The sequence below is a fragment of the Shimia ponticola genome, assembly GCF_007995215.1.
Classification (GTDB): Bacteria; Pseudomonadota; Alphaproteobacteria; order Rhodobacterales; family Rhodobacteraceae; genus Shimia_B; species Shimia_B ponticola.
Window position 1 is genome coordinate 1 of the sequence record NZ_VCDK01000006.1, and the last position, 54,712, is coordinate 54,712.

Genomic DNA, 54,712 nt, shown 5'->3' on the forward strand with positions numbered 1-54,712 from the left:
AGCGTTGACGGATGCCATACCCAGCACGTCACCGCTCAGGCTTTCGATCTGGACAAAGCCTTCACCGGTGGTGCGGACCTGGTCGATGTTCACGAACGAGGCGCGGTCATCGATGTCTTCCAGGATGCCCAGCGAGTTGTTGGCGGATGCTGCGCCTGCGGTCAGAGCGATGGCGGTAGCGGCGATTGCGAAATGCTTGAACATGGGTTCTTTCCTTTAGTCATGTACCCCGGATTTGGTCGGTGGGGCGGGTTGAGTTTCTTTCGGAACACTGTGGCGGTGGTCGGTGCCGCCGTCCGATGATGAAGAGTTGGGAGCCGCATCCCGAGTTGTGAAGGCACAGCCCATTCACATAAAAATGTGCGCCAATTGACGGAACCATTCCCTTGAATTCGTTTCAGCACACCATTGTGTGCCGAAATGTGCGATCAGTGTCCGTTGCCTGTGCATTAGGGGCAGAAACCGGGATTTTTGGCGTGATTTGCAAGTTTTCAGCCGCGGGTGCAATTGTTTCAAACCGCTCACACCGCCCCTGAAAAATCTGCAAAATCGTTGTTTAAACGAAAAAGTTTTTTGCGCGATTGGCGGTGTTTTCCTGTTTGATGGCTTGAAACAGAGGTCTTGTCCCGGTCGATTGGCCCCTAAATTCGGGTGTTCTGGCTCGCTATTCTGCAAACGTGCAGCGGTATCTGCGGCAACAGAGGACTGATAAGACGTCTCTCCGGGCTCCCATTGCCAACTTTTCCGGCTATCCGTTTGCCAGCGCCGCCGCCTCTGTGGATTTGATATTGACGATGATGCAGCTCGCGTGCATACGCAGCGCCTGTCGTGCGGAGGATTTCGTGCGGCATTCGTCCGAGACGGTGGGTTGGAGCAATCCAATAATTCCTGCCTGAGACGGGAAAGACCAATTCTCCTGAGGCTCCTCCAAGGAGCGGATTGAGCGTTGCCCGTTCGGACTCTGTGGTCACCTCGCAAGAGGGGGCTGAAATTGAGCCGGAGGGGGCAACCCTTCCAAACTTGGAGTAACACTGTGGATAGAGCCCAGAAAGAGAAAGTGGTCGAGGAACTCGGCCAAATCTTCGAAAGCTCTGGTGTTGTCGTCGTATCGAAATACGAAGGCATGACCGTCGCAGAAATGCAGGACCTGCGCGCGCGTTTGCGCGAAGCGGGCGGGTCCGTGCGCGTTGCCAAAAACAGGCTCGCCAAAATCGCCCTTCAGGGGAAACCATGCGAAAGCATGGCCGACCACCTGACGGGCATGACCGTTCTCGCCTATTCCGAAGACCCCGTGGCAGCAGCCAAGGCGGTCAAGGCGTTCACCAAAGACAACAAGAAATTGGAAGTCTTGGGTGGCGCAATGGGCGACACGGCACTGGATCCCGCCGGGGTCGATGCTGTCGCTGAAATGCCATCGCGCGAGGAGCTCATTGCTACCATCGCGGGCATGATCGGCGCACCTGCATCGGGTATCGCGGGCGCCATTGGCGCACCTGCTTCGAACATCGCAAGCATCCTGTCGACGATCGAGGAAAAGGCCGAAGCGGCCTGATCCTGACGCTGGAACACACATCTTAATTGAAAGAGAGAACAATGGCTGATCTCAAAGCACTCGCGGAAAGCATCGTCGGTCTGACCCTGCTGGAAGCACAAGAACTGAAAACCATCCTCAAAGACGAATACGGCATCGAGCCTGCAGCCGGTGGCGCAGTCATGATGGCGGGCCCAGCTGGCGACGCCGGCGGTGCAGCTGAGGAAGAAAAGACTGAATTCGACGTCGTTCTGGTTTCCGCCGGCGCATCGAAAATCAACGTCATCAAAGAAGTCCGCGGCATCACCGGCCTGGGCCTCAAAGAAGCAAAAGAGCTGGTCGAAGCCGGCGGCAAAGCCGTCAAAGAAGGCGCAGACAAAGCAGAAGCAGAAGACATCAAAGCCAAGCTGGAAGCAGCTGGCGCCGAAGTCGAGCTCAAGTAATCACGTCCCCATTCGGGGATTTGATGGCCCGCTCCTGGAAACAGGGGCGGGTTTTTTTATTGGGCGGCGGCCCGTGCGTGATTTCACGCACCGCTCACAATGCGGCGGCAGACTGCAGAAACCCCGCACAATCCTTGGCTCTTATGTCGTCCAAGGCGGTCAGCTTGATATGCCTGCGCGCCTTGCCGCCACCTTGAAGAACCCCGTTTGCGTCCGGCAACTGCGCACCATAGGTGAATTCAAGCGAGACATGCGCCTCATAGGCAAACACGCCGCCGATACGGCTTTTGGGGTTTCCCTGCTCCAGTTCGATCACCATCCCGCCATACATCTCGCGTAGGCTAGCGTCGGGCAGGGTCTCGGCGACCAACTCAAGCAAAGCTGAACGGATCGCATCAATGCTTGGGTCACGCATCTTCGTTAGGTGGCCTGATTGGTGACGCAATCTCAACCAGACAGCCGTTCAGGTCGCGGACATAGGACACGGTTTGCCCCCACGGTTTGTCATCTGGCGGGCTGACAGGCATGCAACCTGCGGCGATTGCTCGGTCGTAGGCCGTGGCCACATCGTCTGTGACAAAACACACCTCCCACCCGGCGGCAGGCCCCTTTGGGTCGTTAGGAACGATGGAGAGGCCGTTCATTTCCGCGGCTTCAAGGCCTGCAAAGGCCAGCACGGTGTCACCGGTGTCCAGCTCTCCGTAGAGATTGCTTTCGTGGATGAAGCGGCGGCTCAGGCCAAATGCAGTTTCATAAAACGCGACCGCGTCCGGCACGTCGGTGACGTAGATGATGGTGTATCCGAGTTTCATGCGGCCAAACTAAACGCGCTTGACCGGCGTGGCTTGAATAATTCGGACATCAGGCCGGAAAGAGCGTCGGTATGGAGAGTTCCTGCGGAATTGCTGAAGGCGCAAAGCCTCCAAAACGCCGAAAGGCGCGCGCAAGGTGGGCCTGATCAGAATAGCCCCCTTCGTAGGCTGCTGCAGTGAGGGGCAGTCTGCCCACGCGGATCAGCTTGAGTGTGCGGTGAAACTGAACCAACTGAGCGTAGGTTTTGACAGAAAGGCCGAGGTGGTCGCGAAACACCCGGTTCAGGTGGCGTGTTGACCAACCGGCAAAAGTGGCGAGCCTTTCGATCCTGATCCGTCCGCCCGAGGCATGGATGGCGTCGATGAGGCCGGGCAGACGTGAGTCGGCTGTGTTTTTTGTCAGCGTAGCAAGCAAATCAGTCAGTGTGCCGATCCCCGTCGTGGCGCCCAACCCGGGGATCAGATCAACGGCGGCCTTTCCTCTCAAAACGGTGTCTTGTGCTGTGTTCAAACGGTCCCGCCACACGGTGACGCCATATTCGGGTCTGAGCCGGACACCCACCCACGTGTCGCCGGGTTGAAATGTCACCCAATAGGGTCGCGTTGCCGGACCGGTAACCACAGGTACTGGGTTTCCCTGCGACCCTCGCAAGATCAAGTCGCAGCGCCCGTCGGGCAGAACAAGGCTGCGTCCTGTCGTTGTGGCCGTATAGCTCCAATGCGCCTCGACGCAGCGCGAGGTTTTCGGCGTGACGAGTGTTTCGTGATATCCGGCGGGGATGGGGATCGCTAAAGGTCCTGTTTGCTCGTTTATCCGTCCAGCAAGACGTGCGTCAGTGTTGAATAATGCTCTGCGTCGTGCACGCGTGTGAGTGTCGCGCGCTCGCCAAAGGCGGTGGCAAGCGCATCTGACATGGCTGGTGGCGACCAGGTATCCTTTGTCCCGTGCCACAGGTTCACCGGACAGTTTATGCGCGCGATCAGGTTGGACCAGTCCTGCACATAGGCGGTCACAAATGCCTGATAGGTGCGCCGGTGTCGGACAAGGCTGTTGTGCAAGCCCGTTTTGAGCACCGTCTGAAAGTCTGGGTCAGCCAGCAAAGCCTGCTCGGCGTCCCCGCATCGGGCAAAGAGCAGGTCCATCAGTGTTTTCGGCGCAATGCGCGTCATCAGGCCTTGCGCTCGCGCGACCAGCCCCAGCAACCACGGTCGGCGCAAGGCCATCTCGAACACCGGCTTGCCGGCCATATGCGGTAGAAACTCCCCCAATTGCAGCGGTGCAGCCGGTGATATCAGCGTGAGACGTGACACGAGGTCCGGGCAAACCGCCGCGATCCTGAGCGCCGCCATCGCACCGATGGAAAAACCGACAACGTGGATTGGTCCGTCAGAATTGCCTTCGACTGCGAGAGCTTTGCGAATGTCCGATGCGTTGAAATAGGGACCCAGCTTGAACAGGTCCAGCGGCACAATCCGGGCATTCGGGTTAGCCATCGTCAACAGGTCAGCATCGGCCGGGCTGCCCGGAACGCCGTGGCAAAACAGGAAAACTGACATGAACCGAACCCTCGTGACCTCGGGCAGATCTTTAGTCTAGCGCTGCGCGGTTTGCCACTCTGGGTGCCACCATGGCTGGGCGTTCGAGGGCGGCAAAGGTGCGCGTCCCAGAATATGATCGGCGGCCTTTTCGCCGGTCATGATCGACGGTCCGTTCAGGTTGCCATTGGTGATGCGCGGAAAGATCGAACTGTCCGCGACGCGCAGGCGGTCCACGCCGATGACCCTTGTTTCAGGATCCACAACGGCCATTGGGTCGTCCTTGCTGCCCATCTTGCATGTGCCGCAGGGATGGTAAGCGGATTCGGCGTGGTCTCGGATAAAGGCGTCTATGGCGTCATCAGACTGTGCATCATCACCGGGTTGAATCTCGTGGCTGCGATAAGGGGCGAATGCCTCTTGGGCGAAAATCTCGCGCGTCAGGCGGATGCATTTACGGAAATCGATCCAATCCTGTTCTGTCGACATGTAGTTGAACAGGATGCTGGGTGCGGTGTTTGGATCGGCGCTGTTCAATGTAACCGATCCACGGGATGGCGACCGCATTGGTCCGACATGTGCCTGATAGCCGTGCCCTTCGGCGGCGACCTGCCCGTCATAGCGAACCGCAATGGGCAGGAAGTGGAACTGGATATCCGGGTAATCGACGCCCGCACGGCTGCGGATGAACCCGCAGCTTTCGAACTGGTTCGACGCGCCGGGACCGGTACGGGTGAATAACCAGCGCGCGCCGACATAGGCCTTGCCCAGAAGGTTCCAGTATTTGAACAGACTCACAGGTTGGCTGGCGGCCTGCTGAACGTAGACTTCAAGATGGTCTTGTAGGTTCTGACCCACACCGGGACGGTCTGCGACAACGTCGATGCCGTGCTTAGAAAGGTGCGCGGCGGGGCCGATACCGGACAACATCAAAAGTTGGGGTGAGTTGATGGCGGAGGCAGACAGGATGACCTCTGCGGCTGCTGTCAGCACCTCAACTTTGCCGCCTCGGCTGATCTCAACTCCGGTTGCGCGCCCGTCTTCAATGACAACCCGCCGTGCCTTGGCGCGGACCACCGTCACACGTCCCGTGGACATGGCGGGTTTCAGATAGGCTTTGGCGGCGGACCAGCGTTCGCCATCCTTGACGGTCATGTCGAAGGGGCTGAACCCTTCTTGTTGTTGACCGTTGTAATCCGGCGTGACGGGGTATCCCGCCTGACGGCCCGCCTCGACAAAGGCGTGGGTCAGCGGGTTTTCACGTGGACCGCGCGTCACGTGCAGTGGCCCATCGGTGCCGCGCCATGACGGGTCACCGCCATGGCCGCCATCGTCCCAATGCTCCATCCGTTTGAAGTATGGCAAGACGTCGGAATAGGCCCATCCAGATGCACCGCTATCGGCCCAGTGGTCGTAGTCGCCCGCATGGCCGCGCACATAGATCATGCCGTTGATCGAGGATGATCCCCCGATGACCTTGCCACGCGGCACGACGAGCCTGCGCCCCCCCAGATGCGGTTCCGGTTCGGACTGATAACCCCAGTCGTAGCGCTTCATGTTCATGGGGTAACTCAGCGCACCCGGCATGTTGATGAATGGCCCCCAATCGGACCCGCCGTATTCGACGACGATCACCGACCGCCCGGCCTCGGCCAGACGATAGGCAATCGCGCACCCGGCGCTGCCAGCGCCGACAATGACGTAATCAGCCTGCATCAGAACGGCGCTTCCGCCGGGGCCATGCCCACGTAGACAGACTTCAACTGAGAATAATGCTCAATCGCGGCTTTGGAGTTTTCGCGGCCAACCCCGGATTGTTTGCTGCCGCCAAAGGGGACTTCGACTGGCGCGAGGTTGTAGGCGTTGATGTAGCAAGTCCCGGCCTCGAACCCCGAAACCATGCGGTGTGCGCGGCTCAGGTCGCGGGTGATCACGCCAGCGGCCAGCCCGAATTCGGTGTCATTGGCACGCGCCAGCGCCTCTTCCTCGGTCTTGAAGCTGAGGACGGACAGAACCGGGCCAAAGATTTCTTCGCGCGCGATGGTCATGTCATCGGTCACATTGCGGAACAGGGCAGGGGTGATCCAATAGCCGTCTTTGTCCAAAGCAGTCCCGCCGGTGACCAGCTCGGCCCCCTCGGACACGCCTGTTTCGATATAGCGTTTCACGATGTTCAATTGCGCCTCGGACACCATCGGCCCGATGGTTGTTGTCTCGTCCAGCGGGTCTCCAATCACCGCATCCTGCATCCGTTCAACCATACGGGCGCAAAAGGCGTCGACCAGCCCTTCTTGCACAAAGACACGCGTGCCGTTCGAACACACCTGACCCGTTGAGTAATAGTTGCCAAGGATGGCTGCGGCACACGCAATCTCAAGGTCGGCATCATCAAAAATCACCAGCGGGGATTTTCCGCCCAGTTCCATCGTCGCGTGCTTCATGCCTGCCGCAGCGGCGGCATAAACCTTGCGTCCGGTAGGAACGGACCCGGTCAGAGACACCTTGGCGACACGAGGGTCCTCGATCAGGGCCGTGCCGACGGGGCCGTATCCCTGAATGACGTTATAGACACCCGCAGGTGCGCCTGCCTCAGTCAGGATCTCGGCGACCTTGAGGGCCGAGAGCGGCGTTGTCTCGGACGGTTTGAACACCATCGTGTTGCCACAACACAGCGCTGGCGCACCTTTCCACGCGGCGATCTGCGTTGGATAGTTCCACGCCCCGATGCCCACGCAGACACCCAGAGGTTCCCTGATCGTATAGGCAAAGTCGCCACCCGGGAGTTGGACATGTTCTCCGGTCAGGCTTCCGGCCAGTCCCCCGAAATACTCCAGAGCATCGGCAGCAGAAGTTGCATCAGCCACTAGTGTCTCTGATAGGGGCTTGCCGGTGTCATAGGTTTCCAGAACCGAGAGGTCATGGTTGCGCTCACGCATGATGTCCGCCGCACGGCGCAGGATGCGCCCCCGCTCTGTACCGCTCATCGCGGCCCATTCCGCGCGGGCTGCGTCAGCGGCCGCGAGCGCCTGTTCGATGATTGCAGGCGTCGCGGCATGCAATTTGGCAATCACCTCGCCAGTGGCAGGATAGACAACGTCGATCGGATCCCCGGCGGTGTCTTCAACATACTGACCGCCTATGAAATGCGACGCTTCAGGCTGGGTAGGGTAGGGCATGATCGGATCTCAGTGTTGGTTCGGGGCGGCAATCGCCTGATCAAGATATCGTTCGACAAGGGCCGTGGCGGCCACAGCGTCCTGCGCTGAAAGAGCCTGTCGGATGTACAGGCCGTCGATCATGGCGCCGATGCTTTCGGCCACGACAAATGGATCGCTCACATTCAGTTGGCGCAGATCGTGCATCAGGGTGGATCGCAGGCGACGGCGGTAGACGCGCAAGAGGTTGGCCGCGTCAGCGCTTTGCTGCGCGGTCACGTAGAAAACCAACCATGCGCTCACCACGCGGTTTTCAAAGTTGCTGGGGGCAAAGCTTGCTCTGATCACGGCATGCAGGCGTTCCGCTGGCGTGGCTGCGCTGGACAGCAAACGCCGCACCTCTTTCTGGTATTCGCGCAGGATGTGGCGCATCGCCCCCAGAAAAAGCTGCTCCTTATCGCCAAAATAATGAAAGGCCAGCGCCGATGAGACGCCTGCACGCTTTGCAATCTGGCTGACCGTGACAGAGGCGCTACCGGCATTGCCGATCTCTTCTATCGCGGCGCGGACCAATTGATCGCGGCGGGTGGCTTCAACTCGCATTGGCGGCCTCGGGCATGTTAACGGTTGCATACAGACGGTAGACGGGCATTAATTGACTCGTCAATCAACAAACGAAACAGCTAGGAGATTTCGACATGACGCTCAAGGGGAGCCTTTCCGCATTGGCCATCATGGCCGCAGGCGCGGCCCATGCAGGGGGCCATGGCGCATGTCAGACTGTGACCTTCTCGGATGTTGGCTGGACCGACATCACCGCGACGACGGCTGCGACCTCGGTCGTGCTGAACGCGCTGGGTTATGACACCGAGGTTCGGGTGCTTTCGGTGCCGGTAACCTACACGGCGATGGCCGAAGGGGATGTCGATGTCTTCCTCGGCAACTGGATGCCTACGATGGAAGGCGACATCGCCGCCTATCGCGAGGCCGGTACTGTCGACACGGTTCGTGCGAACCTAGAAGGCGCGAAATATACGCTGGCGACCAATGCGGCCGGTGCCGCGCTGGGCATCGCCGACTTTGCTGATATCGCTGCGAATGCAGATGCGCTGGACCAGACGATCTATGGAATCGAGCCTGGCAATGACGGCAACCGCCTGATCATGGACATGATCGAAGGGGACGCATTTGGTCTGGGTGCAGCGGATTTTGATATCCGCGAAAGCTCTGAACAGGGGATGCTGGCGCAGGTTGATCGTCTGACGGGCGATGACGAACCCATTGTGTTTCTTGCGTGGGAACCGCACCCGATGAACGCGAATTTTGATCTGACCTACCTGACGGGCGGCGATGATTTCTTTGGTCCGAACCTTGGTGGTGCCACGGTGTTTACGAACACGCGCGCAGGCTACACGACCGAATGCGCCAATATGGCTGCGTTCCTCAACAACCTCGAGTTCTCGCTTGCCATGGAGAACGAAATCATGGGCGCAATCCTGAACGATGGTGAGGACCCAGAGGATGCCGCGACCGCATGGCTGCAGGCCAACATGGGCGTGCTGGACGGTTGGCTGAATGGTGTCACCACCTTTGACGGTGGCGACGCGATGGAAGCCGTGAAGGCTGCCTTGGAAGGCTAAGCAAGACCTGAAAGGCGGGCGTCACAGCCCGCCTTTTTCCATGCGCAGCGCAACGACCCGCACCGACAAAGGAGCCCCACATCGTGGAGTGGCTGACAGAGTACAAGATACCGGTTGGTGATTGGGCCGAAGCCGGGTTTGACTGGGTGCGCGACAACGCGGACCCGTTGCTGGACGCAATCTCTGATGGGATGGAGGCGATGATCGACGCCATCCTGTGGGTGCTGCAAACGCCAAACCCGCTGATCGTCGTTGCCGCCTTCGTCGCCCTGACATGGGTGCTTCAGCGGAACTGGAAGATCTGCGTTTTCGTGGCGCTGGGATTTCTGTTCATCCTGAACCAAGACTACTGGGAGGAGACGACAGAAAGCCTGACCCTGATCCTGTCAGCCTGTGTGGTTTGCATGGGGATTGGCGTGCCTATCGGTATCCTTGCCGCGCATCGACCACGGCTCTACGCGGCGATGCGGCCTGTGCTCGACCTCATGCAGACGCTGCCGACATTTGTTTATCTGATCCCGGCGATTGTGTTCTTTGGCATTGGAATGGTGCCCGGCCTGATTGCGACCGTGATCTTCGTGCTGCCCGCGCCGATCCGGTTGACCTATCTAGGCGTGTCATCCACACCGCAGTCGTTGATCGAAGCCGCGCGCGCCTTTGGCGCCACCAACTGGCAGACGCTCTATAAGGTCGAGTTGCGCTATGCGTTTCCTCAGATCATGGCGGGGCTGAACCAGACTATCATGCTGTCGCTGTCGATGGTGGTGATTGCAGCGCTGGTCGGGGCAGATGGGCTTGGCGTCCCGGTGGTGCGGGCACTCAATCAGGTGAACACCTCGTTGGGCTTTGAATCCGGCATTGTCATCGTCGTTGTCGCAATCATCCTTGACCGGATGCTGAACCTTGGGGCGCGCGACAAATGACGGCGGTCAGTATCGATAACGTGTCGATCGTATTTGGTGCAAACCCCGCCAAAGCGCTGCCGCTGATGGATGAGGGGCAGGACCGCGCCGAGATTCAGGCGGCCACCGACCAAGTGCTCGGCGTCCATAACTGTTCGATTGATGTGGATGAAGGCGAGATCCTTGTGCTCATGGGCCTTTCCGGATCGGGGAAATCGACACTGTTGCGGGCCGTGAATGGTCTGAACTCGACTGTCCGGGGCAATGTGACGGTGCGCAGCGGCGATTGGTCCTGCGATGTGACGAAGGCCTCGAAACAGGATCTGCGCCGCGTGCGCCGTGAATGCGTGGCGATGGTGTTTCAGCAATTCGGCCTGCTGCCTTGGCGCAGTGTGCGCGAAAATGTTGGGCTGGGGTTGGAGCTTGCCGGGCAAAGCCGCAAGGACCGCAACGCCAAGATAGAAGAGCAACTGTCGCTGGTCGGTTTGTCCGACTGGGCCGACCGCAAGGTGGGTGAGTTGTCGGGTGGCATGCAGCAGCGTGTTGGGCTGGCCCGCGCCTTTGCAACTGATGCGCCGATCCTTCTGATGGATGAACCGTTTTCTGCGCTTGATCCACTGATCCGGAATCGGTTGCAGGATGAGTTGCTTGAACTGCAGGCACGCTTGAAGCGGACGATCATCTTTGTCAGTCACGATCTGGATGAGGCATTCAAAATCGGCAACCGCATCGCCATCATGGAGGGCGGGCGGATTGTCCAGTGTGGAACGCCCAAAGAAATCTTCTCGGCTCCTGCCAATGACTACGTTGCTGATTTTGTCGCCAACATGAACCCGCTTGGGGTTTTAACAGCCGCCGACGTGATGGAGCCGGGTACGGCCAGCGGCCCGACAGTGCCCGCAAGCGCACCTGTTGAGGATGTGATCGGATTATTAGGCGCAGATGACGACCTGTGTGGCGTGATTGATGATGGTAAAGTGGTGGGGCAGGTCACGCGCGCTGGTTTGTTGCGCAAATTGCTCGACCCGCGCGGTTAATCCGATCTTTTCGGCAAGAGCATTTATCGATCTTCGGCTGCCATAAACGCGCTGACGCTGCGACTTGGGTCGTCTTCGAAGCGGTCTTCCGTCACCTCCAGCGCGCTGATCCTGTCCTGCCGGAACGTACGGAAGTCCTGACGCAGCTCGCACCAGCCGGAAAACATCCAGCCATCTGCCATGGTCCAAACCAGCAGGGGACGCACGCGGCGTTCGGCGGCGATGCCCCGTGCGTTGGTATAGCCAAACTGTAGAACACGGCGGTCGCGGATCGCCTGCCGGACCAGCGCAAGGTTATCGGCGTCGTCCCGCACGCGGTGAATATTGAAGAATGGCGCATCCGCCAGACGCCGTTCCTCTGGGTCGGGCAGCGCCGCTTGCAGTTTGGCCCGCACCTCCCGCGCCGCGCTGGCCAAGGCCGGGTCGCCGGTCCGTTCCACGAAAGACAGCCCAATCGCCAGTGCATCCAACTGATCGTTGGTGAAGGTCGTGTTGGGCATGTCGAAGCCGGGGCGAAGCATGTACCCAATCCCGGCTTCTCCGTCGATCGGCAGGCCTGAAGCCTGCAGATGCGCGATGTCGCGGTAGATCGTGCTGATGCTGACCTCAAACGCATCGGCCAGATCGGACGCGCGGGATATGTCGCGCGTCCGCAATTCATTGACCAATCGAAAGAGCCGTTCAGCACGTCGCATGATCTACCTCTAACACGGCGTTACGCGGCTGCCACGGCTTCGATCTCGAACATCAGGTCCGGCAGGGCAAAGCGGTTGACGCCCAAGAGGGTCATTGGCGGGGCGACCTGATGCGGCCCGAACCGCATCCCCATCAGATCGAAATTGGCCAGCGCCGCATCGACATCGGTCGCGTAGACCCTCAGGTTGATGACGTTGCTCAGATCCATATCCGCACCTGCCAGCACAGCTTCGAGATTGTCCAAAGCCAATGCAATCTGAGCGCGCATGTCACCGGCATGCTGCGGGGCGCCGTTTTCATCGACCGAGGTCTGACCGGCGCAGATGACCTGCCGGCTGACATCTGAAATGACCTCGGCCTGATTGTAGCCGACGTTCAGCGACCAAGGCCAAGGGTTCACGGGAGAGCGTTGCATGTGATCTATCCTTTCATGTTGCTGATCCCCATTCACCACACCCCTCCTGTCACCGTGGTGATAGGAGAGTGAGAAGAGATGCGATTTTTCTGGACCGCGCTGCATCGCCCGTTCAGGGTCGATGAGTTGTGCGCTGACAGGAAAGAAAGGCTGATGTGACGGAAAACGACCCTTACGCCCACTGCCCGGAACTGCGCGGACTCATCAAACCGCCTGAGCAATCGTTCTTTCGCGATTTCACGGCAGAACGGCTGTTTCGCGATTTTCCGCAGATGGAAGAACACAGGAGCTGGCCATATCCCGACCCGGTGCGAGAGGCGCTGCGCCGCGACGCCTTGGCCGAGCATGACGGCGACCTTTGGGTCTTTGCCTACGGGTCATTGATGTGGGACCCGGCGTTCCACTTTGCCGAAGTCCGCCATGCCATGGTCAAGGGGTTCCAGCGCCGCATGATTCTGCAGGATTGGCGCGGCGCGCGCGGCACGCGGCAGGCACCGGGTTTGATGGCCTCACTGGATATCGGGCATCGGTGCGAAGGATTGGCCTTCAGGATTGCGCAGGACCGCGTCGAGGCTGAGACCGAGAACCTGTTTCGTCGCGAAATGATTGCGCCGGGCTATCATGCGGTCTTCGTGGATGCTCAGATCAATCCAGAAACGGTGCCTGCCCTGACCTTTGTGGCAGATCATTCGGTTGATGAAATCATGCCGGACTTGTCGAGGGAGCAACAGATTGAATGGATCGCGCAAGGGCAGGGGTTTCTGGGCACCAGCCGGGATTACCTCGCCAATATCGTATCGCAATTCGCAGCGCTGGGGATCGAGGATGCTGAATGTGCCGCGTTGCTGCGCGACGTTGACGCTCGGATCGCTGGTCATGCTGCAAGAGGCCACGGACCATGACCATTCCCTTCTTTGACGGCCACAACGATTTCCTTTTGCGTCTGATGAAATCACCAGCCGCGCGTGAGGATACCTGGCTAACAAGGGGAGAGAGCGGACATCTTGATTTGCTCCGCATGAAAGAGGCGGGCTTTGCGGGAGGGCTGTTTGCCATTTTTGTGCCGCCGATCTCTGATGGACCACCACCGGATTTTGCAGCGCTAATGGTCAACCCGCCTTATGACATGCCATTGCCGCCGCTGATGGACCACGCCACCGCGCAGCCCACCGCGCTGACCATGGCGGGGCTCTTGCATTGGATGGAGCGTGCGGCCCCGGATGATTTTTGGGTGTGCCGAACCGCCGACGATATTCGCAGCGCGATGGCACAAGATTTGATCGCAGGTGTGATGCACATGGAGGGGGCTGAGGCCATCGGTCCGGACCTCGATGCGCTATACCTGTTTTACGAAATGGGGCTTCGATCGCTTGGCCCTGTCTGGAGCCGTCCGACGATCTTTGGCCATGGCGTGCCAATGTCGTTCCCGGGGACGCCCGATATCGGTCCGGGGCTGACCGAAGCAGGCAAGGACCTTGTCCGGCTATGCGCTGAGCTTGGTATCCTGATTGATCTGTCTCACCTCAACGAGGCAGGGTTCAATGATGTTGCGGCGGTCACGGACGCGCCTTTGGTTGCCACGCATTCAAACGCGCACGCGCTTTGTACCTCGCCGCGAAATCTGACGGATCGGCAACTCAACATGATCCGCGAACGTGAGGGCATGGTGGGGCTGAACTTTGCCACCTTTTATCTCAACTCAGATGGCCGGTCTGATCCGGGCTTGGGATGGGAGGTCATGCTGCGGCAGTTGGATTACCTGATCCACCAGCTTGGAGAGGACCATGTGGGCTTGGGGTCAGATTTTGATGGGTGCATCCTACCGGACGTGATTGGCGATGTGACAGGAGTGCAGGGCCTGTTCGATGCGATAGCTCAGCATGGCTATGACGATGCGCTGATAGCAAAATTGGCTTGTGACAATTGGCTGGCCTGCCTTGATCGGGTGCAGGGAACCGGCGGCACTTTTTGACGGCCTGCAAGCGCATTATAGCAACCCAAACGGCTCCGAAGCCCCGCCGCCACGGGCTCCCGTGACGAGTGAGACCGTCAAAATACTCGACAGAATTGCCGAGTTGTGGCAATTTCTGGAAACAACCTTGGAACGGAATCCGCCGTCAGGGGTTGCGATTTAACGGTTCTCCAACTATCTCGCAGGTTCCGGCGGGTTCGAGCGATTCGAACCCGCTGTTTTGCGTCTTTTAGGTTAAGGAGCCGAACTCACCTACATTTCCCCCTAAGACGCCCTCTCAAAGCAAGCAGCCTTCTAGGTCCAAAATGTGGATTTCGCAGGCTTTTTCCTTGGAAAGGACGTGGTCGGGCGCATGGCATTGGGCCGCTATGCAAGTATAGACCCTTCTTTTTCGGTCTTTGATGGTTGGCAGCCGGTGCCCCGACGGCGTGTCGACAGGCAAAGATGGAGTGCGACTACGCATGGCACAATCGTTCCTCGGACAAAAACGACTGCGCAAATATTACGGCAAGATCCGCGAAGTGCTGGAGATGCCGAACCTCATTGAGGTGCAAAAATCTTCTTACGACCTGTTCCTGCGCTCGGGCGAGGCTGATCAGCCCACCGATGGCGAAGGCATCATGGGCGTGTTCCAGTCGGTCTTTCCGATCAAGGACTTCAACGAAACCGCCGTTCTGGAATTCGTGAAGTACGAGCTGGAAAAACCAAAATACGATGTCGAAGAGTGTATGCAGCGCGACATGACCTATTCAGCGCCGCTGAAGGTCACTCTTCGCCTGATCGTCTTTGATGTGGACGAAGACACCGGTGCGAAATCGGTCAAGGACATCAAAGAGCAGGACGTCTTCATGGGCGACATGCCTTTGATGACCCCGAACGGGACGTTCATCGTGAACGGCACCGAGCGTGTGATCGTGTCCCAGATGCACCGCTCGCCGGGCGTGTTCTTTGATCACGACAAGGGCAAGACGCACAGCTCGGGCAAGCTGCTCTTTGCCTGCCGCATCATCCCATATCGCGGCTCGTGGCTCGACTTTGAATTCGACGCAAAGGACATTGTCTTTGCGCGTATCGACCGCCGCCGCAAACTGCCTGTGACAACCCTGCTTTATGCTCTGGGTCTGGATCAGGAAGCGATCATGGACGCGTATTACGATACCGTCGACTACACCTACGAAAAGGGTCAGGGCTGGGTCACCAAGTTCTTCCCGGAACGTGTCCGTGGGACCCGTCCGACCTATGACCTCGTGGATGCCAAGTCCGGTGAAGTGATCTTTGAAGCGGGCAAGAAGGTCACGCCACGCGCGGTCAAAAAGATCATCGACGAAGGTGAAATCACCGAACTGATGGTTCCGTTCGAGAACATCGTCGGCAAGTTCGCAGCCAAGGACATCATCAACGAAGAAAACGGCGCGATCTACGTCGAAGCCGGTGATGAGCTGACTTGGGAAGTGGACGCGAAAACCGGTGAGGTCATCGGCGGCACGGTGAAAGAGCTGATCGACGCGGGTATCACGACGATCCCAGTGCTCGACATCGACAACGTCACGGTTGGTGCCTACATGCGCAACACGCTGGCGCAGGACAAAAACATGTCCCGCGACACCGCGCTGATGGATATCTACCGCGTGATGCGTCCGGGTGAGCCGCCAACCGTCGAAGCGGCGTCGACACTGTTCGACAGCCTGTTCTTCGACAGCGAGCGCTACGACCTGTCGGCTGTTGGCCGCGTGAAGATGAACATGCGTCTGGCGCTGGATGCCGAAGACACCGTGCGCACCCTGCGCAAGGAAGACATCGTATCCTGCATCAAGGCCCTCGTGGACCTGCGCGACGGTCGCGGCGACATCGACGACATCGACCACCTCGGCAACCGCCGTGTCCGGTCTGTCGGCGAACTGATGGAAAACCAGTACCGCGTTGGCCTGCTCCGCATGGAGCGCGCGATCAAGGAGCGTATGTCGTCCGTCGAAATCGACACCGTCATGCCTCAGGACCTGATCAACGCGAAACCAGCAGCGGCTGCCGTTCGTGAATTCTTCGGCTCGTCGCAGCTGTCGCAGTTCATGGACCAAACCAACCCGCTCTCCGAGGTTACCCACAAACGCCGCCTCTCGGCGCTTGGCCCCGGTGGTCTGACCCGCGAACGTGCAGGCTTTGAGGTGCGCGACGTTCACGCCACGCACTATGGCCGGATGTGCCCGATTGAAACGCCGGAAGGCCCGAACATCGGTCTGATCAACTCGCTGGCGACCTTTGCTCGTGTGAACAAGTACGGCTTTATCGAAACACCGTATCGCCGTGTCGAAGGCGGGCAGGTGACCGATGAGGTCAAGTACATGTCCGCAACCGAGGAAATGCGCCACATCGTGGCTCAGGCGAACGCCAACCTCGATGAGAACGGCAAGTTCGTAAACGAACTGGTCTCGACCCGTCAGAACGGTGAATACACGCTGGCCCAGTCCGAGGCCGTTGACCTGATCGACGTGTCGCCGAAACAGTTGGTTTCGGTCGCAGCATCGCTGATCCCGTTCCTTGAAAACGACGACGCCAACCGCGCTCTGATGGGCTCGAACATGCAACGTCAGGCGGTTCCGCTTCTGCGTGCCGAGGCACCGCTGGTCGGTACCGGCATTGAAGAAGTTGTGGCCCGCGACTCCGGCGCGGCGATCATGGCGAAACGCGCAGGCATTATCGACCAGGTCGACGCCCAGCGTATCGTTGTGCGCGCCACGGCTGATCTGGAACCAGGCGATCCGGGCGTGGACATCTACCGTCTGCGTAAATTCCAGCGTTCGAACCAGAACACCTGCATCAACCAGCGTCCGCTGGTGAAGGTGGGTGACACGGTCGGCAAAGGTGAAGTTCTGGCCGATGGTCCGTCCACCGATATCGGTGAACTGGCGCTGGGCAAGAACGTGGTCGTCGCCTTCATGCCGTGGAATGGCTACAACTACGAAGACTCCATCCTGATCTCGGAACGCATCACGCGTGATGACGTCTTTACCTCGGTCCATATCGAGGAATTCGAAGTCGCCGCACGTGACACGAAGCTGGGGCCAGAGGAAATCACCCGCGACATCCCGAACGTCGGTGAAGAAGCGCTGCGCAACCTCGATGAGGCTGGCATCGTTTACATCGGCGCCGAGGTTGGTCCTGCGGACATCCTCGTTGGTAAGATCACACCAAAGGGCGAAAGCCCGATGACGCCAGAAGAGAAACTTCTGCGCGCGATCTTTGGTGAGAAAGCCTCCGACGTCCGCGACACATCCCTGCGTCTGCCTCCGGGTGACTTCGGGACGGTTGTTGAGGTCCGCGTCTTCAACCGCCACGGCGTGGAAAAAGACGAACGTGCCCTGCAGATTGAACGGGAAGAGGTCGAACGCCTTGCCCGTGACCGTGACGACGAACTCGCGATCCTTGATCGCAACATCTACGCGCGTCTGCGGTCGATGATCGAAGGCAAGACCGTCGCCAAAGGTCCAAAGGGCATCAAGTCGGGTGACACGATCTCGGCGGACATGCTTGAGGCTCTGCCACGCAGCCATTGGTGGCAGCTGGCGCTGAAGGAAGAAGCCGACGCGCAAATCGTAGAAGCTCTGAACGAGCAGTACGAGGCGCAGAAGCGCGCGCTGGACGCACGTTTCGAAGACAAGGTCGAGAAAGTCCGCCGCGGCGACGACCTGCCACCGGGCGTGATGAAGATGGTCAAAGTCTTCATCGCCGTGAAGCGCAAGCTGCAGCCGGGCGATAAGATGGCCGGTCGCCACGGGAACAAAGGGGTTATCTCCAAAGTCGTTCCCATGGAAGACATGCCATTCCTGCAAGACGGCACGCCGGTTGACTTCGTTCTGAACCCGCTGGGCGTTCCATCGCGGATGAATGTTGGTCAGATCCTTGAAACCCACATGGGTTGGGCATCGCGCGGTCTGGGTATCCAGATCGACGAAGCTCTGCAGGAATACCGCCGTTCTGGCGACCTGACACCTGTTCGTGATGCGATGAAAATCGCCTATGGCGACGATGTCTATGACGAAGGCATCGCTGGCATGGACGAAGATCGCCTGATCGAGGCGGCTGGCAACGTCACAAACGGTGTCCCAATCGCAACGCCAGTCTTTGACGGTGCGAAAGAGGCCGACGTGAACAGCCAGCTGGTCAAGGCGGGCTTCAGCGAGTCGGGTCAGTCGATCCTGTTCGACGGCCGCACGGGCGAGCAATTCGCGCGTCCTGTGACCGTGGGGATCAAGTACCTGCTGAAACTGCACCACCTTGTGGACGACAAAATCCACGCGCGTTCGACTGGGCCATACAGCCTCGTCACCCAGCAGCCGCTGGGCGGTAAGGCGCAGTTCGGTGGTCAGCGCTTCGGTGAGATGGAGGTCTGGGCTCTGGAAGCTTACGGCGCCGCCTACACCCTGCAGGAAATGCTGACCGTGAAGTCGGATGACGTCGCAGGCCGGACCAAGGTCTATGAAAGCATCGTGAAAGGTGAGGACAACTTCGAGGCCGGCGTCCCGGAATCGTTCAACGTTCTCGTCAAAGAGGTCCGGGGTCTGGGCCTGAACATGGAACTGCTGGACGCGGAGGAGGATGAGTAAGCGCCTCGCGCTTGCTCCTTTCCCTTCAACGTCCATGCCAATGAGGTAACCTAATGAACCAGGAACTCTCGACCAACCCATTCAACCCGCTGACCCCGCCGAAGCAATTCGACGAGATCAAGGTCTCTCTCGCCTCGCCCGAGCGTATTCTCTCGTGGTCCTTTGGTGAGATCAAAAAGCCAGAAACCATCAACTACCGGACGTTCAAGCCCGAGCGTGACGGCCTTTTCTGCGCGCGTATCTTTGGCCCGATCAAAGACTACGAATGCCTCTGCGGCAAATATAAGCGCATGAAGTATCGCGGCGTTGTCTGCGAGAAATGCGGTGTGGAAGTCACGCTGCAAAAGGTCCGCCGTGAGCGTATGGGCCACATCGAACTGGCCGCGCCCGTTGCGCACATATGGTTCCTGAAGTCGCTGCCATCCCGGATCGGCCTCATGCTCGACATGACGCTCCGCGATCTGGAACGGATTCTGTACTTTGAAAACTATGTGGTCATCGAACCCGGTCTGACCGACCTCACCTACGGGCAACTGATGTCCGAGGAAGAATTCATGGATGCCCAGGACGCCTATGGCGCCGACGCATTCCAGGCCAACATCGGTGCCGAAGCCATCCGTGAAATGCTGTCGATGATCGACCTTGAGGCCGAAGCCGAGCAACTGCGCGCGGATCTGGCCGAAGCCACGGGTGAACTGAAGCCCAAGAAGATCATCAAGCGCCTGAAGATCGTCGAGAGCTTCCTTGAATCCGGCAACCGTCCGGAATGGATGATCCTGACCGTCGTGCCTGTGATCCCGCCAGAACTGCGCCCGCTGGTGCCTCTGGATGGTGGCCGCTTTGCGACGTCCGACCTCAACGACCTTTATCGTCGTGTGATCAACCGGAACAACCGTCTGAAGCGTCTGATCGAACTGCGCGCGCCTGACATCATCGTCCGCAACGAAAAGCGGATGCTGCAAGAGTCGGTTGACGCTCTGTTCGACAACGGCCGTCGTGGCCGCGTGATCACCGGTGCCAACAAGCGCCCGCTGAAATCGCTGTCGGACATGCTGAAAGGTAAGCAGGGTCGCTTCCGTCAGAACCTTTTGGGTAAGCGCGTCGACTTCTCGGGTCGTTCGGTCATTGTGACGGGCCCGGAGCTGAAGCTGCACCAATGTGGTCTGCCCAAGAAGATGGCGCTCGAGCTGTTCAAGCCGTTCATCTACTCGCGGCTTGAGGCCAAAGGTCTGTCTTCCACAGTGAAGCAAGCCAAGAAACTGGTCGAAAAAGAGCGTCCAGAGGTGTGGGATATCCTCGATGAGGTGATCCGCGAACACCCTGTCATGCTGAACCGTGCGCCTACGCTGCACCGTCTTGGCATTCAGGCGTTCGAACCCGTCCTGATCGAAGGCAAAGCCATTCAGCTTCACCCGCTTGTTTGTTCGGCGTTTAACGCTGACTTCGACGGTGACCAGATGGCTGTGCACGTCCCGCTGAGCCTTGAGGCCCAGTTGGAAGCGCGTGTTCTAATGATGTCGACGAACAACGTTCTGTCGCCAGCAAACGGCGCGCCGATCATCGTTCCTTCGCAGGACATGATCTTGGGTCTCTACTACGTGACCCTGATGCGCGAAGGCATGGCTGGCGAAGGCATGACATTCGGGAGCATGGAAGAGGTCGAGCACGCGCTTGGCAACGGCACCGTGCACCTGCACGCCAAGATCAACGCCCGTGTGAAGCAGATCGATGAGCATGGCCAAGAGGTCTATGAACGCTTTGAAACGACCCCCGGTCGTCTGCGCGTTGGCGCGCTCTTGCCGCTCAACGCTAAGGCACCGTTCAGCCTGGTCAACCGCCTGCTGAAAAAGGGCGAAGTGCAGAACGTCATCGACACGGTCTACCGTTACTGCGGTCAGAAAGAGTCGGTGATCTTCTGTGACCAGATCATGACGCTGGGTTTCCGCGAAGCATTCCGCGGCGGGATCTCGTTCGGTAAGGACGACATGGTCATCCCAGACAACAAATGGGACATCGTCGACGGCACCCGCGATCAGGTGAAAGAGTTCGAACAACAGTACATGGACGGCCTGATCACTCAGGGCGAAAAGTACAACAAAGTGACGGACGCTTGGTCGATCTGTAACGACAAGGTCACCGACGCCATGATGAATACCATCAAGGCGACCCGTAAGGACGAAAATGGCGCAGACATGGAGCCGAACTCGGTCTTCATGATGGCCGACTCGAAAGCACGGGGTTCGGTTACTCAGATGAAGCAGCTGGGCGCGATGCGCGGCCTGATGGCCAAGCCGAATGGCGAGATCATCGAAACGCCGATCATCTCGAACTTTAAAGAAGGTCTGACCGTTCTTGAGTACTTCAACTCAACACACGGTGCCCGGAAGGGTCTGTCGGATACCGCTTTGAAGACTGCGAACTCGGGTTACCTGACACGTCGTCTGGTGGACGTCGCACAGGACTGTATCGTCCGCGAAAAGGACTGTGGCACCGAACGTTCGATCACCGCGCAAGCGGCAGTGAACGACGGCGAAGTCATCTCGTCTCTGGGTGAACGTATTCTGGGCCGGACGGCCGCAGAAGACGTGCTGCGCCCCGGCACGGATGAGGTTCTGGTCGCCAAGGGTGAACTGATCGACGAACGCAAGGCCGACATGGTCGAAGAGGCCGGTGTGCAGACGATGCAGATCCGCTCGCCACTGACCTGTGAGACCGAAGATGGCATCTGTGCCACCTGCTACGGTCGTGACCTCGCACGCGGTACGCCTGTGAACCAAGGTGAGGCCGTCGGCATCATCGCGGCGCAGTCGATCGGCGAACCCGGGACACAGTTGACGATGCGGACCTTCCACATCGGCGGCGTTGCTCAGGGTGGCGGTCAGCAGTCTTCGCAAGAGAGCAGCCAAGCCGGTAAAGTTGTCTTCCGCAATTCCAACGTCCTGGAAACGGCGGCTGGCGCTCTGCTGTCGATGTCGCGCAACATGGTTGTCGCTGTCGAAAGCGAAACCGGTGCAGAACTGGCCTCTTACAAGGTTGGTTATGGCTCCAAACTGCTGGTCAAAGACGGTGACACCATCGAACGCGGTGCGAAGCTGTTTGAATGGGACCCATTCACTCTGCCGATCATCGCCGAGAAAGACGGTACTGCGAAATATGTCGATCTGACCGCCGGTGTTGCCGTGCGCGAAGAAACCGACGAAGCGACCGGCATGACCCAGAAAATCGTGGCCGACTGGCGCACTGCGCCAAAAGGCAACGAACTGGCTCCAAAGATCATCATCGCTGGCCCAGATGGCGAGCCGATGAAGCGGGAAGACGGCAACCCACTGGCCTACGCCATGTCGGTTGACGCGATCCTGTCGGTCGAGGACCAGACGGAGGTCAAAGCAGGTGACATCCTGGCCCGTATCCCGCGTGAGGGTGGCGGCACCAAGGACATCACCGGTGGTCTGCCACGGGTTGCGGAACTCTTTGAGGCTCGGCGTCCAAAGGATCACGCGATCATCGCCGAAATTGATGGCTACGTGAAATTCGGCCGCGACTACAAGAACAAGCGCCGCATCGCGATTGTTCCAGCGGACGAAACCATGGAGCCTTCGGAGTACATGGTGCCAAAGGGCAAGCACATCCCAGTTCAGGAAGGTGATTTCATCCAGAAGGGTGATTACATCATGGACGGGAACCCTGCACCGCACGACATCCTGTCCATCATGGGTGTCGAGGCTCTGGCCGATTACATGATCGACGAGGTTCAGGCCGTCTATCGCCTGCAAGGTGTGAAGATCAACGACAAGCACATTGAGGTGATCGTTCGCCAGATGCTGCAGAAGTGGGAGATCTTGGACTCTGGCGAGACAACGCTGCTGAAAGGCGAGCATGTCGATAAGGCAGAGTTCGACGCGGCGAACGAAAAGGCGATTGCCCGTGGCAAGCGTCCGGCGGCAGGCGAGCCGATCCTTCTCGGGATCACCAAGGCCTCGCTGCAGACCCGCTCGTTCATCTCGGCGGCGTCGTTCCAGGAGACCACACGTGTTCTCACCGAGGCATCTGTCCAAGGTAAGAAAGACAAACTGGTTGGCCTGAAAGAGAACGTCATCGTGGGTCGTCTGATCCCGGCTGGTACAGGTGGCGCAACGCAGCGCGTCCGCCGCATCGCCCAGTCGCGCGATAACGTCGTGATCGAAGCACGCCGCGAAGAGGCCGAAGCCGCCGCAGCACTGGCCGCACCTGTGGGTGACGACGTGGTCGGCGGAGACGAGTTTGACGCCTTCATCGTCGACACGCCAGAGAGCCGCGAGTAAGCGATTACTGCACAAGCATTCAAAGGGGCCGTCCATTTGGGCGGCCCTTTTTCTTTGCGGGCAAAGACTCTTGCCATGCGTGCCCTAAGTCAGCGGTCATGACCAAGACCGAGAATTTCGCGCGAATTGAAATCGACAGTGCCAACGCCCTTTGGGAGTGGATGGCAGAGAACCACGGCCAAACGGACTCTGTTTGGTTGGTGACGTGGAAAAAAGACACGCCGGCAAAGTATCTTTCGACGTCGGATGTCTTGGATGCGGTCATCGCTCACGGTTGGATTGACGGCATACGGCGCAAGCACGAAGACCCATTGCGCACCATGCAACTCATCGCGCCGCGCAAGATGCAGGCATGGGCCAAAAGTTATAAGGACCGTGCCGAAAAGCTGCGCAAAGAGGGACGGATGCATGCGGCCGGTGAAGCCGCGATTGCCGAGGCCAAGTCAAATGGCATGTGGGCGTTTTATGATGATGTCGACGCATTGATTGATCCCGAAGATCTGAGCGCCGCGCTTGCCCCAGACACGGTTGCTCAGGCGAACTATGCGGCGTCACCACCGGCCTATCGGCGCAATCTGTTGCGGTGGATCAAGCTGGCCAAGACACAACCCACCCGCGCCAAACGGATTGCTGCCGTCGTCGACGCGGCCCGAGACAACCGACGTATTCCGCAGATGTAGGCTTCTAGTCCCGCCCGCGTTTCGTGGAGCGACGCGGGCGCGTTGGATCGTGTTCGAAAGATGGAGGGAGTTCAGGAAAGAGCTCTCCGGTTTGCGCGTCGCCGGATGGCAGGTCATAGCTGCGCATCCACGGCTTGACCTCTGAAAACGTTCCGCTCTGCGTCCATGCGAAATAGCCAAGCGCGCCGACGCAGGGGATTGGATCGCACATTTCTGCGTTGGCCAGAACCAACCCCTTCTCGCCGCCGAACCATTCGCTGTCGCTTTCGGATACGATGTCGACCACGTCGACGGCGCCAATGATGGCCGACCTGACAAGCGCGTCGGGTCTTGGGCAACTCACCCCATGGCGCATTAATCGCCAATGGCCCCATCGGAACTCATCCTCTTTCAGGCCGCTGGCGGCATGTATCGCAATGCGTCCGGTGCGCATATTCCCTGCAGCGATCGAACCTGTGCTGCGATTTTCGATCTTCTTGTGCCCGGCCACAATTGCCCATGCCCAAGGTTGGCGCACCGATAAAGCTATGGCGGGCAGATCAATCATGCCTTTTGACGTAGTTTTCGGATCGCTCTCGCCAACGGACGCCGAACATGTCGCCAATGGGCTTGCCCTTGCTGCACGCGCGCCGTCTAACGCCGCTATGACACAGACGCATTCTGCATCCGCCAATCGTATCGGTGCGGCTTGGATGGTGGTTTCAATGACTGCCTTCACCATCAACGACGCCTTTATGAAGGTCTTGGGCGGCGAATGGCCCCTTGCACAATCGATCTTTGTGCGCGGCATCGGCGTGGTGATATTCATGCTCTGCCTCGCGGCCGCCCTTGGACATCTTCGGTTGCGCCTGCCGCGGAGGGACTGGATGCTCATCGCGCTGCGCGGTGTTTGCGAGGTCGCCGCCGCGTTCCTCTTTATCTCGGCGATCTTCAATATGCCGCTCGCGGATGCGACGGCGATCATCCAGACCCTGCCATTGACGGTCACACTCGCGGGGGCCGTGTTCTTGGGAGAGCCGGTCGGATGGCGGCGCATGACGGCCATCGTGATTGGCTTTGTCGGAGTCCTCCTGATTGTCAGGCCGGGGTTCGATGGGTTTTCGATCTATTCCGTTTATGCGCTCTTGGCCGTGGCGGTGATCACGGTGCGCGAATTGGCGTCGCGCCAGTTGTCCCCGAAATGTCCGACGATGCTGGCAGCCTTGGGGTCGGCATCGTTCGTCATGGTGGGCGGAGGGCTTGGGTCGCTCGGATCGGATTGGGTTCCGTGGACGCCGACGGCTGCGTGGGCGATTTCAGGCGCGATGGTGACCGTGATGGTCGCGTATTTTGCATCTGTGGCGACCATGAGGCTTGGCGAGATCGGGTTCATCGCGCCTTATCGGTATTCCGCCATTGTCGTTGCTCTCTTGCTTGGCGTGTTCTTGTTTCGCGAAATCCCCGATCTGCCGACCATTATTGGTGCCAGCCTGATCGTGGCGACCGGGTTGTTCACGCTCTATCGAGAGCGCAGAGTGACGGCAGAATAGCGCAGGCCAAGGCCGCAAGAGCAGGCCCTGTTGACACCTCAGCGACTCCCGTGTAGGACGCGCCCACTTCGGCATCGGCCTCCCAAGGGTCGCTGGCCCTGTGGCCACGCCGGACATCAAAATTTAAGTGGACATGATCCAAGGGCCAAAGATCAATCGGGTGCCTTTCGATCCTCTGAATACCCCGCACCTTCCCAGGGACATGGGAGGGTTTGCGGCTTTTGCGCGTGGTCATGTGTCAATGGTCATGCATTCAAATGAACGGTGGGACACCACCAAGAAGTAGGAAACGGGAAGAACGCCCAATGCCAACGATCCAGCAGCTGATCCGCAAACCGCGGAAGCCTAAAATCAAGCGGTCCAAGTCGCTCCACCTCGAGGGGAACCCTCAGAAGCGTGGCGTGTGTACCCGCGTCTACACCACAACCCCGAAAAAGCCGAACTCGGCGATGCGGAAAGTGGCCAAGGTGCGTCTGACCAACGGTTACGAAGTGATCAGCTACATTCCTGGTGAAAGCCACAACCTTCAGGAACACTCGGTGGTTCTGATCCGTGGTGGCCGGGTGAAAGACCTTCCAGGTGTTCGTTACCACATCCTGCGTGGTGTTCTGGATACCCAGGGCGTCAAAGATCGGAAACAACGCCGTTCGAAATACGGCGCGAAGCGTCCTAAGTAAGGGGATATTGATATGTCGCGTCGTCACGCTGCTGAAAAACGTGAAGTCCTGCCTGACGCCAAATATGGCGATAAGGTTCTGACGAAATTCATGAACAACCTGATGCTGGACGGGAAAAAATCCGTCGCCGAGCGTATCGTTTACGGTGCCCTCGACCGCGTCGAAGACAAAGTTAAGCGCGCACCTGTGGAGCTGTTCCACGAAGCGCTCGACAACATCAAACCAGCGCTCGAAGTTCGTTCGCGCCGGGTTGGTGGTGCAACCTATCAGGTTCCTGTCGAGGTGCGCCCTGACCGCCGTGAGGCTCTGGCCATCCGCTGGCTGATCACCGCCGCACGCGGTCGCAACGAAAACACCATGGAAGAGCGCCTTGCCGGTGAGCTTCTGGACGCCGTGCAGTCGCGCGGTTCCGCGGTCAAGAAACGCGAAGACACGCACAAGATGGCAGAAGCCAACAAAGCGTTCTCGCACTACCGCTGGTAATCATTTTGGCGGGCCTCACCGAGGCCCGCTTCCTGACTTTACGGACAGTGAAGCCTTTCTCTCTCTAGGACCTCCAAGGACCAAACCATGGCACGCGAATATCCTCTCGAACTATATCGCAACTTTGGGATCATGGCGCACATCGACGCGGGTAAAACGACCTGCTCTGAGCGGATCCTGTACTACACCGGTAAGTCGCACAACATCGGCGAAGTGCACGATGGCGCAGCGACCATGGACTGGATGGAGCAAGAGCAGGAGCGTGGCATCACGATTACCTCCGCTGCGACCACCACGTTCTGGGAGCGTACCGAGGACGGTCAAACGGCAGACACGCCAAAGCACCGCATGAACATCATCGACACCCCCGGTCACGTGGACTTCACGATCGAAGTTGAGCGTTCGCTGGCGGTTCTCGACGGTGCCGTTTGTGTTCTGGACGCCAACGCAGGTGTTGAGCCTCAGACTGAAACCGTTTGGCGTCAGGCTGACCGCTACAAGGTTCCACGCATGGTGTTCGTCAATAAGATGGACAAAATCGGCGCGGACTTCTTCAACTGCGTTCGCATGATCGAAGACCGCACCGGCGCACGCGCTGTGCCCGTTGGTATTCCAATCGGCGCAGAATCCGAGCTGGAAGGTCTGATCGACCTCGTCACCATGGAAGAGTGGCTGTGGCAGGGTGAAGATCTGGGCGCGTCCTGGATCAAAGCACCGATCCGCGACAGCCTGTCGGACATGGCCAACGAATGGCGCGAGAAAATGATCGAAGCCGCCGTCGAGCAAGACGACGACGCGATGGAAGCGTATCTGGAAGGCAACGAACCAGACGTCCCAACCCTGCGCAAACTGCTGCGCAAGGGCACACTGGCGCTCGACTTCGTTCCTGTGCTGGGTGGCTCGGCGTTCAAAAACAAAGGCGTCCAGCCTCTGTTGAACGCTGTGATCGACTATCTTCCTTCGCCACTCGACGTTGTCGACTACATGGGCTTCAAACCCGGCGATGAAACGGAAGAACGGAATATCGCACGCCGTGCTGACGACGACATGGCCTTTGCTGGTCTGGCGTTCAAAATCATGAACGACCCGTTCGTTGGCTCGCTGACCTTCACACGCATCTACTCGGGCGTCCTGAACAAGGGCGATACGCTGCTGAACTCGACCAAAGGTCGTAAAGAGCGCGTTGGCCGGATGATGATGATGCACTCGAACAACCGCGAAGAGATCACTGAAGCATTCGCAGGTGACATCATCGCGCTGGCGGGTCTGAAAGACACGACGACCGGTGACACGCTGTCGGCTGTGAACGATCCTGTGGTTCTGGAAACGATGAACTTCCCAGATCCAGTGATTGAGATCGCCGTCGAGCCAAAGACCAAAGCCGACCAAGAGAAAATGTCTCAGGGTCTGCAGCGTCTGGCGGCAGAAGACCCATCCTTCCGCGTCGAAACCGACCTCGAGTCCGGTCAGACCATCATGAAGGGCATGGGTGAACTTCACCTCGACATCCTGGTCGACCGCCTGAAGCGCGAGTTCAAGGTTGAAGCGAACATCGGTGCTCCACAGGTGGCTTACCGCGAGACCATCGGTCACGAGGTCGAGCACTCCTACACCCACAAGAAACAGTCGGGTGGTTCGGGTCAGTTCGCCGAGGTCAAGCTCATCATCACGCCGACAGAGCCAGGTGAAGGTTACTCGTTTGAGTCTCGCATTGTTGGTGGTGCCGTTCCAAAGGAATACATCCCAGGTGTTGAAAAAGGCATCCAGTCCGTCATGGACAGCGGCCCTCTGGCTGGCTTCCCAGTGATCGACTTCAAGGTTGCTCTGATCGACGGTAAGTTCCACGACGTTGACTCCAGCGTTCTGGCCTTTGAAATCGCCGCTCGTATGGGCATGCGCGAAGGCATGAAGAAAGCTGGCGCGAAACTGCTTGAGCCGATCATGAAAGTCGAAGTGATCACGCCGGAGGAATACACCGGTGGCATCATCGGCGATCTGACGTCGCGCCGCGGTCAGGTTTCGGGTCAAGAGCCTCGTGGTAACGCGATTGCCATCGATGCATTCGTGCCGCTGGCGAACATGTTCGGCTACATCAACACCCTGCGTTCGATGTCTTCGGGCCGCGCGCAGTTCACGATGCAGTTCGACCACTACGATCCGGTTCCGGCGAACATCAGCCAGGAAATCCAAGAGAAATACGCATAACCGGGATGGCGGGGTGAACCCCGCCCTACCCACCACCCGTAGGGCGGGGTTCACCCCGCCGCCCCAGACGAACAAGGAGTAGCCATCATGGCAAAGGAAAAGTTTGAACGTACGAAACCGCACGTGAACATCGGCACGATTGGTCACGTTGACCACGGGAAGACGACGTTGACGGCAGCGATCACGAAGTACTTTGGTGACTTCAAAGCGTATGACCAGATTGACGGCGCGCCAGAAGAGAAAGCCCGCGGCATCACGATCTCGACCGCACACGTTGAGTACGAGACCGAGAACCGCCACTATGCGCACGTGGACTGCCCAGGCCACGCTGACTACGTGAAAAACATGATCACGGGTGCGGCGCAGATGGACGGCGCGATCCTGGTTGTGAACGCAGCTGACGGCCCAATGCCACAAACGCGCGAGCACATCCTGCTGGGTCGCCAGGTTGGCATCCCGAAGATGGTCGTGTTCATGAACAAAGTGGACCAGGTCGACGACGAAGAGCTTCTGGAGCTCGTCGAGATGGAAATCCGCGAACTGCTGGAAAGCTACGAGTATCCAGGCGACGATATCCCAATCATCGCGGGGTCGGCTCTGGCGGCGATGGAAGGCAACAACCCTGAGATCGGCGAAGAGAAGATCAAAGAGCTGATGGCGGCTGTTGATGAGTACATCGACACCCCAGAGCGTGCGGTTGACCAGCCATTCCTGATGCCGATCGAAGACGTGTTCTCGATCTCGGGTCGTGGTACGGTTGTGACCGGTCGTGTTGAGCGTGGCGTGATCAACGTGGGTGACGAGATTGAAATCGTCGGTATCCGCGACACCACCAAGACGACCTGCACAGGCGTTGAAATGTTCCGCAAGCTGCTGGACCGCGGTGAAGCAGGCGACAACATCGGCGCACTGCTGCGCGGTGTGGACCGTGACGGCGTTGAGCGTGGTCAGGTTCTGTGTAAGCCAGCATCCGTGACGCCACACACGAAGTTCGAAGCAGAAGCCTACATCCTGACGAAGGATGAAGGTGGCCGTCACACGCCATTCTTCGCGAACTACCGTCCACAGTTCTACTTCCGTACGACGGACGTGACTGGCACGGTTACGCTGGCGGAAGGCACCGAGATGGTCATGCCAGGCGACAACGTGTCGTTCTCGGTTGAGCTGATCGCGCCAATCGCGATGGAAAAAGGCCTCCGCTTCGCCATCCGCGAAGGCGGCCGCACCGTCGGCGCAGGCGTCGTCTCCGACATCACCGAGTAATTGGTGACCCCCGGGACGCGTCCGTCGCGTCCCGTTTGAAGAATATCGAAGATGGGTGCTTTGCGCCCATCTTTGCTTGAAGACCCCGGTTCGACGTGGGCGCTGCAATCCCGCAGGGTCGACCTCTCAACCGTAGAAGCCGCGAAGGGCAACTAAAATGGCCGTTAGCCAAAACATTCGCATCCGGCTCAAGGCATTTGACTACCGCGTTCTGGATGCCAGCACGCAGGAAATCGTCAACACTGCCAAGCGCACTGGTGCTCAGGTTCGTGGGCCGATCCCACTGCCGAACAAGATTGAAAAATTCACCGTTCTGCGTGGTCCGCACGTCGACAAGAAGTCGCGCGACCAGTTCGAAATCCGCACGCACAAGCGCCTGCTGGACATCGTCGATCCGACCCCGCAGACCGTTGATGCGCTGATGAAGCTCGACCTCGCCGCTGGCGTGGACGTGCAGATCTCGGTTTAAGGAGGGCACCTGAATGTTGCGCTCTGGCGTTATCGCAAAGAAAGTCGGGATGACCCGTCTGTTCATGGAAGACGGCAAGCAGATTCCTGTCACCGTTCTTCAACTGGACAACCTTCAGGTTGTGGCCCAGCGGACCTCGGAAAAAGATGGCTACACTGCCGTTCAACTGGGTGCTGGCACAGCCAAAGCAAAACGCACCAGCCAAGCCATGCGTGGCCACTTCGCAGCAGCGAAAGTGGAACCAAAGCGCAAGGTTGCTGAGTTCCGCGTTGCTCCTGAGAACCTGATCGAAGTGGGCGAAGAAATCATCGCCGATCACTACTTTGAAGGTCAGTTTGTTGACGTGACCGGTACGTCGATTGGTAAAGGCTTTGCCGGTGCCATGAAGCGTTGGAACTTTGGCGGTCTGCGTGCGACGCACGGTGTCTCGATCTCGCACCGTTCGCACGGTTCGACAGGTCAGTGTCAGGATCCCGGACGCGTCTTCAAAGGTAAGAAGATGGCTGGTCACATGGGTGCTGCCCGTGTCACGACGCAAAACCTGCAGGTCATCAAGACCGACAGCGACCGTGGCCTGATCATGGTCAAAGGCGCTGTTCCAGGTTCGAAAGGTGGCTGGGTCACGGTCAAGGACGCGGTGAAAAAACCAACTCCTGAGAACGTCATCCTGCCTGCAGCTCTGATGTCGGCTAAGCGTGAAGCGCAACGTCTGGCAGAAGAAGCCGCAGCAGCCGCAGAAGCCGAAGCCAAAGCCGCCGAAGAGGCCGCCGCAGCAGAAGCAGCAGCCGCAGAGGAAGCCGCGCTGAAGGAAGCAGAAGCATCGATCGAGGCCGATAAGGCTGCAGAAGCTGCTGACGCACCTGAAGCCAAGAAAGAAGGTGACGAATAATGAAACTCGACGTCATCAAACTGGACGGCGGCACAGCCGGTTCGGTCGAGTTGTCGGACGATCTGTTCGGCCTCGAACCCCGCGCCGACATCCTGCACCGCGTGGTCCGCTGGCAGCGTAACAACGCCCAAGCCGGTACCCACAAGGTCAAGACCCGCTCGGAAACCAGCTACTCGACCAAGAAGATCTATCGCCAAAAAGGCACCGGTGGCGCACGTCACGGTGACCGCAACGCGCCGATCTTCCGCAAGGGTGGTATCTACAAAGGCCCAACCCCACGGAGCCACGGTCACGAGCTGACCAAAAAGTTCCGTAAACTGGGTCTGAAGCACGCTCTGTCCGCCAAGGCAAAAGAAGGCGCAATCGTCGTCATCGAGAATGCCGAAGCCGAAGGCAAAACAGCATCGCTGGCCAAACAGGTCAAAGAGCTGGGCTGGAAGCGCGCGCTGGTTATCGACGGTGCAGACGTGAACGAAGGCTTCCTGCAAGCCTCGCGCAACATCGAAGGTCTGGATATCCTGCCGACCGCTGGTGCGAACGTTTACGACATCCTGAAACGCGACACTCTGGTTCTGACCAAAGCGGGTGTCGAAGCTCTGGAGGCTCGCCTGAAATGAGTGCCAAAGCAGAACATTACGATGTGATCCGCAAGCCGATCATCACCGAGAAAACCACCATGGCGTCCGAAAACGGCGCGGTTGTTTTCGAAGTGGCCATCGACAGCAACAAACCTCAGATCAAAGAGGCTGTTGAAACGCTGTTCGGCGTCAAGGTGAAGGCCGTGAACACGACCATCACCAAAGGCAAGAACAAGCGCTTCCGCGGGATCAAAGGCACACGCAAAGACGTGAAAAAAGCCTACGTGACGCTGGAAGAAGGCAACACGATCGACGTGACCACCGGCCTGTAAGCCAAGGTTCGTCAAGATTGAACAAAGAGCCCCGTCGCACCTGCGGCGGGGCTCTTTTGCTTGTGGGGGGGGGGCGAAAGCACGGCGAGGTCGGCGCGAAGTCACTGAACCGTCATACGAATGTCGCCTGAGGAGTTGCGCCTGCGACCGCGCCGGTGTCACATCCCGAAGAACGCAGGGCAGACGCAGCTGACGGCGTAAGAAACGGCTTTGCAAGACAGAAGGATGGCCTAAGGTGATGAATGTCTGAGCGTGGCTCACTGATCCGCGATCCCCGTTGGCGAGCCGTGGTTGCGGCCTTTGTTTTGAATGGCCTTCTGTTCGGGGCATGGGCGTCCCGCGTACCCGCGTTCAAAGAGGGGTTCGGCCTTGAACCCTCTGTGTTGGGGGCACTCTTGTTGGCTTTGGCTGGGGGCGCGATCGTGTCCTTTCCATTTGCAGGTGCCATTTCCGAGAAATGGGGGCCAGAGCGCCTGACGATCTGGTGTTCATGGGGCTACGCGCCTGCATTGCTTCTTCTTGCCGTGGCTCCGACGCCTGTGCTGCTCGGGCTCGCGTTATTTGTCTTTGGTGCCTTTCATGGCGCGATGGATGTCGCGATGAACGGCTGGGGTGCCAAGGTCGAAGAGAAGCTGGGCCGAAGCACCATGTCGATCTTCCATGCCATGTTCAGCCTCGGTGCAGGGCTTGGCGCGGGGACCGGTTACGTCGCTGCAGGTTTTGCCATAAGCCCGTTGCCCCAGTTCGCGTTGGTCGCGATCATTGGCTTGGTGACGGCTCTGTGGGTTTTGTACGCGGCCCCTATCCCCAAGGCTGAAAAGCCCCGCGCCGGTGAAAAAGCACCCTTTCTGGCTTTGCCGACCGGGTCGTTGTTCCTCGTTGGATTGATCGCATTTTCTACGTCCATGGGCGAAGGGGCCATGGCCGATTGGAGCGCTGTTTTCCTGCGTCTCGCCAGCGATGTAGATGAGGCCCGTGCCGCGCTTGGTTACGCGGTGTTCAGCGTGGCGATGGTGCTGACACGCCTGATGGGGGGCGTCTTGGTCGAACGTTGGGGCCCCGTAGCTGTGACGCGCGCCAGTGCCGTTGTCGCCTTTTCCGGCGTCATGACGAGCGTGTTTGGCGCAAGCTTTGGTTTGTCCTTGGCGGGTTTTGCCCTGATGGGCGTGGGATATGCGGTGGTGATGCCGCTTGTGTTTTCGCGCGCGGCAAATGATCCACATGTTGCGCCGGGACCTGCTATCGCGAGCGTCGCGACGCTGGGCTACGGTGGACTATTGCTGGGACCGCCCATCATTGGCTTTGTCGCGCAGGCGACCGGAATGCGCCTGTCGTTCCTTGTCCTTGCCGCACTGGCGCTCTTGGCGCTGACATTGGCGGGGCGCTTGCGAAGCGCGTGAAGCTCCGTCGCCCCCCATGGACGTAGTCCCAGATTAGATTGGCACGTCATCATAGGCCCGCGAGTGCCCTGACATGAACTCTTTCGCGGTGGTCTCCGTGGCCTTGGCCATCAATTGCGCGATTTGCATCGCGCCTTCGGAATACTCTTTGAAGGCTTTGGAGGCAAAGTCCGTCTGAACCTCCATGACCTCAACAGGTGTGCGGCATGCCATCAAGCGACCGGGGATCTTTTGGTCTTCTTCAAATCGTCCATTCAGAAAAGCGAGGCTTTCGGACATCACGTCCTGCCATGCCGCCGTAGCGGCCGGGTTCATGACCATCATCGAGGCCCATGCCGCAGGGGCCGCTGCCTGATCCATTGGTTTTGGTTTGGGTCTGGCCATGGTGCATCTCCGGTCTGCCTGGGTTCGAGTTCGTGCCGGGGCGCGTGATCGCATCGGGGAAATGCCTTGGTCTGCGCCAGAAGACCGTCAACACACGACCCGGCTAGGTGTGTCTACCACGCCTGACATCCGCCTACTTTGATCAAGATCAACACGTGATCGGACCAGGGGCGCTAGGTTGTGTTACCTAGCCAAGGGTCCGGAGGCACCGATGTTCAAGATCACCAAACCATCCGAAAACCGCGTTGATATCACTATCGACGGTGAGATTGATCAGGACACGATGCGCAATGCGCTTTGGGATTTATTGGCCAAGTCAGAGGGCGTTTCGGACGGTCGGATGTATTACACCCTGACCAATTTCGAGATGCCAAGCCTTGCGGCCATCGGCGTTGAAATGACGTTCTTGCCGAAACTATTCGGCCTTTTGTCCAAATTCAGCAAATGCGCACTGGTTGCCGATGCAGCGTGGTTGCGCAAGGCCGCCGAGATCGAAGGCGCGCTGATCCCCGGCCTGGAAATCAAAGGGTTCGAAGTCGGCCAAGAGGCCGAAGCCGAGGCGTGGCTTGCAGCGTAAGCCAACGAACGCCCAAGGGTCCGACCAAACAGGAGGAACCACCATGTATGCTCGTATCCTTGTTCCCGTGGACCTAGGCAACACGGATAAACTCTCAAAGGCGCTGTCGCTTGCGGCGCAATTGGCCAAGGCCAATGACGCGACCGTGGTCTATGCAGGTGTCGCCGACGCGGTGCCAACCATGTCCAAGGTGACAGAAGGCGAGCGCATGCAGGCAGACCTCGATACCTTTGCCGAAGCGCAGGCCGCAGAGCACGGGATCAAGACCGCAGACCATGTCACCTTGCGGCGCGACCTGCACCTCAATGTCGGCTCTGAATTGATCCAGTCCGCAAAAGATACCGACTGCGATCTGATCGTCATGGCCAGCCATATGCCGGGCCTCAAGGATCATATCTTTTCGTCAAATGCCGGCTACGTCGCCACGCACGCCCCCATGTCGGTCTACGTGGTACGATAGAACCAGTTCGCCGGGACTTCGCATCCAGTCGACATTTTCGTTCCAATTCGCCGCCGGAATTGCCAAAAAAGGTCAGGAGGCGCGCGAGTGGACACCATAGGTCTGACGTATGAAATGGCGGTGGTTCTTGGTCTGCTGGCCTTTACCGTTGGCCTGTTCGTCTCTGAAATCATCCGCATCGACCTCGCCGCTCTCTTGGTGATGGTCCTGCTGGGGCTGCTGAGTCAGCTTCCGGGGTTGGGCAACCTCGCGGATCCAACGACGCTCTTTAACGGGTTCGCATCCAACGCGGTGGTGTCGATCATCGCCGTCATGATCATCGGGGCGGGGCTGGATAAGACCGGTCTGATGACCAAGGTGGCCGGCTTCATCCTGAAACACGGCGGCAAGACCGAGGCGCGGATCATCCCGATCATTTCCGGCACGGTCGGTTTCATTTCGTCCTTCATGCAGAATGTGGGCGCAGCGGCGCTGTTTTTGCCGGTTGTCTCGCGGATTTCGGTGCGCACGGGGCTGCCGCTCAGCCGGTTGCTCATGCCCATGGGGTTCTGCGCGATTCTGGGTGGTACGATGACGATGGTCGGGTCGTCGCCTTTGATCCTGTTGAATGACCTGATCGTCAGCGCCAACGGGATGCTGCCCGAAGGTGAGAAAATGGAGGCCTTTGGCCTCTTTTCCGTGACGCCGATCGGAGTGGCGCTGGTTTTGACCGGCATTCTTTACTTCACGCTGTTTGGCCGCTGGGTTTTGCCCGCCTTGCCAGAGGCAAACGAAGGCGCTGCGGCTCAGTCGGTCCAAAACTATCTTCAGAAAATCTACGGCCTTCGGTCTGACATCTACGAGATCACCATCCCCGAGCGCAGCCCGTATCGCGGCTGGACGTTCGATCAGCTGATGCAAGAGTTCAACATCTACGTCGTTGGCTCGTCCTATCGCGGTCAGCGCTGGTTTGCCCCAGTGATCGAGACCGAGATCACCACGCCATGCCGCTTGGCCGTCATGGGGCCGATGCGTTCCGTTCGTGCGATGATCCTTGAGGGGGAGTTTACCCTGCACAAAGAGTTGGAAGTCTTCGGAGAGGACTTCGCCCCGACCAAATCCGGCGTCGCCGAGGTTGTGATCCCACCGGATTCCGGCCTGATCGGCAAATGCGCACATGATCTGGTGTTCCGTAAAACCTATGGCAGCAGCCTGTTGGCCATCCACCGCGACGGCGACACGTTCAGCTATATCAAGACCGAGGATCACGAGCCCTGCGCCGTGGGCGAAGTGCCGTTCCGCGCGGGCGATACACTTGCGATACACTCCACGTGGGAGGCTTTGACGCGGCTCACCCGTGACCGTGATTTCGTCGTGGTGACCTCTGATTTCCCGCGAGAGGAACTGCGCCCGAAAAAGGTTGGCTGGGCGTTGTTCTTCTTCGTGATTGCGCTTGGGATGATCCTGTTCACCGATATTCGCCTTTCGCTCTGCCTGCTCGCGGGGGCGGTGGGGATGATCATCAGCAAGGTGATCGACGTGGACGAAGCCTATGAAGCCGTGAGTTGGAGCACCGTGTTCCTCTTGGCCAGCCTGATCCCGCTGGGGCTGGCCGTGCAAAACACAGGCACTGCCGCATGGATCGCCCAGCAGGTGCTGACGTTATTGGATGGCTGGCCCATCTGGGGCCTGCAACTGGGCGTCGCCGTCCTCGCCACCATCTTCACGCTCGTGATGTCGAATGTGGGGGCCACGGTCCTGCTGGTGCCGTTGGCCGTTTCCATCGCCGTTGCCGCAGGCGGCGACCCTGCGATCTTTGCGCTGACGGTGGCGATCTCGACATCCAACAGCTTCCTGATCCCCACCCACCAAGTGAACGCCCTGATCATGGGCCCCGCGGGCTACAAGGTCACCGACTTCATGAAGAGCGGCGGGATCATGACCGTGCTGTTTCTTGTGGTGAGCATGGGGGTTATGGCGGTGATGTTTTAGGTCTGCGCCAGAACTAGAACTACCGAAGTATGAAAGCGCCGAACCGAGGGGAGGCGCAATCGCGCCGCCCCGTGGGGGCGGTTCGGCGCGGCACAACGGTTCCCGTTGCGCGGATGATTAGTTCTGAGGACAGCGCAGGATGCATTTTGTGAAGGTTAGGTGTCGAATTGCGCCTGCCAGTCCGCGCGAACATGCAGCACCCGCATGATCAAAAGCTGACCGTCCAACACACGGTAAATCACATTGTGCTTGCCAGTCTGATAGATGCGAACAGGAGGCGAAACCAGCGTCTGTTCCCGCGCAATCTCTGGCATCTCTGCCAAGTGCCGGAACGCATCATCGAGCGCCATGATATAGCTATTGGCCTGAGCCACTGACCAAGTCCGCGCTGTGTAATCCCAAATCTCGCCCAAATCGGCATCCGCCTGCGGGCGGACAATGATACGAAGTCTAGCCACCGTGCTTTGCGTTCATCCGCTCCAGAAATGCGTCCGCGTCCCATGGCACCGCTGGTCCGCTCGCCTCCGCCTCATCCACCAGCGCCTGCAACTCTGCAATCGCCTGCTGCCGCTCCTGATCCCGCCGGATCAGATGCCGCACGTAGTCACTCGCATTCGAGAATTTCCCATCCTCAGACTGCGCCTCGACAAAGGCTTTCATCTGTTCGGGGAGGGAGACGTTCATTGTGGCCATGAAGGGAGGATGAGGTTGTTGGCAAAGTTTGTCAACTTGAGTTGGCGGAACTGGCCACGATGCACGGAGAGCGCGGACAGTTTCGAGTTGCTCGAGGGCTTTCCTGAGCTTGGTTTGAACAGGTCTTTCATTGAGCCTTTAGCTTGTTTTTCTCAATCACCGCTAGCAATTGGTCTGCTAGCTCTTCAATTTGCGCACTCTGCTCCGGACCCTCAGCAGGCCAAGACTTGTAGAGTATGTCATTTAGCAAAGGGTAGTTGTCCTCTACTTCAAATCCTGCATCAGTGATCGGAAGAATACGTCCTTTGCGCTGGACGTTATTTGTAATGGCGCTGTTCAGTTCTTTGTTGGTCCACCCCTTCGCGGCGAACGTTTCAGACAGGAATGGGACAAAGAAGGATGAACGTAGAAGGCCTTCGTTGATCTTTTCGACGATGGAGTCACCCCAAGTGATACTATCCTCGTCAAAGAAAACGTTAACCCCAAGATGCTCAAGCGCATCCCTTAGAAGTCTAACTTTTGGCTTGTCTTCCGATGCATGCGAGAGAAAAACATCAAATTCGTGCACTGTCTTTGCGAGCTCCTTGACCCATGCTTGTTGCGTCACCCCCGCGACTACTGCTTGCTGACAGAGCTTTGAAAGAACCGCGTCGTTCTTCCCTCGCACCTGTCGGATGAACGCTAGCCATCCTTCCACGTGGGCAACGAAGTCCTCCTGAGTTGCCGATGGCCCTATCCAAATCTTAGCCGCTTCGTCTGCTGAGAATTTATGAGCAGAATGTAGTTTCATCCTAAGCCGCTTTATATCTGATCGCCATACATTCGCCTTCTTGTTCACCACTAGACCGGTCACTACTTGGCGCTCGTCGTACCGCTGAATCCGTGTTTTTGTTTGGTTGATCCGGAATCCTGCTTTCATAAAAGCGTCTTTCAAAGGGCCTCCGAGTTGAATCTCCCGATCTCCATAAAGGGGCTCCCAAGCCGTAACGAGAGAAGGTGGAAACCTTCTCTGACTTGTTGAGAATGTAATGTCATCTGCGTAGCGAGAGAAACGAAGACTGTGCTTCGTAGCAATGGCAAGCAATGACTTGTCCAAATTGTGAGCGATCAAGTTGGCCAAGACAGGTGACGTTTTTGCTCCCTGCGGAAGTTTGCCTTGGTAGGTGCAGATCCGAGCTAGAGTGGTAGCAACTCTGTCGCTATAGCCGAAGTATGTCTGGAAGAGGCCGCGAACACGAGGGAAAGTGATGCTGCCAAAAAAGTCTTCGATATCAACATTAAGTATCCATTTCTGACCAACGTGGTACTGCGCATTCGTAAGAAACGAGCGATCACACACGTACCCATGCACGTGCGACTTGGGCACGTAGGTAGCCCTAAGAATTGCGGCAAGGCGCTCCTGCGCCATCGCCATCCCCCGAAGTGGTTGGTCGATTGACCGCTCGCCTCCGTTTTTTTTGGGTATGCGAAAACTTCGATAGTACCCACCATCCTCTGAAGTCTTCGTAATATGAAAGATACCATCAGGTCGCATGTGAAGAGCCGACGCAATGTCTTGTATTGAATAGGCGAATCCCAAAAACAGATGGGCTTGTTCTGGATCGAAGTTCTCCGGAAGTGCCAACTCTCGTTCTCTACCTTCTTTCGGCTACCTTGGCTCACACACCACGGCGCGCACGATTTAGGGATACCGTTTCAGCTAGCCACTGGGGATTCACCAGTGCAAATTAGAGGGCCAGCACTTCCTTAATACAAGTGTCAAAGATTTTGGATTTCGTGTCAAACCGGTTGCCCCTAGACACCCCTCACATCCCCCGCTACACAGCGCCATCCGTAGCACCCCGGATTCGTCCGGGGTCTGTACGTTTTGGGGAAACGGCTTGGCCTTGGCTCTGGTGTGACCCTGTGCATCACGCACAAAACCCAAACTCGGGGACCTTCGGGGCCCTATACTCCTGCCGGGTTCGCCCGGCGCCTACATAGCCTCCTTCCGGGGAGGTGTCTGACAACGGAAGACAGTTAACATGGCACTCAAGTCGTACAAACCGACGACGCCGGGCCAGCGTGGGCTGGTTCTGATCGACCGTTCGGAGCTGTACAAAGGACGTCCAGTCAAGTCCCTGACCCAGGGTCTGACGAAGAACGGCGGCCGTAACAACACCGGACGGATCACGATGCGCCGCAAAGGCGGCGGGGCAAAACGCCTTTATCGGATCGTCGATTTCAAACGGAACAAATTTGATGTGGCGGCCACGGTCGAGCGCATCGAATATGACCCGAACCGCACCGCTTTCATCGCACTGATCAAGTACGAAGACGGCGAACAAGCCTACATCCTGGCGCCTCAGCGTCTGGCCGTTGGCGATCAGGTGATCGCAGCAGCCAAGGCTGACATCAAACCCGGCAACGCGATGCCGTTCTCGGGCATGCCGATCGGGACCATCATCCACAACATCGAACTGAAGCCTGGCAAAGGTGGTCAGATCGCGCGTGCCGCAGGCACCTACGCGCAGTTCGTTGGTCGTGACGGTGGCTACGCCCAGATCCGCCTGAGCTCTGGTGAACTGCGTCTGGTCCGTCAGGAATGCATGGCCACCATCGGTGCCGTGTCGAACCCTGACAACTCGAACCAGAACTTTGGTAAAGCCGGCCGCAACCGCCACAAGGGCATCCGCCCATCTGTGCGTGGTGTGGTTATGAACCCGGTCGATCACCCGCACGGTGGTGGTGAAGGTCGGACATCGGGTGGTCGTCACCCCGTGTCGCCTTGGGGCCAGCCAACCAAGGGCAAGCGCACCCGCAACAAGAACAAGGCGTCGCAGAAGCTGATCATTCGCTCGCGGCACGCCAAGAAGAAGGGCCGGTAATCCATGGCACGTTCCGTATGGAAAGGGCCTTTTGTGGACTCCTATGTCCTCAAGAAGGCCGAGAAAGTCCGCGAGTCGGGCAAGAACGAGGTTATCAAGATCTGGTCGCGTCGCTCGACCATTCTGCCACAATTCGTGGGCCTCACCTTTGGCGTCTACAACGGCAAAAAGCACGTGCCGGTGAACGTATCGGAAGAGATGATTGGCCAGAAGTTCGGCGAATACTCTCCAACGCGCACCTATTACGGTCACGCCGCTGATAAGAAGGCGAAGAAACGGTAATGGCTAAAGCAAAGAACCCACGTCGCGTAGCCGACAATGAGGCGATGGCCAAGACGCGTATGCTCCGCACCTCGCCGCAGAAACTGAACCTGGTGGCTGCCATGATCCGTGGCAAGAAAGTCGACAAGGCCCTGACGGACCTGACTTTCTCGAAGAAACGGATCGCTGAAGACGTTAAGAAATGCCTTCAGTCCGCCATCGCAAACGCCGAGAACAACCATAACCTCGACGTCGACGAGCTGATCGTTGCAGAGGCCTATGTTGGCAAGAACCTGACCATGAAGCGCGGTCGCCCACGGGCGCGTGGCCGGTTTGGCAAGATCATCAAGCCGTTCTCGGAACTCACCATCAAGGTGCGCCAGATTGAGGAGCAAGCCTAATGGGACATAAGGTAAACCCAATCGGGATGCGTCTTCAGGTCAACCGGACCTGGGACAGCCGCTGGTACGCCGACACCAAAGACTATGGTGATCTGCTGCTGGAAGACCTGAAAATCCGCGAATTCATTCACACCGAATGCAAGCAAGCGGGTATCGCTCGCGTCATCATCGAACGTCCGCACCGCAAGTGCCGCGTGACGATCCACACGGCACGTCCGGGTGTGATCATCGGCAAAAAAGGCGCTGACATCGAGACCCTTCGCAAGAAGGTCGCGAACATGACCGACAGCGAACTGCACCTGAACATCGTCGAGGTCCGCAAGCCGGAACTGGACGCGGCTCTGGTCGCAGAGAGCATTGCTCAGCAGCTGGAACGTCGTGTGTCCTTCCGCCGTGCGATGAAGCGCTCGGTTCAGAACGCAATGCGCATGGGCGCCCTGGGTATTCGGGTGAACGTCGCGGGTCGTCTGGGCGGTGCCGAAATTGCGCGGACCGAATGGTACCGTGAAGGTCGTGTGCCTTTGCACACCCTGCGCGCCGACATCGACTACGCCCATGCCGAAGGTATGACCCCATACGGGATCATCGGCATCAAGGTGTGGATCTATAAAGGCGACATCATGGAGCACGATCCGTCGGCCCGTGACCGCAAAGCGCAAGAGATGCAGGATGGTCCAGCACCCCGTGGTGCCGGCGGCCGTCGTGATCGCTAAGGAGTAGAGAAACATGCTACAGCCAAAGCGCACAAAATTCCGCAAGATGCACAAAGGCCGTATCCACGGCGAAGCCAAGGGTGGCTCCACCCTGAACTTCGGCTCCTACGGTCTGAAGGCTCTGGAACCCGAGCGGATCACCGCCCGCCAAATCGAAGCTGCCCGTCGGGCCATGACGCGCCACATGAAGCGTCAAGGCCGCGTCTGGATCCGCATCTTCCCTGACCTGCCAGTCACGGCAAAGCCCATCGAAGTTCGTATGGGTAAAGGTAAGGGCTCGGTCGACCGCTGGACCGCCAAGGTCAAGCCAGGCCGCGTGATGTTCGAGATCGACGGCGTGAACGACACGGTAGCTCGCGAGGCCCTGCGCCTTGCCGCGATGAAGTTGCCGATCAAATCACGCGTTGTGGTGCGGGAAGACTGGTAAGTCTTCACGCGGTGGGGTGTAGGCAGTTTTCGCAGAAAACTGTCCGGGCCCCACACGGTTGAGAATAAAGAACCCCCGTTGGAAACAGCGGGGGTTTTTTGTATGTGAACAGGGTGTGTTTTAAGGACGGAGACAGGACATGGTGGACCTGAAAGCTTTGCCCAGCATTACGTGTGTAATTTGCGGATTGTTCGGTGCAAGTCATGCCGCTGCAATGCCGTTAAAAGACCAAATCGAGGCTGCGATAGACATATGCGCGCCTTACGCCAAGGCCAACGGAACCCCTGAAAGGGCGCAAGGGGCCCCTGATCCAGTCTTGCTGGAGGCTTGGTCATTGCGATACGGTGCCCCTGATCCAAACTTGCATGGCCTTCCAGGATTGCCCTTGGCCGTTATTTCAGCAGGTTTGAAAGGGTGTTGGGTTTTTGGCGCCCATGAGGGCCACACAGAGGTAGTCGCAGCTGCCAAGGCTTTGGCTGCTTCCGAAAATCGCCTAAGTGTCACCGACACATATGACTATGGGGTGTCCATGGATCGATCCAACGCCGAAATGGGGGTCACTCTGCGATCATCCGGAGGCGCGCTGGGGCGTGTGAACGTAACGGTGGCGACCTATGGTCCTGCGGATGCAGGCTATTTCGAGGTCAATGTCAGCGCTCGTTAGCTCGGACCGCGGCCCGTCGATGGCGCGGCTATTTGCCTTTCCCGCGCAACGCAGTCCCGGACCTGATCCGGGACCTCTTGCTTAACACCGGTATGAGGCCCCAGCTCGGAGGCCGGGGCTGCGGAGAGCTTCACGTCCCGGGCTTGACCCAGGACCTCGATGAGCAGGGTGCGGCGCTTTGTTTGTCGAGGCCCCGGGTCAAGCCCGGGGCGGGTCAGATCACATCAACGAACATGCCAAGAGCCTCTTCCAACTCGGTTTCCTCGTAATGGAAGTGGCTGGCAATCGCCGCTTTCAGAGCCAGAAAGACCGCGCCGCATTGGGCGAGTTCGGCGTCCTTGGGGCGCGCAACAAGAGCATCCGCCGCCGCCTCCAGCCGCTTCAGCAGCTCGTGGACGACCTCATGCTCTTCTCGCAAACGCGCCACGACTGCTGTGATGCCGTCCACCCCGGCGCGCTCCAGCGCGGGAAACATATGCGCCTGTTCGATGTTGTGGTGCATCACCAGCATCTGGCATCCCTGACCGCAGAGCGACCCAAAGGCCCGCAGGTTCTGCGCCATGTCGAGGGACAGAATGATCTGCTTGAGGTGCTCGGGCGGGCTGTCGCCAGCCTCGATCCGTTCCAGCACGGCTGCAATCCGCGCAAGATCAGACAAGTAGCCACGATGGATGGCTGCCAAATGCCTGCCCTTTTGCCGGTGCGCATTGGTCGCACCGGGCAGCGGCGGCGCCTTGGGACGCGTGCCGTTTTCAACGGTTAGCTCTTCAAGTGGAAGCTGCGCGAGGGACATGATCAGCCTTCTTCGACCGGGCCGCCAGCCTCTTTCCACGCGCCAAAGCCGCCGACATTGGTAACGTTGGAATAGCCCATGTCCTTGAGGGTCTTGCCAACCAGTGCCGCTTGTCCGCCAAGCGCGCAGAGCACGGCGATGGGGGTGTCACGGGTCAGCGCCTCGTGGTGCATCGGGTGGCTTTCATCTGCTTTGAATTCGATCAGGCCACGCGGCACCCGAACCGCCCCGGCCACGGTTCCTGACGCAGCCACATCACCACTGTCGCGGACGTCCAGAAACGTGTGGGTGCCAGCCGCATGCAGCGCGATGGCGTCTTCGGTCGACATGCGCGGAACGACGGCATTGGCCTCGTCGAGGTAATCCTGTGCAGTTTTCATTGCGATCTCCTTAACGGGGCGTCAGTCGCCCCAGCGGTAGTTGAAGCTGACCGAGATGCGGTCATCCTCGCTCATGTTCATGGGCACTTCGTGACGTAGCCAGCTTTCCCAAAGAAGCACGTCCCCGACCTGTGGTTTTTGATAAACAAACGGCTGCAAATCCTGACGCGCGTCTTTGAGGCGGGGTGGGGCGGCCATCATCATTTGGTGGCGCGGGTCTTCGAGTTTGAGCGCGCTCGTGCCTTCCGGCATTTGCACATAGGTGGTGCCGGAAATCACCGAATGCGGGTGAATGTGAGAGGTATGGATGCCGCCCTCTGGCAGGATATTGATCCAGATATCCTCTAATTTCAGAGGTTTCTCACCCAGATCAAAGGCCACGTCTTTGGCAAATGCCGCCACGTGTAAATCCAACGCAGCGACCACGTCCGCAAAGATCGGAAAGCGCCACGGCAAGTCCGTCAGGGAGGCATAGGAGGTGTATCCGGGGTAGCCATTGTCCTCGCACCACTCTTGCCCGGCTTCGTCATCTTCGGCGATGGCGATGCAGCTGTCGCGCAGGTCCTCTGCGTCGATCCTGGGGCCAAATTGGCCAAGCTGGGCGTGATAGATCGGGGTGACAAAGAGGTTCGTAATAGTCATGCCCCCCGGATACATGGGCGTGGGGGGCATGGAAAGTGCGCGGCGTTTACGCTGGCGCACAGCGGGTCTGCGCTGGGGGGCACACGCCCATGCACATGTGATACACATCCTGTGCATATCGCATGGGCAGCATCGTCCTTTAACCAAGCTGAGGGTGGCGGAGTGCTGGTGAGGGATGCTCAACCTCTCTGGCACCGACGATCAGAAGCCAAAGCGCAAAGCCAATTTCGGACATCGTCACTACGACCAGCAATGCGGCCCGGGCCATGGCCAACCCATCCCACATCGGGAACGCAAACGCGTAGATGCTATCAAGCAAGTATCCCATCCCGCCAACGGTCAGGCCGATGCCGAGGATCAGAGGCGCGCGCTCGGACCGGATGATCAGGCCGCCCAACACAAGCAGATGAACCGAGAAGAAGATCTGCCAGACCCAGACGCCCGCGTCGTGCATATAAAGAAACACGCCCGCCATGGCATCGGCCAGATCAGGGGGAATGTCCGGCACGCCTTGGGCCAGATGGAGGCCGCCAGCATGGAACAGCAACATCGCCGCCATAACCGCCACCATCATAAGCCGGGACAGGGCCGCGATCAGCGACAGCGTTGGGTTGGTCGTGCGGAACATGGCGTAGAGCATGGCCGTCACGAACAGCTCGGCCACCATCATGATCACATCGCCTAGGATGCCGGTCATGAACAGTGCGCGGTTCGCCAAGATGTTCGACCATGTCGCGGCTGCATCGCCGGCGACGTGCAAAACGGACGGCACATAGGCAATGGCAAAGCCGCCTGCCACGGCAATGGTCAGGTACAAAGCGCCGGTCGTCCGACCAAAGGCGCGGGAGTTAGGATCGTCGAAAACGTACATAAGAGGTCCTTTCAAATATCCGGCGGGAGGGTCCGGAGGTTGCAAAAGACCTGGCCAAGTCTGTAAGCGGTTTGACCCATGCGGTTGCATTGATGAATTGCCTAAATCAGCAGGGCATTCATGCAAATACGCATGGCTAGCTGTTTCCACCTTGGAACCGCTGAGTTTTCCACAGGGCTGGCAATGGATTCGCGCGGGCTTGGTAAACTCGCGCCGGTGGAATCGCCCCGTTGTTTGCTGAAGGAATTGATCAGATGTTTAAGAAAGCCCTTTCCGGTGCCGCAATTGCGCTGGCGCTTGGCGTGGCACCCGCTGCTGCGACGGAGTTGTTTGTCAAAGGCGGCGTGCATCTGAACTGTCGGGTTGGGCCAAGCACGGCACACCACGTCGTCAAGGTTCTCCAGCCCAAGCAAGCGGTAAAGCTTATCGATCACCACGCCGGTTGGGCGCAGGTGCGCGCGCATCACGCGGTGTGCTGGGCGTCGAAATCGCACCTGACCCATGACGCGCATGCGCATCACGCGCCCAAGAAGGTCGTGAAGCATGCCCCCAAGAAGCATCACAAACCGGCGCCCAAGTGTCATTTCCACAAGCCGGTGATCACGCTGAATGTCGATTATGCGCATCACGGCGCGTTCAAGACAGGCAAGTGTTCGCCCTATGCCTACGGCAAGATCGAGCCGAAGAAGCACGTTCAGAAGTGGTAGATAAGGACCTTGTGAAGATTTAGGAAACAAGCGTTGAAAAGTTGAGAAATTGTTGCGACATTAGAAACGGGAAAGTTGGGGCGGAAGTAACTCGCGCTTTGTTGCTTGATGGCTTCGTTGACCTCCTTGCGCATTTTTAGGCGGGTTGCGAAAAATAGAGCTTCCCGCTAAACGGCGGACTTCCATCCCCATCGGGATTCGCAGTTACCCGCACCCAATCAGGCGGCGCTGCCCGGTGAGAGCAACAAAGGAGACGCGCAATGAGCGCCACAGAACTGCGGGACAAGACGCCCGATCAGCTTCGTGAAGAGCTGGTGAACCTCAAGAAAGAATCCTTCAACCTGCGCTTTCAGCAAGCCACCGGCGCGCTGGAAAACACCGCACGTATGAAGCAGGTCCGCCGCGAAGCCGCGCGCGTTAAGACCATCCTGAACGAAAAAGCAGCCGGAGGTGCTGAATAATGCCTAAGCGTATCCTGACCGGCACCGTCACTGGCGACAAGAACGACCAAACCATCTCGGTTTCTGTTGAGCGTCGCTTCAAGCACCCGCTGCTGCAAAAGACCGTTCGTAAGTCCAAGACCTACCGTGCACACGACGAGAACAACGAGTTCAAAATCGGCGACAGCGTGCGCATCATCGAATGCCCACCACGCTCGAAAACGAAGCGTTGGGAAGTCTACAAGGGCGCAGAGGCGTAAGCCTTACCCCGAGACTGGAATAGGAAAACCCCGGGTCATTGGCCCGGGGTTTTTCTTTGACGCGTTTTGGGGTGGCGGTGAGTGTAAACACGCACCCTTCCTTTGTGGTGAGGTCGGCGCCCGACCCTGGGTGGGCGCTGAATGGGGTGTGCGATGTACCGCTTAGCAAGGTCGTCGACGTTTCTTATGCTTGAGCCGTTGCAATGCGCCCTCTCGGGGGGAGGGTCGGGCGCCGACCGGCGGTGCCGGTCGAGTGCTGTGGTGAGTTGTTGTGACCGCAAGTTTTCCCTTGCCCTAAGGCCTCACCCCTTCTAATACGCCCCATCCGCGCGAGTCGGAGGGTATTCCTTTGTCCCGTGCGTCCATACGAAACCCAGGGATCAATGTCTGAAGCGGTCCCTAAGGTCGGAGAGAAACTATGATCCAGATGCAGACAAATCTGGATGTTGCGGACAACAGCGGCGCACGCCGTGTCCAATGCATCAAGGTTCTGGGTGGCTCCAAGCGCAAATACGCTTCGGTCGGCGACGTTATCGTCGTGTCCGTCAAAGAAGCGATCCCGCGCGGCCGTGTGAAAAAAGGTGACGTCCGTAAGGCCGTCGTCGTGCGCACTGCCAAGGAAGTCCGCCGTGAGGATGGCACCGCCATCCGTTTTGACCGCAACGCTGCGGTTATCCTGAACAACAACGGTGAGCCGATCGGCACACGTATCTTTGGGCCCGTCGTGCGCGAACTGCGTTCGAAAGGCATGATGAAGATCGTTTCGCTGGCTCCGGAGGTGCTGTAATGGCTGCTAAACTCCGCAAAGGTGACAATGTCATCGTTCTGGCCGGCAAAGACAAAGGCAAAACAGGCGAGATCGCTTCTGTTGACCCCAAAGCGGGCAAAGCCGTTGTCGAAGGTCTGAACATGGCCATCCGCCACACCCGCCAAAGCCAAGCATCGCAAGGTGGCCGCCTGCCAAAGGCAATGCCAATCGACCTGTCGAACCTCGCGATCGTTGACGCAAACGGCAAAGCATCCCGCGTTGGCTTCCGCATGGAAGACGGCAAAAAGGTCCGCTTCGCCAAGACAACAGGGGACGTGATCTAATGCTCGACGCAACCGACTACACCCCACGCCTCAAGACGCTTTACACGGACACCATCCGCGCAAAGATGAAAGAGGAATTTGGCTACAAGAACGACATGCAGATCCCGCGTCTGGACAAGATCGTCCTGAACATGGGTATCGGCGATGCCGTGAAAGACACCAAGAAGGTCAAGCACGCCCAAGAGGCGCTGACTCTGATCTCGGGTCAACACGCTGTTGTCACCAAAGCCAAGAACTCGATCGCTGGTTTCCGCGTTCGTGAAGACATGCCGCTGGGTACGAAAGTCACCCTGCGCGGCGACCGCATGTATGAATTCCTGGATCGTCTGATCACTATCGCGATGCCACGCATCCGCGACTTCCGTGGTGTGAAACCTTCCAGCTTCGACGGTCGTGGCAACTATGCCTTCGGCATCAAGGAACACATCGTGTTCCCTGAGATCGACTTCGACAAAGTCGTCGACATGCTGGGTATGGACATCATCATCGCTACTACTGCGAAGTCCGATGACGAAGCGCGCGCGCTTCTGACCCACTTCAACATGCCCTTCACCAAGCAAGGATCGTAAGACATGGCCAAAAAATCCATGATCGCCCGCGAGGTTAAGCGCGAGAAGCTGGTGAAGAAATACGCCGCTAAACGTGCCGAGCTCAAAGAGATCGCCCGTGATGAAAGCCGTCCGATGGAAGAGCGCTTCAAGGCCCAGCTCAAGCTGGCCAAACTGCCGCGCAACTCCTCGGCGACGCGCCTGCACAACCGTTGTCAACTGACCGGTCGTCCGCACGCGTATTATCGTAAACTGAAGATCAGCCGGATCGCGCTGCGTGAACTTGGTTCCGCAGGTCAGATTCCTGGCATGGTCAAGTCAAGCTGGTAAGGGAGCACGTTAGATGAACGATCCTATCGGCGATATGCTCACCCGGATCCGCAACGCACAGATGCGTGGCAAATCCACTGTGATGTCCCCAGCCTCGAAGGCGCGCAAGCGCGTGCTCGAAGTGCTGGCCGACGAAGGTTACATTCGCGGTTTTGAAGATGCGACAGGCAAAGATGGCCACCCGGCCATCGAAATCAGCCTGAAGTATTTTGACGGCGCGCCTGTGATCAAAGAGCTGAAACGAGTGTCGAAACCAGGCCGCCGCGTGTACCTGGGTGTTGGCGATCTGCCGCAGGTCCGTCAGGGCCTTGGCGTTGCCATCGTGTCGACCTCGAAAGGCGTGATGACCGATGCAAACGCTCGCTCCAACTCGGTTGGTGGCGAAGTGCTTTGCACCGTCTTCTAAGGAGGACTGCAGATGTCTCGTATTGGGAAACGTCCCGTCGATCTGCCTTCCGGCGTGGAAGCCAAGGTTATCGGCCAGATGATCGAAGTGAAGGGCCCGAAAGGGACCCAGAGCTTTACCGCAACCGACGATGTGACTCTGACGGTTGATGACGGCAAAGTCGTCGTTGAACCGCGTGGCAAGTCCAAGCGCGCGCGTCAGCAATGGGGCATGTCCCGCACAATGGTGCAGAACATGGTCACCGGTCTGACGACGGGCTTCAAGAAAGAGCTGGAGATCCAAGGTGTGGGTTACCGGGCGCAGATGCAGGGCAACACCCTGAAGCTGTCGCTGGGCTATTCGCATGATGTGAACTTCGAAGTTCCTTCGGACATCACCGTCACCTGCCCAAAGCAGACTGAGATCGTGATCGAAGGATCCGACGCTCAGAAGGTGGGCGAGGTTGCCGCGAAGATCCGTGAGTGGCGCGCGCCAGAGCCGTACAAAGGCAAAGGCATCCGCTACAAAGGCGAGTTTATCTTCCGCAAGGAAGGCAAGAAGAAGTAAGGCGCGAGAGAGATGGCAGCAAACAAACGTACTCTGTTCCTCAAGCGTCGACTGCGCAACCGGAACAAACTTCGCAAGATCAACAAGACGAACAAACCTCGTCTGTCGGTCCACCGTTCGTCCAAGAACCTGTCGGTCCAGATCATCGACGACGTGCAGGGTGTTACCCTGGCCGCCGCATCGACCCTGGAAAAAGACATGGGTTTCGTGGGCAAGAACAACAAGGAAGCCGCCGCCAAGGTGGGCGCTGCAATCGCAGAGCGCGCCAAGAAGGCCGGTGTCGAAGAGGTTATCTTCGACCGGGGTGCTTTCCTGTTCCACGGCAAGATCGCTGCGCTGGCTGATGCCGCGCGTGAAGGTGGTCTGAAGTTCTAAGGGTGGCGGTGCGTCTAAACACGCACCTGACAACCTGAACAACGGCAGGGTGCGTGATTTCACGCATCTTCCTTTGAAGAGGGCGGCACCGTCGCCCTCTCGATGGTCCGGGGCAATCGCCACTTGGACTGAGCAAACACAAAATGACGGAGGCCAGAATGGCTGAACGTGAGAACCGGGGTCGTGGCCGTCGCCGCGAAGAAGAAGCCCCAGAATTTGCAGACCGCCTGGTCGCAATCAACCGCGTCTCGAAGACGGTGAAGGGTGGTAAGCGTTTCGGCTTTGCAGCTCTCGTCGTTGTCGGCGACCAGAACGGTCGCGTCGGGTTCGGCAAAGGTAAAGCGAAAGAGGTCCCTGAGGCCATCCGCAAAGCCACCGAGCAAGCCAAGCGCCAAATGATCCGCGTGCCACTGCGCGAAGGCCGCACGCTGCACCACGACATCGAAGGTCGTCACGGTGCCGGTAAGGTCATCATGCGCACCGCGCCAGAAGGCACCGGGATCATCGCCGGTGGTCCAATGCGTGCCGTGTTCGAAATGCTGGGCGTCAAGGACGTTGTGTCCAAGTCGATCGGCACTCAGAACCCATACAACATGATCCGCGCAACCATCGACGGTCTGTCGAAAGAATCGAGCCCACGCTCGGTCGCGCAGCGTCGTGGCAAGAAGGTTGCAGACATCCTGCCCAAGCGTGACGAGGCTCCTCAAGAGTCCGCACAAGTCGCTGAGGAGGCCTAAGACCCATGGCTAAGACGATTGTTGTCAAACAGGTCGGCTCGCCGATCCGCCGCCCACAAGACCAGCGCGCGACGCTGATCGGTCTGGGCCTGAACAAAATGCACAAAACCCGTGAACTCGAAGACACACCTTCGGTGCGCGGCATGATCCGCAAGATCCCACACCTCGTGGAGATCGTTGAGGAGAAGGGCTAAGCCCTTTATCCCGTGCAAAAGCAAAAGAGGCCTCGCAGTGTTCTGCGGGGCCTTTTTCTTGTGAGTTTTCAAATTGGCGAGAGAGACGTCAGGCCGCAAGAGATCCGGGTTTGACCGGAGCGACGGGTGACGGCGCGGTCACCCGGATGGTCGTTTGAGCCCCGCTGCGCACGGCAGCAAGCGGGGGCACGACCATTGCAGCGTCACGCCGGTTGCCCAGATACAAAGCCATCAGGATGCTGCCTTTAAGGGTCACGAGATAGAGCGGATAGGCCAAGAGAACCCAGTTCAAACCACCGACCGACACAGCGGCCAGAACCGAGGCTGCCAACCCAAGCACCCAGCAAGACAGAGTTTCGCTATCCGGGTCGCGATAGGCTTTGGCGACCGTGACCGTCCCTCCCAAGAGGCTGATGCTGATCGTTGTGGCCAAGGCGTAAGTGGCGCTGTCGGTTGCGTACCAAAGGCCAAGCCCGATGGCTGCCGCCAACAGCACACAACCGTCGCGGCCAGACAGCAATTGTCCGGCGCCTTTGCGAATGGACAATAGAAAGATCACGATCGAAGCGCTGCACTGGATGCCTGCAAAGAACAGCGATTGCGCAGCGCCTTCGGCCACTTGCGATGCAAAGGCGATCGAGGACAGCACGGCCCAGATCAGCCATGACGCCCGCTGCGGTTGGGTCACGCCTGCAAGAGTGTCTTTGATGTAGGGAAAATAGGCCATGCAGCTGAGCATGGCGGAAAGGGCGGCGCAAAGCCAAAGGGCGTCCGGGGACGCTAGAAACGCTGTCATAAATCACTCATCCGCCTGAAATTTGCGCGGACGCCCTGAAGGTTATGTGTGGAGGGCAAATACGGTGCCCGGTGAAACGATATCGTCATAGCTAGCGAGGGGGGCGTCATGTGCCGAGGCTGGAAGTCCTTACCTGAGCGTCAATTGGGGTAATGAAATCCGTATCTTTTGCGCTAACGGCGCCGAATTTGATCTGGATCATGGGCGGCGGGGTGGAATCTGGGGACTGTGCGTTGATCACAGCATCGGAGGATCGACGGAAAACCTATGCCCACAGCAGATGTCAAAACACCGCCAGCCAAGACCCAACTGAAAGCCAACGGAGCTGTGGCAGAGTCCAAGGCTGCTCCGAAAGCCCGTCCGCTGATTGATGGCCGTCCGAAATACGCGCGCGCCGATTACGAGCGTGAGAAGGCGGATTTGCAGGCTGAGTTGCTGAAGGTTCAGCTCTGGGCGATTGAGACGGGACAGAAGTTTGTCTTGCTGTTCGAAGGCCGTGATGCGGCGGGCAAGGGTGGAACGATCAAACGGTTTACAGAGCATCTGAACCCGCGCTTTGCCCGTGTTGTGGCGCTGAATAAACCCACGGATGAAGAACGCGGTCAGTGGTTCTTTCAGCGGTATGTGAAGCACCTCCCGACGGCGGGTGAGATCGTTCTTTATGACCGGTCGTGGTACAACCGCGCGGGCGTTGAGAGGGTCATGGGGTTCTGTGAGCCGAACGAATACCTCGAATTCATGCGCCAGACCCCTGAGTTTGAGCGGATGCTGACGCGGTCGGGTATCCGGCTTTATAAGTATTGGTTCTCGGTCACGCAGGACGAGCAGGCGCGACGGTTCAAATCTCGCGAGACAGACCCTCTGAAGCGGTGGAAGCTGTCGCCTATCGACAAGGCGTCTTTGAACAAATGGGACGACTATACCGAGGCGAAAGAGGCGATGTTCTTTTACACCGACACGGCGGATGCGCCGTGGACGGTTGTGAAGTCAGTCGACAAGAAACGCGCGCGGTTAGAGTGTATGCGTCATTTTCTGAGCACGCTCGACTATCCGGGCAAAGACCCCAAGATCGCCGTTGCGCCAGACCCTCTGGTCGTCAAAACCGCCGGACATGACATCCACGGATCAGACCATATTCTGGCCAGTTCTCTCCACCCCGACCAGCGGCGCAGCTAACGGTCAGGCGGGGAGCAGATCGCGGAATGGTGTGGCGCCGCCGATCAGGAGGCAGCCAAGCGTGGCGCGGAGCGCGTCGGCGAGTTCGTCGACGGTTTCGGTGTTCACAAACAGCCCACCGGTTTCATCCGCCAGACAGCGCGCGACCATCTCGGCCCCGTACTCCTGTTCGGGATTGTCCCATGCAAAGAAGTCGGGACGAAATTTGAAGCCGATGACATGGATCGTCAGGTCGTTGGCCTGTGCGGCAAGGCTTTGCGACGTGGCACAGGGTGTGCCGCCGCAGGTCTCATTGCCGTCGGTGACAAGGACAACGATGCCGGGGGCGCTGCGGTAGTTCAGCGTCTCTGCCGCCTGAATAACTGAGGCGGTCAATGCCGTCAGCCCCGCCGGCGCCAGCGCGTCCAGTGCGTCCTGCATGGGCGAAGCGGCGTTCGGGATCGGCGGGAAATGCTGCGTGATGCCGTCGCAGCCATCGGTCGAGTTCGGCCCGTATGTGATCAGCCCCACCCGGCGCAGCGTCTCAATCTCTGGCAAAACCTGCGCCGTCGCAATCCGCGCCTCTGCAATGCGCGGCAGGTCGGTCACTGCGCCCCCGCTTTCGACCATGGAGAGAGAGCCGTCGAACACAAGCATGGCGTCGGTCGTGCAGGGGTGGGCCGCGGTGGGGAGGAGGGCTAGGGCAAGAGCAGGTGTTCGCATGTAAGAAAGATGCGCGCTTTGGCTTATAAAGCAACATTGAAGAAGATGCTCCGCCCGGCGGAACCGCCGGGCAGCGCCCGTCCGCCCCCACGGGCGGGCACTGTCTTCATCACGCTAACCAATTATCAAAGGCTTCGGTGCCCGACGAAATCCAAGATTATCCATTCGGGCAATCACCCTTATGAGACTGCTGACCCAAAGAGTATCGATTGAGATGTCCCTGTTTGCGAGTCTGATGGTTGGATAGTGATGGAGGCCGAGTTGAACGTATCGGAATGCTCCACCCTCGGTGGTCATCATCTTGGAGAACCAGTCTATGGTCGCTAAGAGTGGAAGCCTGTTCAGGGCCTGCCCAATCTGTTCATTTGTAACAAAGCCGAACTGGTTGGGTGCAAATTTAAGTAGGTCGCCCTTGGGCTCATTAAGTCTCAAAGCCCAGTCGTGATCGCGGAAACTGCGGAGTTCATGCTTGAGCAGATCACGGCTCTGGGAAACCAATTGCTCTTTGATTCCGCTTTCACCTTGATGTTGAAAAATCGCGTCCAACACCTTTTTGGGGTCGTGGCCCCACCTAGCAATCTTCTCCTCGGACTGCCCTAGCGAGATAAGCAATGCTTTGAGTCCTAGCTCCAGCGCGTGGCCAAACACGAAAAACACGGGGCCGGAGAACTGTTCAGCGGAGGAATTATCGCATGCGATTTTCCTCAGTGTTTCGCCAGCTTCCAAGAACGAGAAAGCTGAATTCATCCATTT

Annotated in this window: 64 protein-coding genes (1 of these 64 cut by a window edge); 42 read left to right on the forward strand and 22 right to left on the reverse strand. The window is 58.5% G+C overall.

All coding sequences use genetic code 11. From position 1 onward, the window contains the following. On the reverse strand, nucleotides 1–204 hold a 204-nt coding region (locus FE702_RS13450; RefSeq protein ID WP_147124864.1), incomplete at its 3' end, for a hypothetical protein. Nucleotides 205–1,033: 829 nt separating this feature from the next. Between FE702_RS13450 and rplJ the strand changes: the two genes are divergently transcribed. Further along, the gene (gene rplJ, locus FE702_RS13455) at nucleotides 1,034–1,552 is read left to right on the forward strand and encodes a 50S ribosomal protein L10 (RefSeq protein ID WP_147126847.1); all 519 of its coding nucleotides are present in this window, start codon (nucleotides 1,034–1,036) and stop codon (nucleotides 1,550–1,552) included. Between the two features lie 41 nt (nucleotides 1,553–1,593). Next, entirely contained in the window at nucleotides 1,594–1,974 is a 381-nt protein-coding gene (rplL, locus tag FE702_RS13460) for a 50S ribosomal protein L7/L12 (RefSeq protein ID WP_147126848.1), read from the forward strand. 94 nt (nucleotides 1,975–2,068) lie between these two features. Here the strand turns inward: rplL and FE702_RS13465 are convergent, their stop codons facing one another. The 7 genes from FE702_RS13465 to betI all read right to left on the reverse strand — a co-directional run bounded on the left by FE702_RS13465 (nucleotide 2,069) and on the right by betI (nucleotide 8,080). Next, the gene (locus FE702_RS13465) at nucleotides 2,069–2,389 is read right to left on the reverse strand and encodes a DUF1801 domain-containing protein (protein WP_147126849.1); all 321 of its coding nucleotides are present in this window, start codon (nucleotides 2,387–2,389) and stop codon (nucleotides 2,069–2,071) included. Continuing rightward, nucleotides 2,382–2,786, reverse strand: coding sequence for a VOC family protein (locus FE702_RS13470; RefSeq protein ID WP_147126850.1), 405 nt, complete (start codon nucleotides 2,784–2,786; stop codon nucleotides 2,382–2,384). Before FE702_RS13470 ends, FE702_RS13465 begins: the two co-directional genes overlap by 8 nt. A 49-nt stretch (nucleotides 2,787–2,835) precedes the next feature. Next, nucleotides 2,836–3,375 (reverse strand): helix-turn-helix transcriptional regulator, encoded by a 540-nt coding sequence (locus tag FE702_RS18635; RefSeq protein ID WP_186827093.1) that lies wholly within the window; start codon nucleotides 3,373–3,375, stop codon nucleotides 2,836–2,838. 221 nt (nucleotides 3,376–3,596) lie between these two features. Next, nucleotides 3,597–4,343, reverse strand: a complete 747-nt coding sequence (locus tag FE702_RS13480; protein ID WP_147126852.1) for an alpha/beta fold hydrolase — start codon at nucleotides 4,341–4,343, stop codon at nucleotides 3,597–3,599. Nucleotides 4,344–4,379: 36 nt separating this feature from the next. Then, nucleotides 4,380–6,038 carry a choline dehydrogenase gene (gene betA / locus FE702_RS13485; RefSeq protein ID WP_147126853.1) on the reverse strand — a complete coding sequence of 553 codons (1,659 nt, stop codon included), beginning with the start codon at nucleotides 6,036–6,038 and terminating at the stop codon, nucleotides 4,380–4,382. Further along, nucleotides 6,038–7,498, reverse strand: a complete 1,461-nt coding sequence (betB, locus tag FE702_RS13490) for a betaine-aldehyde dehydrogenase (protein WP_147126854.1) — start codon at nucleotides 7,496–7,498, stop codon at nucleotides 6,038–6,040. The genes betA and betB overlap by 1 nt, the downstream gene beginning before the upstream one ends. Nucleotides 7,499–7,507: 9 nt before the next feature. Beyond that, nucleotides 7,508–8,080 carry a choline-binding transcriptional repressor BetI gene (gene betI, locus FE702_RS13495; RefSeq protein WP_147126855.1) on the reverse strand — a complete coding sequence of 191 codons (573 nt, stop codon included), beginning with the start codon at nucleotides 8,078–8,080 and terminating at the stop codon, nucleotides 7,508–7,510. 95 nt (nucleotides 8,081–8,175) lie between these two features. Between betI and choX the strand changes: the two genes are divergently transcribed. From choX to choV, 3 genes are all read left to right on the forward strand, one after another. Continuing rightward, nucleotides 8,176–9,117, forward strand: coding sequence for a choline ABC transporter substrate-binding protein (gene choX / locus FE702_RS13500; protein ID WP_147126856.1), 942 nt, complete (start codon nucleotides 8,176–8,178; stop codon nucleotides 9,115–9,117). Between the two features lie 83 nt (nucleotides 9,118–9,200). Continuing rightward, nucleotides 9,201–10,040 (forward strand): choline ABC transporter permease subunit, encoded by an 840-nt coding sequence (gene choW / locus FE702_RS13505; RefSeq protein ID WP_147126857.1) that lies wholly within the window; start codon nucleotides 9,201–9,203, stop codon nucleotides 10,038–10,040. Then, on the forward strand, nucleotides 10,037–11,056 hold the full coding sequence (gene choV, locus FE702_RS13510) for a choline ABC transporter ATP-binding protein (RefSeq protein ID WP_147126858.1): 1,020 nt from the start codon (nucleotides 10,037–10,039) through the stop codon (nucleotides 11,054–11,056). The genes choW and choV overlap by 4 nt, the downstream gene beginning before the upstream one ends. Before the next feature lie 23 nt (nucleotides 11,057–11,079). On the opposite strand, the gene FE702_RS13515 is transcribed toward choV, so the two are convergent. Further along, nucleotides 11,080–11,751: a helix-turn-helix transcriptional regulator gene (locus FE702_RS13515; protein WP_147126859.1), complete on the reverse strand. Its 672-nt coding sequence runs from the start codon at nucleotides 11,749–11,751 to the stop codon at nucleotides 11,080–11,082. Between the two features lie 20 nt (nucleotides 11,752–11,771). After that, entirely contained in the window at nucleotides 11,772–12,167 is a 396-nt protein-coding gene (locus FE702_RS13520) for a RidA family protein (RefSeq protein WP_147126860.1), read from the reverse strand. Nucleotides 12,168–12,322: 155 nt separating this feature from the next. Between FE702_RS13520 and FE702_RS13525 the strand changes: the two genes are divergently transcribed. The 5 genes from FE702_RS13525 to FE702_RS13545 all read left to right on the forward strand — a co-directional run bounded on the left by FE702_RS13525 (nucleotide 12,323) and on the right by FE702_RS13545 (nucleotide 23,721). Next, nucleotides 12,323–13,069 (forward strand): gamma-glutamylcyclotransferase, encoded by a 747-nt coding sequence (locus tag FE702_RS13525; protein WP_147126861.1) that lies wholly within the window; start codon nucleotides 12,323–12,325, stop codon nucleotides 13,067–13,069. Further along, nucleotides 13,066–14,139, forward strand: coding sequence for a dipeptidase (locus FE702_RS13530; protein ID WP_147126862.1), 1,074 nt, complete (start codon nucleotides 13,066–13,068; stop codon nucleotides 14,137–14,139). Before FE702_RS13525 ends, FE702_RS13530 begins: the two co-directional genes overlap by 4 nt. Nucleotides 14,140–14,600: 461 nt before the next feature. Continuing rightward, entirely contained in the window at nucleotides 14,601–18,740 is a 4,140-nt protein-coding gene (rpoB, locus tag FE702_RS13535) for a DNA-directed RNA polymerase subunit beta (protein WP_147126863.1), read from the forward strand. Between the two features lie 53 nt (nucleotides 18,741–18,793). Beyond that, nucleotides 18,794–23,041, forward strand: a complete 4,248-nt coding sequence (gene rpoC / locus FE702_RS13540) for a DNA-directed RNA polymerase subunit beta' (protein ID WP_147126864.1) — start codon at nucleotides 18,794–18,796, stop codon at nucleotides 23,039–23,041. A 98-nt stretch (nucleotides 23,042–23,139) separates the two neighbouring features. Beyond that, nucleotides 23,140–23,721: a YdeI/OmpD-associated family protein gene (locus FE702_RS13545; protein WP_147126865.1), complete on the forward strand. Its 582-nt coding sequence runs from the start codon at nucleotides 23,140–23,142 to the stop codon at nucleotides 23,719–23,721. A gap of 4 nt (nucleotides 23,722–23,725) precedes the next feature. On the opposite strand, the gene FE702_RS13550 is transcribed toward FE702_RS13545, so the two are convergent. Continuing rightward, the gene (locus FE702_RS13550; protein ID WP_147126866.1) at nucleotides 23,726–24,268 is read right to left on the reverse strand and encodes an ASCH domain-containing protein; all 543 of its coding nucleotides are present in this window, start codon (nucleotides 24,266–24,268) and stop codon (nucleotides 23,726–23,728) included. A 97-nt stretch (nucleotides 24,269–24,365) separates the two neighbouring features. Between FE702_RS13550 and FE702_RS13555 the strand changes: the two genes are divergently transcribed. From FE702_RS13555 to FE702_RS13600, 10 genes are all read left to right on the forward strand, one after another. After that, complete coding sequence (locus tag FE702_RS13555; RefSeq protein ID WP_147126867.1) at nucleotides 24,366–25,250, forward strand: DMT family transporter; 885 nt, start codon at nucleotides 24,366–24,368, stop codon at nucleotides 25,248–25,250. Between the two features lie 305 nt (nucleotides 25,251–25,555). Then, the gene (gene rpsL, locus FE702_RS13560; protein WP_147126868.1) at nucleotides 25,556–25,927 is read left to right on the forward strand and encodes a 30S ribosomal protein S12; all 372 of its coding nucleotides are present in this window, start codon (nucleotides 25,556–25,558) and stop codon (nucleotides 25,925–25,927) included. 12 nt (nucleotides 25,928–25,939) lie between these two features. Further along, nucleotides 25,940–26,410 carry a 30S ribosomal protein S7 gene (gene rpsG, locus FE702_RS13565; RefSeq protein WP_147126869.1) on the forward strand — a complete coding sequence of 157 codons (471 nt, stop codon included), beginning with the start codon at nucleotides 25,940–25,942 and terminating at the stop codon, nucleotides 26,408–26,410. 87 nt (nucleotides 26,411–26,497) lie between these two features. Beyond that, a complete protein-coding gene (fusA, locus tag FE702_RS13570) occupies nucleotides 26,498–28,615 on the forward strand; it encodes an elongation factor G (RefSeq protein WP_147126870.1) in 2,118 nt (705 codons plus the stop codon). An 87-nt stretch (nucleotides 28,616–28,702) separates the two neighbouring features. Continuing rightward, nucleotides 28,703–29,878, forward strand: coding sequence for an elongation factor Tu (gene tuf, locus FE702_RS13575; RefSeq protein ID WP_147126800.1), 1,176 nt, complete (start codon nucleotides 28,703–28,705; stop codon nucleotides 29,876–29,878). Nucleotides 29,879–30,035: 157 nt separating this feature from the next. Continuing rightward, a complete protein-coding gene (gene rpsJ, locus FE702_RS13580) occupies nucleotides 30,036–30,347 on the forward strand; it encodes a 30S ribosomal protein S10 (protein ID WP_147126871.1) in 312 nt (103 codons plus the stop codon). 13 nt (nucleotides 30,348–30,360) lie between these two features. Next, a complete protein-coding gene (rplC, locus tag FE702_RS13585; RefSeq protein ID WP_147126872.1) occupies nucleotides 30,361–31,236 on the forward strand; it encodes a 50S ribosomal protein L3 in 876 nt (291 codons plus the stop codon). Continuing rightward, a complete protein-coding gene (gene rplD / locus FE702_RS13590; RefSeq protein ID WP_147126873.1) occupies nucleotides 31,236–31,853 on the forward strand; it encodes a 50S ribosomal protein L4 in 618 nt (205 codons plus the stop codon). Before rplC ends, rplD begins: the two co-directional genes overlap by 1 nt. Then, nucleotides 31,850–32,146, forward strand: coding sequence for a 50S ribosomal protein L23 (locus tag FE702_RS13595; RefSeq protein ID WP_147126874.1), 297 nt, complete (start codon nucleotides 31,850–31,852; stop codon nucleotides 32,144–32,146). The genes rplD and FE702_RS13595 overlap by 4 nt, the downstream gene beginning before the upstream one ends. 242 nt (nucleotides 32,147–32,388) lie before the next feature. Next, entirely contained in the window at nucleotides 32,389–33,546 is a 1,158-nt protein-coding gene (locus FE702_RS13600) for an MFS transporter (protein ID WP_147126875.1), read from the forward strand. Nucleotides 33,547–33,579: 33 nt separating this feature from the next. Here FE702_RS13600 and FE702_RS13605 read toward each other — a convergent pair whose 3' ends face one another. Continuing rightward, on the reverse strand, nucleotides 33,580–33,930 hold the full coding sequence (locus FE702_RS13605) for a phasin family protein (RefSeq protein WP_186827094.1): 351 nt from the start codon (nucleotides 33,928–33,930) through the stop codon (nucleotides 33,580–33,582). Between the two features lie 211 nt (nucleotides 33,931–34,141). On the opposite strand from FE702_RS13605, the gene FE702_RS13610 reads away from it, so the two are divergent. The 3 genes from FE702_RS13610 (at nucleotide 34,142) to FE702_RS13620 (ending at nucleotide 36,938) form a co-directional block, all read left to right on the forward strand. Beyond that, the gene (locus FE702_RS13610; RefSeq protein WP_147126877.1) at nucleotides 34,142–34,507 is read left to right on the forward strand and encodes a SpoIIAA family protein; all 366 of its coding nucleotides are present in this window, start codon (nucleotides 34,142–34,144) and stop codon (nucleotides 34,505–34,507) included. A gap of 43 nt (nucleotides 34,508–34,550) precedes the next feature. Continuing rightward, on the forward strand, nucleotides 34,551–34,967 hold the full coding sequence (locus FE702_RS13615; protein ID WP_147126878.1) for a universal stress protein: 417 nt from the start codon (nucleotides 34,551–34,553) through the stop codon (nucleotides 34,965–34,967). Nucleotides 34,968–35,054: 87 nt separating this feature from the next. Then, entirely contained in the window at nucleotides 35,055–36,938 is a 1,884-nt protein-coding gene (locus FE702_RS13620) for an SLC13 family permease (protein ID WP_147126879.1), read from the forward strand. A 155-nt stretch (nucleotides 36,939–37,093) separates the two neighbouring features. Here FE702_RS13620 and FE702_RS13625 read toward each other — a convergent pair whose 3' ends face one another. From FE702_RS13625 to FE702_RS13635, 3 genes are all read right to left on the reverse strand, one after another. After that, nucleotides 37,094–37,396: a type II toxin-antitoxin system RelE/ParE family toxin gene (locus FE702_RS13625; protein WP_147126880.1), complete on the reverse strand. Its 303-nt coding sequence runs from the start codon at nucleotides 37,394–37,396 to the stop codon at nucleotides 37,094–37,096. Further along, nucleotides 37,389–37,631 (reverse strand): type II toxin-antitoxin system ParD family antitoxin, encoded by a 243-nt coding sequence (locus FE702_RS13630; RefSeq protein ID WP_147126881.1) that lies wholly within the window; start codon nucleotides 37,629–37,631, stop codon nucleotides 37,389–37,391. The genes FE702_RS13625 and FE702_RS13630 overlap by 8 nt, the downstream gene beginning before the upstream one ends. A gap of 127 nt (nucleotides 37,632–37,758) precedes the next feature. After that, a complete protein-coding gene (locus tag FE702_RS13635; RefSeq protein ID WP_147126882.1) occupies nucleotides 37,759–39,255 on the reverse strand; it encodes a TIR domain-containing anti-phage reverse transcriptase in 1,497 nt (498 codons plus the stop codon). 400 nt (nucleotides 39,256–39,655) lie between these two features. On the opposite strand from FE702_RS13635, the gene rplB reads away from it, so the two are divergent. The 6 genes from rplB (at nucleotide 39,656) to FE702_RS18795 (ending at nucleotide 42,964) form a co-directional block, all read left to right on the forward strand. After that, nucleotides 39,656–40,498 (forward strand): 50S ribosomal protein L2, encoded by an 843-nt coding sequence (rplB, locus tag FE702_RS13640; RefSeq protein ID WP_147126883.1) that lies wholly within the window; start codon nucleotides 39,656–39,658, stop codon nucleotides 40,496–40,498. Nucleotides 40,499–40,501: 3 nt separating this feature from the next. Continuing rightward, nucleotides 40,502–40,780 carry a 30S ribosomal protein S19 gene (gene rpsS, locus FE702_RS13645; protein WP_147126884.1) on the forward strand — a complete coding sequence of 93 codons (279 nt, stop codon included), beginning with the start codon at nucleotides 40,502–40,504 and terminating at the stop codon, nucleotides 40,778–40,780. Beyond that, nucleotides 40,780–41,160, forward strand: coding sequence for a 50S ribosomal protein L22 (gene rplV, locus FE702_RS13650; RefSeq protein WP_147126885.1), 381 nt, complete (start codon nucleotides 40,780–40,782; stop codon nucleotides 41,158–41,160). The genes rpsS and rplV overlap by 1 nt, the downstream gene beginning before the upstream one ends. After that, complete coding sequence (gene rpsC / locus FE702_RS13655; RefSeq protein ID WP_147126886.1) at nucleotides 41,160–41,873, forward strand: 30S ribosomal protein S3; 714 nt, start codon at nucleotides 41,160–41,162, stop codon at nucleotides 41,871–41,873. Before rplV ends, rpsC begins: the two co-directional genes overlap by 1 nt. Nucleotides 41,874–41,886: 13 nt before the next feature. Then, nucleotides 41,887–42,300, forward strand: a complete 414-nt coding sequence (gene rplP, locus FE702_RS13660; RefSeq protein ID WP_147126887.1) for a 50S ribosomal protein L16 — start codon at nucleotides 41,887–41,889, stop codon at nucleotides 42,298–42,300. 385 nt (nucleotides 42,301–42,685) lie between these two features. Next, nucleotides 42,686–42,964 (forward strand): hypothetical protein, encoded by a 279-nt coding sequence (locus tag FE702_RS18795; RefSeq protein WP_147126888.1) that lies wholly within the window; start codon nucleotides 42,686–42,688, stop codon nucleotides 42,962–42,964. A gap of 214 nt (nucleotides 42,965–43,178) precedes the next feature. Here FE702_RS18795 and FE702_RS13670 read toward each other — a convergent pair whose 3' ends face one another. The 4 genes from FE702_RS13670 to FE702_RS13685 form a co-directional block, all read right to left on the reverse strand. Beyond that, nucleotides 43,179–43,757, reverse strand: coding sequence for a hemerythrin domain-containing protein (locus FE702_RS13670; protein WP_147126889.1), 579 nt, complete (start codon nucleotides 43,755–43,757; stop codon nucleotides 43,179–43,181). Nucleotides 43,758–43,759: 2 nt separating this feature from the next. Further along, a complete protein-coding gene (locus tag FE702_RS13675) occupies nucleotides 43,760–44,137 on the reverse strand; it encodes a rhodanese-like domain-containing protein (protein ID WP_147126890.1) in 378 nt (125 codons plus the stop codon). Between the two features lie 21 nt (nucleotides 44,138–44,158). Further along, the gene (locus FE702_RS13680) at nucleotides 44,159–44,779 is read right to left on the reverse strand and encodes a TIGR02466 family protein (protein ID WP_147126891.1); all 621 of its coding nucleotides are present in this window, start codon (nucleotides 44,777–44,779) and stop codon (nucleotides 44,159–44,161) included. A 139-nt stretch (nucleotides 44,780–44,918) separates the two neighbouring features. Further along, the gene (locus FE702_RS13685) at nucleotides 44,919–45,650 is read right to left on the reverse strand and encodes a DUF4386 domain-containing protein (protein ID WP_147126892.1); all 732 of its coding nucleotides are present in this window, start codon (nucleotides 45,648–45,650) and stop codon (nucleotides 44,919–44,921) included. A 254-nt stretch (nucleotides 45,651–45,904) separates the two neighbouring features. On the opposite strand from FE702_RS13685, the gene FE702_RS13690 reads away from it, so the two are divergent. The 12 genes from FE702_RS13690 to rpmD all read left to right on the forward strand — a co-directional run bounded on the left by FE702_RS13690 (nucleotide 45,905) and on the right by rpmD (nucleotide 51,285). Beyond that, the gene (locus tag FE702_RS13690; RefSeq protein WP_147126893.1) at nucleotides 45,905–46,357 is read left to right on the forward strand and encodes an SH3 domain-containing protein; all 453 of its coding nucleotides are present in this window, start codon (nucleotides 45,905–45,907) and stop codon (nucleotides 46,355–46,357) included. A gap of 260 nt (nucleotides 46,358–46,617) precedes the next feature. Next, entirely contained in the window at nucleotides 46,618–46,818 is a 201-nt protein-coding gene (gene rpmC / locus FE702_RS13695) for a 50S ribosomal protein L29 (RefSeq protein ID WP_147126894.1), read from the forward strand. Further along, nucleotides 46,818–47,057 carry a 30S ribosomal protein S17 gene (gene rpsQ / locus FE702_RS13700; RefSeq protein ID WP_147126895.1) on the forward strand — a complete coding sequence of 80 codons (240 nt, stop codon included), beginning with the start codon at nucleotides 46,818–46,820 and terminating at the stop codon, nucleotides 47,055–47,057. Before rpmC ends, rpsQ begins: the two co-directional genes overlap by 1 nt. A 418-nt stretch (nucleotides 47,058–47,475) precedes the next feature. After that, entirely contained in the window at nucleotides 47,476–47,844 is a 369-nt protein-coding gene (gene rplN, locus FE702_RS13705) for a 50S ribosomal protein L14 (protein ID WP_147126896.1), read from the forward strand. Then, nucleotides 47,844–48,149 (forward strand): 50S ribosomal protein L24, encoded by a 306-nt coding sequence (gene rplX / locus FE702_RS13710; protein ID WP_147126897.1) that lies wholly within the window; start codon nucleotides 47,844–47,846, stop codon nucleotides 48,147–48,149. Before rplN ends, rplX begins: the two co-directional genes overlap by 1 nt. Next, a complete protein-coding gene (gene rplE / locus FE702_RS13715; RefSeq protein ID WP_147126898.1) occupies nucleotides 48,149–48,718 on the forward strand; it encodes a 50S ribosomal protein L5 in 570 nt (189 codons plus the stop codon). Before rplX ends, rplE begins: the two co-directional genes overlap by 1 nt. A 3-nt stretch (nucleotides 48,719–48,721) precedes the next feature. Then, on the forward strand, nucleotides 48,722–49,027 hold the full coding sequence (gene rpsN, locus FE702_RS13720) for a 30S ribosomal protein S14 (RefSeq protein ID WP_147126899.1): 306 nt from the start codon (nucleotides 48,722–48,724) through the stop codon (nucleotides 49,025–49,027). 13 nt (nucleotides 49,028–49,040) lie between these two features. Then, nucleotides 49,041–49,433, forward strand: coding sequence for a 30S ribosomal protein S8 (gene rpsH, locus FE702_RS13725; protein ID WP_147126900.1), 393 nt, complete (start codon nucleotides 49,041–49,043; stop codon nucleotides 49,431–49,433). 12 nt (nucleotides 49,434–49,445) lie between these two features. Continuing rightward, nucleotides 49,446–49,979, forward strand: a complete 534-nt coding sequence (gene rplF / locus FE702_RS13730; RefSeq protein WP_147126901.1) for a 50S ribosomal protein L6 — start codon at nucleotides 49,446–49,448, stop codon at nucleotides 49,977–49,979. 12 nt (nucleotides 49,980–49,991) lie between these two features. Then, on the forward strand, nucleotides 49,992–50,354 hold the full coding sequence (rplR, locus tag FE702_RS13735) for a 50S ribosomal protein L18 (protein ID WP_147126902.1): 363 nt from the start codon (nucleotides 49,992–49,994) through the stop codon (nucleotides 50,352–50,354). A gap of 158 nt (nucleotides 50,355–50,512) precedes the next feature. Next, entirely contained in the window at nucleotides 50,513–51,091 is a 579-nt protein-coding gene (gene rpsE, locus FE702_RS13740; protein ID WP_147126903.1) for a 30S ribosomal protein S5, read from the forward strand. A gap of 5 nt (nucleotides 51,092–51,096) precedes the next feature. Next, nucleotides 51,097–51,285, forward strand: coding sequence for a 50S ribosomal protein L30 (rpmD, locus tag FE702_RS13745; RefSeq protein ID WP_147126904.1), 189 nt, complete (start codon nucleotides 51,097–51,099; stop codon nucleotides 51,283–51,285). Between the two features lie 88 nt (nucleotides 51,286–51,373). Here rpmD and FE702_RS13750 read toward each other — a convergent pair whose 3' ends face one another. Continuing rightward, complete coding sequence (locus tag FE702_RS13750) at nucleotides 51,374–52,081, reverse strand: hypothetical protein (protein ID WP_147126905.1); 708 nt, start codon at nucleotides 52,079–52,081, stop codon at nucleotides 51,374–51,376. Between the two features lie 267 nt (nucleotides 52,082–52,348). Between FE702_RS13750 and ppk2 the strand changes: the two genes are divergently transcribed. Continuing rightward, nucleotides 52,349–53,257, forward strand: a complete 909-nt coding sequence (gene ppk2 / locus FE702_RS13755; RefSeq protein WP_147126906.1) for a polyphosphate kinase 2 — start codon at nucleotides 52,349–52,351, stop codon at nucleotides 53,255–53,257. A gap of 3 nt (nucleotides 53,258–53,260) precedes the next feature. Here ppk2 and FE702_RS13760 read toward each other — a convergent pair whose 3' ends face one another. Then, a complete protein-coding gene (locus FE702_RS13760; protein WP_255449690.1) occupies nucleotides 53,261–53,893 on the reverse strand; it encodes a vWA domain-containing protein in 633 nt (210 codons plus the stop codon). A gap of 180 nt (nucleotides 53,894–54,073) precedes the next feature. Beyond that, nucleotides 54,074–54,712 carry the 3' portion of a HEPN domain-containing protein gene (locus FE702_RS13765; RefSeq protein ID WP_147126908.1) on the reverse strand. It continues 18 nt past the right edge of the window, so 639 of the gene's 657 nt are visible here — the last part of the coding sequence; its start codon lies beyond the right edge, outside the window; it ends in the stop codon at nucleotides 54,074–54,076.

Coding starts and splice junctions, on each gene's coding strand:
- FE702_RS13530 (WP_147126862.1), top strand. CDS start 13,066: ATGACCATTCCCTTCTTTGACGGCCACAACGATTTCCTTTTGCGTCTG.
- rpsS (WP_147126884.1), top strand. CDS start 40,502: ATGGCACGTTCCGTATGGAAAGGGCCTTTTGTGGACTCCTATGTCCTC.
- FE702_RS13750 (WP_147126905.1), bottom strand. CDS start 52,081: ATGACAGCGTTTCTAGCGTCCCCGGACGCCCTTTGGCTTTGCGCCGCC.
- betI (WP_147126855.1), bottom strand. CDS start 8,080: ATGCGAGTTGAAGCCACCCGCCGCGATCAATTGGTCCGCGCCGCGATA.
- rpsC (WP_147126886.1), top strand. CDS start 41,160: ATGGGACATAAGGTAAACCCAATCGGGATGCGTCTTCAGGTCAACCGG.
- FE702_RS13685 (WP_147126892.1), bottom strand. CDS start 45,650: ATGTACGTTTTCGACGATCCTAACTCCCGCGCCTTTGGTCGGACGACC.
- FE702_RS13605 (WP_186827094.1), bottom strand. CDS start 33,930: ATGGCCAGACCCAAACCAAAACCAATGGATCAGGCAGCGGCCCCTGCG.
- rplV (WP_147126885.1), top strand. CDS start 40,780: ATGGCTAAAGCAAAGAACCCACGTCGCGTAGCCGACAATGAGGCGATG.
- FE702_RS13680 (WP_147126891.1), bottom strand. CDS start 44,779: ATGACTATTACGAACCTCTTTGTCACCCCGATCTATCACGCCCAGCTT.
- rpsE (WP_147126903.1), top strand. CDS start 50,513: ATGGCTGAACGTGAGAACCGGGGTCGTGGCCGTCGCCGCGAAGAAGAA.
- FE702_RS13480 (WP_147126852.1), bottom strand. CDS start 4,343: ATGTCAGTTTTCCTGTTTTGCCACGGCGTTCCGGGCAGCCCGGCCGAT.
- betB (WP_147126854.1), bottom strand. CDS start 7,498: ATGCCCTACCCTACCCAGCCTGAAGCGTCGCATTTCATAGGCGGTCAG.
- choX (WP_147126856.1), top strand. CDS start 8,176: ATGACGCTCAAGGGGAGCCTTTCCGCATTGGCCATCATGGCCGCAGGC.
- rplC (WP_147126872.1), top strand. CDS start 30,361: ATGTTGCGCTCTGGCGTTATCGCAAAGAAAGTCGGGATGACCCGTCTG.
- FE702_RS13630 (WP_147126881.1), bottom strand. CDS start 37,631: ATGGCCACAATGAACGTCTCCCTCCCCGAACAGATGAAAGCCTTTGTC.
- FE702_RS13595 (WP_147126874.1), top strand. CDS start 31,850: ATGAGTGCCAAAGCAGAACATTACGATGTGATCCGCAAGCCGATCATC.
- rpsG (WP_147126869.1), top strand. CDS start 25,940: ATGTCGCGTCGTCACGCTGCTGAAAAACGTGAAGTCCTGCCTGACGCC.
- betA (WP_147126853.1), bottom strand. CDS start 6,038: ATGCAGGCTGATTACGTCATTGTCGGCGCTGGCAGCGCCGGGTGCGCG.
- rplR (WP_147126902.1), top strand. CDS start 49,992: ATGGCAGCAAACAAACGTACTCTGTTCCTCAAGCGTCGACTGCGCAAC.
- FE702_RS13670 (WP_147126889.1), bottom strand. CDS start 43,757: ATGTCCCTCGCGCAGCTTCCACTTGAAGAGCTAACCGTTGAAAACGGC.
- rplF (WP_147126901.1), top strand. CDS start 49,446: ATGTCTCGTATTGGGAAACGTCCCGTCGATCTGCCTTCCGGCGTGGAA.
- rpmC (WP_147126894.1), top strand. CDS start 46,618: ATGAGCGCCACAGAACTGCGGGACAAGACGCCCGATCAGCTTCGTGAA.
- rplP (WP_147126887.1), top strand. CDS start 41,887: ATGCTACAGCCAAAGCGCACAAAATTCCGCAAGATGCACAAAGGCCGT.
- FE702_RS13555 (WP_147126867.1), top strand. CDS start 24,366: ATGACACAGACGCATTCTGCATCCGCCAATCGTATCGGTGCGGCTTGG.
- rpoC (WP_147126864.1), top strand. CDS start 18,794: ATGAACCAGGAACTCTCGACCAACCCATTCAACCCGCTGACCCCGCCG.
- rplB (WP_147126883.1), top strand. CDS start 39,656: ATGGCACTCAAGTCGTACAAACCGACGACGCCGGGCCAGCGTGGGCTG.
- choV (WP_147126858.1), top strand. CDS start 10,037: ATGACGGCGGTCAGTATCGATAACGTGTCGATCGTATTTGGTGCAAAC.
- rpsL (WP_147126868.1), top strand. CDS start 25,556: ATGCCAACGATCCAGCAGCTGATCCGCAAACCGCGGAAGCCTAAAATC.
- rplL (WP_147126848.1), top strand. CDS start 1,594: ATGGCTGATCTCAAAGCACTCGCGGAAAGCATCGTCGGTCTGACCCTG.
- rpsJ (WP_147126871.1), top strand. CDS start 30,036: ATGGCCGTTAGCCAAAACATTCGCATCCGGCTCAAGGCATTTGACTAC.
- rplD (WP_147126873.1), top strand. CDS start 31,236: ATGAAACTCGACGTCATCAAACTGGACGGCGGCACAGCCGGTTCGGTC.
- FE702_RS13465 (WP_147126849.1), bottom strand. CDS start 2,389: ATGCGTGACCCAAGCATTGATGCGATCCGTTCAGCTTTGCTTGAGTTG.
- ppk2 (WP_147126906.1), top strand. CDS start 52,349: ATGCCCACAGCAGATGTCAAAACACCGCCAGCCAAGACCCAACTGAAA.
- rpsH (WP_147126900.1), top strand. CDS start 49,041: ATGAACGATCCTATCGGCGATATGCTCACCCGGATCCGCAACGCACAG.
- rpsN (WP_147126899.1), top strand. CDS start 48,722: ATGGCCAAAAAATCCATGATCGCCCGCGAGGTTAAGCGCGAGAAGCTG.
- rplE (WP_147126898.1), top strand. CDS start 48,149: ATGCTCGACGCAACCGACTACACCCCACGCCTCAAGACGCTTTACACG.
- FE702_RS13470 (WP_147126850.1), bottom strand. CDS start 2,786: ATGAAACTCGGATACACCATCATCTACGTCACCGACGTGCCGGACGCG.
- FE702_RS13690 (WP_147126893.1), top strand. CDS start 45,905: ATGTTTAAGAAAGCCCTTTCCGGTGCCGCAATTGCGCTGGCGCTTGGC.
- FE702_RS13760 (WP_255449690.1), bottom strand. CDS start 53,893: ATGCTTGTGTTCGACGGCTCTCTCTCCATGGTCGAAAGCGGGGGCGCA.
- rplX (WP_147126897.1), top strand. CDS start 47,844: ATGGCTGCTAAACTCCGCAAAGGTGACAATGTCATCGTTCTGGCCGGC.
- FE702_RS13515 (WP_147126859.1), bottom strand. CDS start 11,751: ATGCGACGTGCTGAACGGCTCTTTCGATTGGTCAATGAATTGCGGACG.
- fusA (WP_147126870.1), top strand. CDS start 26,498: ATGGCACGCGAATATCCTCTCGAACTATATCGCAACTTTGGGATCATG.
- FE702_RS13545 (WP_147126865.1), top strand. CDS start 23,140: ATGACCAAGACCGAGAATTTCGCGCGAATTGAAATCGACAGTGCCAAC.
- FE702_RS13600 (WP_147126875.1), top strand. CDS start 32,389: ATGTCTGAGCGTGGCTCACTGATCCGCGATCCCCGTTGGCGAGCCGTG.
- FE702_RS13615 (WP_147126878.1), top strand. CDS start 34,551: ATGTATGCTCGTATCCTTGTTCCCGTGGACCTAGGCAACACGGATAAA.
- rpoB (WP_147126863.1), top strand. CDS start 14,601: ATGGCACAATCGTTCCTCGGACAAAAACGACTGCGCAAATATTACGGC.
- rplN (WP_147126896.1), top strand. CDS start 47,476: ATGATCCAGATGCAGACAAATCTGGATGTTGCGGACAACAGCGGCGCA.
- rpsQ (WP_147126895.1), top strand. CDS start 46,818: ATGCCTAAGCGTATCCTGACCGGCACCGTCACTGGCGACAAGAACGAC.
- FE702_RS13675 (WP_147126890.1), bottom strand. CDS start 44,137: ATGAAAACTGCACAGGATTACCTCGACGAGGCCAATGCCGTCGTTCCG.
- FE702_RS13520 (WP_147126860.1), bottom strand. CDS start 12,167: ATGCAACGCTCTCCCGTGAACCCTTGGCCTTGGTCGCTGAACGTCGGC.
- FE702_RS13550 (WP_147126866.1), bottom strand. CDS start 24,268: ATGATTGATCTGCCCGCCATAGCTTTATCGGTGCGCCAACCTTGGGCA.
- rpmD (WP_147126904.1), top strand. CDS start 51,097: ATGGCTAAGACGATTGTTGTCAAACAGGTCGGCTCGCCGATCCGCCGC.
- FE702_RS13610 (WP_147126877.1), top strand. CDS start 34,142: ATGTTCAAGATCACCAAACCATCCGAAAACCGCGTTGATATCACTATC.
- tuf (WP_147126800.1), top strand. CDS start 28,703: ATGGCAAAGGAAAAGTTTGAACGTACGAAACCGCACGTGAACATCGGC.